Origin of the sequence: Corallococcus sicarius, assembly GCF_003611735.1 — a bacterium.
GTDB lineage: Bacteria > Myxococcota > Myxococcia > Myxococcales > Myxococcaceae > Corallococcus > Corallococcus sicarius.
The window spans coordinates 1-41,743 of sequence record NZ_RAWG01000059.1; the positions used below are offsets into that span (position 1 = coordinate 1).

The 41,743-nt window shown below is 70.3% G+C and carries 37 protein-coding genes; 12 read left to right on the forward strand and 25 right to left on the reverse strand.

Translation table 11 applies throughout. From position 1 onward, the window contains the following. Nucleotides 1–312 precede the first annotated feature (312 nt). The 4 genes from hutU to D7X12_RS11935 all read left to right on the forward strand — a co-directional run bounded on the left by hutU (nucleotide 313) and on the right by D7X12_RS11935 (nucleotide 4,942). A complete protein-coding gene (gene hutU / locus D7X12_RS11920; protein ID WP_120625394.1) occupies nucleotides 313–1,968 on the forward strand; it encodes a urocanate hydratase in 1,656 nt (551 codons plus the stop codon). A 10-nt stretch (nucleotides 1,969–1,978) separates the two neighbouring features. Then, the gene (locus D7X12_RS11925; RefSeq protein ID WP_120625395.1) at nucleotides 1,979–2,698 is read left to right on the forward strand and encodes a hypothetical protein; all 720 of its coding nucleotides are present in this window, start codon (nucleotides 1,979–1,981) and stop codon (nucleotides 2,696–2,698) included. 3 nt (nucleotides 2,699–2,701) lie between these two features. After that, nucleotides 2,702–3,979, forward strand: coding sequence for an imidazolonepropionase (hutI, locus tag D7X12_RS11930; protein ID WP_120625396.1), 1,278 nt, complete (start codon nucleotides 2,702–2,704; stop codon nucleotides 3,977–3,979). Between the two features lie 87 nt (nucleotides 3,980–4,066). Further along, nucleotides 4,067–4,942 (forward strand): class II glutamine amidotransferase, encoded by an 876-nt coding sequence (locus D7X12_RS11935; protein ID WP_120625397.1) that lies wholly within the window; start codon nucleotides 4,067–4,069, stop codon nucleotides 4,940–4,942. 19 nt (nucleotides 4,943–4,961) lie between these two features. Here D7X12_RS11935 and tsaE read toward each other — a convergent pair whose 3' ends face one another. The 8 genes from tsaE to tilS form a co-directional block, all read right to left on the reverse strand. After that, nucleotides 4,962–5,438 (reverse strand): tRNA (adenosine(37)-N6)-threonylcarbamoyltransferase complex ATPase subunit type 1 TsaE, encoded by a 477-nt coding sequence (tsaE, locus tag D7X12_RS11940; RefSeq protein WP_120625398.1) that lies wholly within the window; start codon nucleotides 5,436–5,438, stop codon nucleotides 4,962–4,964. Beyond that, a complete protein-coding gene (locus D7X12_RS11945) occupies nucleotides 5,435–6,967 on the reverse strand; it encodes an NAD(P)H-hydrate dehydratase (RefSeq protein WP_120625399.1) in 1,533 nt (510 codons plus the stop codon). Before D7X12_RS11945 ends, tsaE begins: the two co-directional genes overlap by 4 nt. Nucleotides 6,968–6,981: 14 nt before the next feature. Beyond that, nucleotides 6,982–7,356 carry a holo-ACP synthase gene (locus D7X12_RS11950; RefSeq protein ID WP_120625400.1) on the reverse strand — a complete coding sequence of 125 codons (375 nt, stop codon included), beginning with the start codon at nucleotides 7,354–7,356 and terminating at the stop codon, nucleotides 6,982–6,984. A gap of 5 nt (nucleotides 7,357–7,361) precedes the next feature. Further along, entirely contained in the window at nucleotides 7,362–8,087 is a 726-nt protein-coding gene (locus D7X12_RS11955) for a pyridoxine 5'-phosphate synthase (RefSeq protein ID WP_120625401.1), read from the reverse strand. Nucleotides 8,088–8,218: 131 nt separating this feature from the next. Further along, nucleotides 8,219–9,613 (reverse strand): phosphoglucosamine mutase, encoded by a 1,395-nt coding sequence (glmM, locus tag D7X12_RS11960; RefSeq protein ID WP_120625402.1) that lies wholly within the window; start codon nucleotides 9,611–9,613, stop codon nucleotides 8,219–8,221. A gap of 168 nt (nucleotides 9,614–9,781) precedes the next feature. Next, nucleotides 9,782–11,005, reverse strand: a complete 1,224-nt coding sequence (gene folP, locus D7X12_RS11965; RefSeq protein ID WP_120625403.1) for a dihydropteroate synthase — start codon at nucleotides 11,003–11,005, stop codon at nucleotides 9,782–9,784. A 155-nt stretch (nucleotides 11,006–11,160) separates the two neighbouring features. Further along, entirely contained in the window at nucleotides 11,161–13,077 is a 1,917-nt protein-coding gene (gene ftsH / locus D7X12_RS11970; RefSeq protein WP_120625404.1) for an ATP-dependent zinc metalloprotease FtsH, read from the reverse strand. Between the two features lie 181 nt (nucleotides 13,078–13,258). Continuing rightward, the gene (tilS, locus tag D7X12_RS11975) at nucleotides 13,259–14,626 is read right to left on the reverse strand and encodes a tRNA lysidine(34) synthetase TilS (RefSeq protein ID WP_120625405.1); all 1,368 of its coding nucleotides are present in this window, start codon (nucleotides 14,624–14,626) and stop codon (nucleotides 13,259–13,261) included. A gap of 471 nt (nucleotides 14,627–15,097) precedes the next feature. On the opposite strand from tilS, the gene D7X12_RS11980 reads away from it, so the two are divergent. Beyond that, entirely contained in the window at nucleotides 15,098–15,301 is a 204-nt protein-coding gene (locus D7X12_RS11980) for a TIGR04563 family protein (protein WP_015350409.1), read from the forward strand. A gap of 8 nt (nucleotides 15,302–15,309) precedes the next feature. Then, entirely contained in the window at nucleotides 15,310–15,591 is a 282-nt protein-coding gene (locus D7X12_RS11985; RefSeq protein ID WP_120625406.1) for a TIGR04563 family protein, read from the forward strand. Nucleotides 15,592–15,639: 48 nt separating this feature from the next. On the opposite strand, the gene D7X12_RS11990 is transcribed toward D7X12_RS11985, so the two are convergent. Together D7X12_RS11990 and D7X12_RS11995 are read right to left on the reverse strand one after the other, a co-directional pair. Then, a complete protein-coding gene (locus D7X12_RS11990) occupies nucleotides 15,640–16,470 on the reverse strand; it encodes a 5'-nucleotidase C-terminal domain-containing protein (protein WP_120625407.1) in 831 nt (276 codons plus the stop codon). Beyond that, the gene (locus tag D7X12_RS11995; protein WP_439329361.1) at nucleotides 16,470–18,650 is read right to left on the reverse strand and encodes a TonB-dependent receptor plug domain-containing protein; all 2,181 of its coding nucleotides are present in this window, start codon (nucleotides 18,648–18,650) and stop codon (nucleotides 16,470–16,472) included. The genes D7X12_RS11990 and D7X12_RS11995 overlap by 1 nt, the downstream gene beginning before the upstream one ends. A 1,320-nt stretch (nucleotides 18,651–19,970) precedes the next feature. Between D7X12_RS11995 and D7X12_RS12000 the strand changes: the two genes are divergently transcribed. Further along, a complete protein-coding gene (locus D7X12_RS12000; protein WP_208718966.1) occupies nucleotides 19,971–21,530 on the forward strand; it encodes a ChaN family lipoprotein in 1,560 nt (519 codons plus the stop codon). An 83-nt stretch (nucleotides 21,531–21,613) separates the two neighbouring features. Then, nucleotides 21,614–23,194: an acyl-CoA carboxylase subunit beta gene (locus D7X12_RS12005; RefSeq protein ID WP_120625410.1), complete on the forward strand. Its 1,581-nt coding sequence runs from the start codon at nucleotides 21,614–21,616 to the stop codon at nucleotides 23,192–23,194. A 64-nt stretch (nucleotides 23,195–23,258) separates the two neighbouring features. Here D7X12_RS12005 and D7X12_RS12010 read toward each other — a convergent pair whose 3' ends face one another. The 7 genes from D7X12_RS12010 to D7X12_RS12040 form a co-directional block, all read right to left on the reverse strand. Next, on the reverse strand, nucleotides 23,259–23,654 hold the full coding sequence (locus D7X12_RS12010; RefSeq protein WP_120625411.1) for a LysM peptidoglycan-binding domain-containing protein: 396 nt from the start codon (nucleotides 23,652–23,654) through the stop codon (nucleotides 23,259–23,261). Between the two features lie 144 nt (nucleotides 23,655–23,798). Beyond that, nucleotides 23,799–24,743, reverse strand: a complete 945-nt coding sequence (locus D7X12_RS12015; protein ID WP_120625412.1) for a hypothetical protein — start codon at nucleotides 24,741–24,743, stop codon at nucleotides 23,799–23,801. 79 nt (nucleotides 24,744–24,822) lie between these two features. Further along, nucleotides 24,823–25,212, reverse strand: coding sequence for a hypothetical protein (locus D7X12_RS12020; protein ID WP_120625413.1), 390 nt, complete (start codon nucleotides 25,210–25,212; stop codon nucleotides 24,823–24,825). A gap of 127 nt (nucleotides 25,213–25,339) precedes the next feature. Then, nucleotides 25,340–25,891, reverse strand: coding sequence for a hypothetical protein (locus D7X12_RS12025; RefSeq protein WP_120625414.1), 552 nt, complete (start codon nucleotides 25,889–25,891; stop codon nucleotides 25,340–25,342). A 90-nt stretch (nucleotides 25,892–25,981) separates the two neighbouring features. Next, nucleotides 25,982–26,776 carry a class I SAM-dependent methyltransferase gene (locus D7X12_RS12030; RefSeq protein ID WP_120625415.1) on the reverse strand — a complete coding sequence of 265 codons (795 nt, stop codon included), beginning with the start codon at nucleotides 26,774–26,776 and terminating at the stop codon, nucleotides 25,982–25,984. After that, nucleotides 26,766–27,542, reverse strand: a complete 777-nt coding sequence (locus D7X12_RS12035) for an SDR family NAD(P)-dependent oxidoreductase (RefSeq protein ID WP_120625416.1) — start codon at nucleotides 27,540–27,542, stop codon at nucleotides 26,766–26,768. The genes D7X12_RS12030 and D7X12_RS12035 overlap by 11 nt, the downstream gene beginning before the upstream one ends. 272 nt (nucleotides 27,543–27,814) lie before the next feature. Beyond that, entirely contained in the window at nucleotides 27,815–28,441 is a 627-nt protein-coding gene (locus D7X12_RS12040; RefSeq protein WP_120625417.1) for a TetR/AcrR family transcriptional regulator C-terminal domain-containing protein, read from the reverse strand. 90 nt (nucleotides 28,442–28,531) lie between these two features. Between D7X12_RS12040 and D7X12_RS12045 the strand changes: the two genes are divergently transcribed. After that, entirely contained in the window at nucleotides 28,532–29,989 is a 1,458-nt protein-coding gene (locus D7X12_RS12045; protein ID WP_120625418.1) for an FAD-dependent monooxygenase, read from the forward strand. Nucleotides 29,990–30,278: 289 nt separating this feature from the next. Here D7X12_RS12045 and kce read toward each other — a convergent pair whose 3' ends face one another. The 5 genes from kce to kamD are packed head-to-tail and all read right to left on the reverse strand — an operon-like array spanning nucleotide 30,279 to nucleotide 34,314. After that, nucleotides 30,279–31,106 (reverse strand): 3-keto-5-aminohexanoate cleavage enzyme, encoded by an 828-nt coding sequence (gene kce, locus D7X12_RS12050; protein ID WP_120625419.1) that lies wholly within the window; start codon nucleotides 31,104–31,106, stop codon nucleotides 30,279–30,281. Continuing rightward, complete coding sequence (gene kal / locus D7X12_RS12055) at nucleotides 31,103–31,501, reverse strand: 3-aminobutyryl-CoA ammonia lyase (RefSeq protein WP_199728875.1); 399 nt, start codon at nucleotides 31,499–31,501, stop codon at nucleotides 31,103–31,105. Before kal ends, kce begins: the two co-directional genes overlap by 4 nt. After that, on the reverse strand, nucleotides 31,498–32,283 hold the full coding sequence (gene kamE / locus D7X12_RS12060) for a lysine 5,6-aminomutase subunit beta (RefSeq protein ID WP_120612224.1): 786 nt from the start codon (nucleotides 32,281–32,283) through the stop codon (nucleotides 31,498–31,500). Before kamE ends, kal begins: the two co-directional genes overlap by 4 nt. 4 nt (nucleotides 32,284–32,287) lie before the next feature. Next, the gene (locus D7X12_RS12065) at nucleotides 32,288–32,767 is read right to left on the reverse strand and encodes a hypothetical protein (RefSeq protein ID WP_120625420.1); all 480 of its coding nucleotides are present in this window, start codon (nucleotides 32,765–32,767) and stop codon (nucleotides 32,288–32,290) included. Further along, a complete protein-coding gene (gene kamD, locus D7X12_RS12070) occupies nucleotides 32,764–34,314 on the reverse strand; it encodes a lysine 5,6-aminomutase subunit alpha (RefSeq protein ID WP_120612226.1) in 1,551 nt (516 codons plus the stop codon). Before kamD ends, D7X12_RS12065 begins: the two co-directional genes overlap by 4 nt. A gap of 351 nt (nucleotides 34,315–34,665) precedes the next feature. Between kamD and D7X12_RS12075 the strand changes: the two genes are divergently transcribed. The 3 genes from D7X12_RS12075 to D7X12_RS12085 all read left to right on the forward strand — a co-directional run bounded on the left by D7X12_RS12075 (nucleotide 34,666) and on the right by D7X12_RS12085 (nucleotide 38,881). Beyond that, entirely contained in the window at nucleotides 34,666–36,201 is a 1,536-nt protein-coding gene (locus D7X12_RS12075; protein ID WP_120625421.1) for a catalase, read from the forward strand. Between the two features lie 93 nt (nucleotides 36,202–36,294). After that, a complete protein-coding gene (locus D7X12_RS12080; RefSeq protein WP_120625422.1) occupies nucleotides 36,295–36,909 on the forward strand; it encodes an ankyrin repeat domain-containing protein in 615 nt (204 codons plus the stop codon). A 196-nt stretch (nucleotides 36,910–37,105) separates the two neighbouring features. Continuing rightward, a complete protein-coding gene (locus D7X12_RS12085) occupies nucleotides 37,106–38,881 on the forward strand; it encodes a glycosyl hydrolase family 18 protein (protein ID WP_120625423.1) in 1,776 nt (591 codons plus the stop codon). On the opposite strand, the gene kdd is transcribed toward D7X12_RS12085, so the two are convergent. The 3 genes from kdd to D7X12_RS12100 all read right to left on the reverse strand — a co-directional run. Next, complete coding sequence (gene kdd, locus D7X12_RS12090) at nucleotides 38,878–39,909, reverse strand: L-erythro-3,5-diaminohexanoate dehydrogenase (RefSeq protein ID WP_120625424.1); 1,032 nt, start codon at nucleotides 39,907–39,909, stop codon at nucleotides 38,878–38,880. The two genes, D7X12_RS12085 and kdd, sit on opposite strands and share 4 nt — an antisense overlap. A gap of 10 nt (nucleotides 39,910–39,919) precedes the next feature. After that, complete coding sequence (locus D7X12_RS12095) at nucleotides 39,920–40,927, reverse strand: alpha/beta hydrolase (protein ID WP_120625425.1); 1,008 nt, start codon at nucleotides 40,925–40,927, stop codon at nucleotides 39,920–39,922. Nucleotides 40,928–40,962: 35 nt separating this feature from the next. After that, nucleotides 40,963–41,743, reverse strand: a 781-nt coding sequence (locus D7X12_RS12100) for a uracil-DNA glycosylase (protein ID WP_244224504.1), incomplete at its 5' end; no start/stop codon positions are given.

Sequence of the window (41,743 nt, forward strand, 5' to 3'; positions counted from 1 at the left end):
CGGTTGCGCCGCTGGCACCGTCAGGTCCCCCGCCGTCCCGTCCCCACCCTTCACCTGTCGTGATGCCATGGCCATCTCCCACCGCTTCGAGCGCGCGGGACTCTACCGCGCTCCTGCCTTCCCGACAGGCCAGGACTGCCCCAGCCTCTCTCCAGACACAGGCCTGCTGACGCAAAGCGTCTATCCGGTCCCTGGCGCCTTGGAGCAAGGGGGCATGGCCTGCACGGCATGTCCCCGCGACCCGGAGGGTTCGGTTAGGGTGCCCCCGCCCGGGCGCCCTTCCTCGCGCCCTCTTTTCCAGGAGTCTTCCGCATGTCCCGCATCATCCGCGCCTCTCGCGGCACCACGCTCTCCTGCAAGGGCTGGGTGCAGGAGGCCGCGCTCCGGATGCTGATGAACAACCTCGATCCGGAGGTGGCCGAGCAGCCTGGGGACCTGGTCGTCTATGGCGGCACCGGCAAGGCCGCCCGGGACTGGCCCTCGTTCGACCGCATCGTCTCCAGCCTCCAGAGCCTCACCGACGACGAGACGCTGCTCGTCCAGTCCGGCAAGCCCGTGGGCATCCTTCGCACGCACCCGGACGCGCCGCGAGTCCTCATCGCCAACTCCAACCTCGTGGGCCACTGGGCCAACTGGGAGCACTTCCACGAGCTGGAGAAGAAGGGCCTGATGATGTACGGCCAGATGACGGCCGGCTCGTGGATCTACATCGGCACGCAGGGCATCCTGCAGGGCACCTACGAGACCTTCGCCGCCGCGGGCCGCTTCCACTTCGGCAACGAGGACCTGGCCGGCCGGCTCATCCTCTCCGGCGGTCTGGGCGGCATGGGCGGCGCGCAGCCCCTGGCCGCCACGATGAACAACGCCGTGTTCCTGGGCGTGGAGATCGACCCGCACCGCGCCCAGCGCCGCGTGGAGACACGCTACCTGGACGTGGTGGCGAAGGACATCGACGAGGCCCTGGCCATGGCCAAGGACGCGCAAGCCAAGCGCGTGGGCCGCAGCATCGCCATCATCGGCAACGCGGCGTCGGTGTTCCGGGAGCTGTACAAGCGCGGCATCAAGCCGGACCTCGTGACGGACCAGACGAGCGCGCATGATCCGCTCAACGGCTACATCCCCACGGACCTGTCGCTGGAGGCCGCGGCGGAGCTGCGCAAGCGCGACCCCGAGGGCTACGTGCGGCGCGCGCGCGAGTCGATGATCATGCACGTGCAGGCGATGAACGACTTCCAGGCCGCCGGCAGCCACGTGTTCGACTACGGCAACAACCTGCGCGGCCAGGCGAAGGTGGGCGGCATGCAGAACGCCTTCGAGTTCCCCGGCTTCGTGCCCGCGTACATCCGCCCGCTCTTCTGCGAGGGCATGGGCCCCTTCCGCTGGGTGGCGCTGTCGGGAGACCCGGAGGACATCCGCCGCACGGACCGCGCGGTGCGCGAGCTGTTCCCGCACAAGGCGACGCTCAACCGCTGGCTGGACATGGCGCAGGAGCGCGTGGCGTTCCAGGGTCTGCCCGCGCGCATCTGCTGGCTGGGCTACGGCGAGCGCGCCAAGGCGGGGCTCGCCTTCAACGAGCTGGTCCGCAAGGGCGAGGTGAAGGCGCCCATCGTGATTGGCCGCGACCACCTGGACTGCGGCAGCGTGGCGTCGCCCAACCGCGAGACGGAGGCCATGAAGGACGGCTCCGACGCGGTGGCGGACTGGCCCATCCTGAACGCGCTGGTGAACGCGGTGAACGGCGCCTCGTGGGTGTCGTTCCACCACGGCGGCGGCGTGGGCATGGGCTACTCGCTGCACGCGGGCCAGGTCATCGTCGCGGACGGCACGCCGGAGGCCGCGCGCCGCATCGAGCGCGTGCTCACGTCCGACCCGGCCATGGGCGTGCTGCGCCACGCGGACGCCGGCTACACGGAGGCCACCGACGTCGCGAAGGAGCGGGGCGTGCGCATCCCGGGCATCACCGCCTAGAGTGCGCCGGATGCGAAGCCGGGTCCGCGCGGTCGTGATGACAGGGATGTTGGGTGTGCTCGCGGGCTGCACGCCCACCACCGCCGGGCCCATGGTGATGCGCATGGGCCCGGGCCTCCCCGACGAGCGCTTCTACCAGGTCGGCTTCCGCACCGGCCCGCGCCTCAGCGCCCCGCAGCTCTCGGACCGCGGAGAGCAGGACCCCTTCCAGGGCGACGCGAAGCCGCTGCGCAGCGAACAGTGGGGCATCTCCTACGACGCCGCGCTGACGGTGCCGCTGGCGGAGCGGCTGTCCCTGCATGCCGGATTGCAGGGCGAGTTCTTCCTCGTGCCGGTGCCGGGCTACGGCCTCTACACCGGCCTGTCGTACTACGTCGGCTCGCAGCAGCTGGGGCTGGCGCCGGCCATCGCGGTGCGGGGCGCGTCGGACTTCGGCCTGGGGGATACGGACAGCACGAGCAGCCTGTTCGGCGTGGAGGGCACCTGTGCCTTCACCGTGCAGCCGGAGGCCGGGATGTCGCTGGGGATTGTTCCGTTCCTCGGCGTGCACCAGTCCCTGGTGAACCCGGGTTCGCAGGAGACGGCCGTGTATTACGGCGCCGTCGTCGCGGCGCAGATCTCCCTGGGTGAAGGCAAGTCGAAGCTGGAGCTGTCCGGCGGTTACGGCCGCGCGCACACGGGCGGCGCGAGCTGGAACGTGCCGGTCGCCGGCGTGCGCGGAGGACGTTGAGCCATGGATGCCTTGAACGAACCTTTCGACCTGTGGGTGCGCAACACCTCCGAGGTGCTCACCGTGGAGGGCACGCACCGCGAGCCCGCCGAGGTGGCCCTCACCCCGCGCGTTGGGGCCTGCGTGGGCGTGCGCAAGGGCCGCGTAGCCTTCGTCGGCCGTGAAGCGGACCTGCCTCCCGGTGCGCTCACGGACGCGACGGAGATCATCGACGCCGAGGGCGGCTTCGTGGGCCCGGGCTTCGTGGATCCGCACACGCACCTGATCTTCGCGGGCGAGCGCTCCACCGAGTTCGACCTGCGCAACCAGGGCGCCACGTACCTGGAGATCGCCAAGGCGGGAGGCGGCATCGTCAACACGGTGAGCGCCACGCGCGCGGCGAGCGAGGAGGAGCTGGCCCGGCTCGCCCTGCCCCGCATGGAGCGGCTGCTCGCGCAGGGCGTGACGACGGCGGAGGTGAAGAGCGGCTACGGCCTGTCGCTGGAGCACGAGCTCAAGATGCTGCGCGCGGTGCGCCGGCTGGGCGCGCTGTCACCGCTGGAGCTGGTGCCCACGCTGCTGTGCGCGCACGCGGTGCCCCCGGAGTACCAGGGCCGGCGCGGCGAGTACCTGGACCTGTGCATCAACGAAATCCTGCCCGCCGTGGCGCGGGAGGGGCTGGCGCGCTTCTGCGACGTCTTCACCGAGGACAGCGCCTTCACCGTGGACGAGTCACGCCGCCTGCTCCTCGCCGCGAAGGCGCTGGGCCTGACGCCGCGCCTGCACGCGGATCAGCTCACCGCGTGTGGAGCCTCCGCGCTCGCCGCCGAGGTGGGCGCCTCCAGCGCGGACCACCTGGAGCAGGTGACGGACGAGGGCATCCGCGCGCTCGCCGCCGCGAACGTCACCGCCGTGCTCGTGCCCACCTCCACCCTCTTCCTGCGCATGCGCCCCTACGCGCCCGGCCGGAAGCTGCGCGACGCGGGCGTCAACATTGCTTTGGGCTCCAACGTGAACCCCGGTTCTTCCATGACGGAAAACCTGGCGCTGGTGCTGGGGCTCGCCTGCCTGGAGAACGGCCTGACGGCCGCTGAAGCCTATTGGGCTGCCACGCGAGGGGCGGCGCAATGCTTGGGGTTGCAACGGCAGGGGCGACTGGCCGTGGGTGATACAGGCGACCTGGTGGTGTTCGGCTGTCGCAGCTACCGGCATCTGCCTTATCATCTGGGTATCAGCCACGCGCGAGTGGTGGTGAAGGGTGGGCAGGTGGTGTTTCGCGCGCGGATGGATTGCTGTCCCTGAGTGCGGGCCGCTGAACAACCGGCATCGTCCGAGGGGGCAAGTGGAACTTCCCTCGTGGGCCGGCCGTTGTAGAGAGCAGCTGCCACCATGTGCCGATTATTTGGATTCAGATCCGCGGTTCCCGCTGCCGTCCACACTGCCTTGGTGACGGAGAGGAATTCCCTCCTCATCCAGTCGCGTGAGCACAAGGACGGTTGGGGCATCGCCTCGTACGGTCCGGAGACCTCGCCGCTCGTCGCGCACGGCGTGGGGCCCGCGCACTGCGACCCCGACTTCGAGCGCGTGTCGAGCCAGGTCGCCGCGCGCACCGTCGTCGCGCACATCCGGCAGGCGAGCGTGGGCGCGGTGGAGATCCGCAACTCCCACCCGTTCCACCACGGCCGCTGGTCCTTCGTGCACAACGGCACGCTGCGCGAGTTCGCGCAGCACAAGGCCTCCGTGGAAGCGCTCATCCACCCGGAGCTGCGCGTCAACATCAAGGGCACGACGGACAGCGAGCGTTGCTTCTACCTGTTCCTGACGCGGCTCGCGGAGCGGGGCCCGCTGGACGGACAGGTGCCCGTGGAGGCGATGGCGCAGGCGCTCTCGGAGACGATGACGCTCGTGTCCGCGATGACGGACGTGCCGGGAAGCCGCGAGCCCAAGGAGCGCTCCGCGATGAACTTCCTCGTCACGGACGGCGAAGCGATGGTGGCCACGCGCCGCAACCGCACGCTCTTCATCTCCTCCGGCCTGGGCGGCTGCCCCGAAGCACTGCGCGCGCCGCATACGGGCGTGCCGCTCCAGCAGTTCCTCATCGCCAGCGAATCGCTGTGTGGTGGGCCCCACTGGGTGGCCGTGGACGAGGAGGACGTGGTGGGCGTGGACTCGCGGCTCGTCTTCCACCGCTGGAAGGTGCAGACGCTGGCGGACGGCGTGCTGAACAAGCACCCGCCGACGCTCCAGCACGGCAGCGTGACCTGACGGCGGACGCGCCGCTTTTTCAGCCGAGCCAGGCGTCGAGCAATGCCGCGGAGCGCGCGCCGAAGGCCTCCACCTCGAGGCTCCGCGCGTCCTCCCCTTCATGGCGCAGCGTGACGCGCAGGAAGTCGCGCGGCGCGGCCTGGGGGATGCGGTCCAACCACTCCACCAGCATCGCGCGCCCTTCGCCTGGCAGGTCCATGAAGCCGGTGGCGTAGAGCTCTTCGTAGTCGGCCAGGCGGTACAGGTCCGCGTGGTACAGCGGGATGCGGCCGTCGTACGGGTACACGATGGCGAAGGTGGGGCTCGCGACCTCCGAGCTCGCCACGCCCGCCCCTTCCGCCACGCCGCGCACCAGGTGCGTCTTGCCCGCGCCCAGGTCGCCCACGAGCCCCACGAAGTCCCCGGGCTCCAGCAGTTGCCCCAGCTTCACGCCCAGCCGGTGCGTCTCCTCCGGGGACGGTGACACGAGCCGCCGCGTGCGCGTGGGCTCGCTCATCGTCCCCACCGCACCCAGACTGAACCCAGGCCCTTGAGCAGGTCCGTGGCGATGAGGCCCATCAGGCCCCGCCGCTCCGCCGCCAGGTCGCCCGCGAGCCCGTGCGCATACACGGCCGTCCACGCGGCCTGAGGCAGCGGGAGGGCCTGCGCCAGCAGCGCGCCGCACACGCCCGACAGCACGTCGCCCGTGCCCCCGGTGGCCATGCCCGGGTTGCCCGTGGGGTTGATGAACACGCGCCCCCCGGCCTCCGCGATGAGCGTGCGCGAGCCCTTCAGCACCACCGTGACATGGAGCGCTGCGGCGAGCTGCCGGGCCATGCCCACGCGGTGCAGCTGCACCTCCTTCGTGGGCTTCCCCGTCAGCCGCGCCATCTCGCCCGGGTGGGGCGTGAGCACCACGGGGCCCTTCGCCCGCCGGAGCACGGACAGGTCCTCCGCCACCGCGTTGAGCGCGTCCGCGTCCAGCACCGCGGGCACGTCCACCGCCGCGAGCAGGTCGCCGATGAGCGCGCCCGTCTCCGGTCCCCGGGGGATGCCCGGACCCATCACCAGCGCATCCTTGCCCTCCAGCGCGGCCTTGAGCGCCTCCAGGTCGCCCTTCCCCAGCGGCCCGTCACCGGGCAGCGCAAGGCCCATGATCTCCGGCGCGTGCGCCATCACCGCCGGCAGCGCCTCCGCGCGCGTGGCCACCGTGACGAGCCCCGCGCCGCTGCGCAGCGCCGCCAGGGCCACCATCGCCGCCGCGCCCGTCTTGCCCGGGCTGCCCGCCACCACCAGCACGTGGCCGTAGGTGCCCTTGTGCGAATCCGCGCGGCGCACCGGCAGCGCTTCGCGCGCGTCCTTCTCCTCCACCCGGAACAGCTCCGGCCCGGACACCACCCGCGAGGCCTCACCGCCCAGGGCGATGTCCACGCGCCGCACGTCCCCGCACAGCGACGCGCCGGGCTCCAGCTCGTGCGCGGGCTTCAGGAACCCGAAGGCCACCGTGACGTCCGCCTCCACGCACGGCGTGAAGGGCTCCGCGGTGTCGCTCTGCAACCCCGACGGCACGTCCGCCGCCACCACCTTCGCCCCCGCGCGCCGCCACCGCGCCATGGTGCCAATGGCATCCGCGAAGGCCCCCTCCGGCGCGCGGCGCAGGCCGGTGCCGAAGAGGGCGTCCACCACCACGTCGCCCGGGCCCGGCTCCGGCAGCACTTCAAAGGCGCGGGGCGACTCACCGAAGCCCTCCAGCGCCGTCAGGTTGCGCTTCGCCTCCGGAGTGGTTTTCGCGGTGTCCCCCACCAGCGACACCACCACGCGCGCGCCGCCTTCCAACAGGAAGCGCGCGGCGACGAGCCCGTCCCCGCCGTTGTTGCCCGGCCCGCACAGCACCGTGAAGCGCGCCCCCGGGGCCGCGACGCTGCGGGCGGCCTCCGCGAGCGCGCGGCCTGCGTTCTCCATCAACAGGCCGGAGGGCATGCCGTGACGTTCCTGGGCGGCCGCTTCGGCTTCACGCATCTGGACGGCGGTGAGCACGCGCTGCATGGCTTCAACCCTCCCTACTTCGTCTGGAGCACCACCGTGGCCGCGGCCACGCCCGCATCATGCGTGAGCGCGAGCATCGCGTCCCACCCCCGCGCTTCCATCACCTCAAGGGCCACGCCGGAGAGCACGAAGCGCGGCGGGCCCCCGTCGCGCACCACCTCCATGTCCCGCCAGCGGACCCCGGGCGGCACACCCAGCGCCTTCACCAGCGCCTCCTTCGCCGCGAACCTCGCCGCGAAGGCACTGGCCGCGTCGGCGCGGGGAGCGCAGTAGGCGCGCTCGCCGTCGGTGTACACACGCGCGAGGAAGGCGTCCCGGCGCGGGCCGTCGAGGATGCGCTGGATGCGCTCGATGGAGCAGAGGTCCAACCCCAGGCCGACGATGGGCATGCCGGCTACCCCGCGTCGCGCATCAGGTCCAACATCTCCCGCACCGCGCGCTCGAAGCCCACGAGCACCGCGCGCCCGACGATGGCGTGCCCGATGTTGAGCTCGTCGATCTCCTGGATGCGCGCGATGGCCTGCACGTTGTCGTAGTTGAGCCCGTGGCCCGCCGCGACGCCCATGCCCAGCTTGGCGCTCGCCTTCGCCGCGTCCACGATGCGCGCCAGCTCCCGCGCGCGCTCCTTGTCGTTGCGCGCCTCGCAGTAGCGCCCCGTGTGCAGCTCCACCCGGTCCGCGTTCACCTTGTGCGACGCGCGCACCTGGTCCAGGTCCGGATCGATGAACAACGAGACGGCGATCTCCCCGTCCTTGAGGTTCTTGATGATCTTCGCGATGGATTCGCGCTGGCCCGCGACCTCCAGGCCGCCCTCGGTGGTGAGCTCCTCGCGCCGCTCGGGCACCAGGGTCACCACGTCCGGCTTGTACTCGTAGGCGATCTTCACCATCTCCGCGGTGGCGGCCATCTCCAGATTGAGGAGCGTCTGCACCGTGTCGCGGAGGATGCGCAGGTCCCGGTCCTGGATGTGGCGCCGGTCCTCGCGCAGGTGGATGGTGATCTGCCGCGCGCCCGCCAGCTCCGCGAGCGCCGCCGCCGTCACGGGATCCGGATACACGGTGCGCCGCGCCTGCCGCAGCGTCGCCACGTGATCCACGTTGACACCCAGTCGCTGTCCCATCGACCCGCTCCTCTACCTGGCGCGCGGTGCGGGATTGTCCGGGGCCCGGGCACGCGCCGGCCCCTCTATTCGTGGCCGGCGTCCGGAAGTCAACCGTCCTGCTACGGGAGCAGGACGGAAGGCACGGCTTGCTACCCGTTGAGGGCCTTGGAGAGCGCCTCGACGATCTCCCGGGCGTACGCCTCGTTGCGCACGGCGTCCTCGCCCTCAATCAGGACGCGGGCCTTGGGCTCCGTGCCGGAGAAGCGCACCAGCACGCGGCCGGCGTTGCCCAGCTTCTGCTCCACGTTCTTGATGGCCTTCATCACGGTGGGCAGCTCGCCCAGCTCGCGCTTGTGCTTCACCACCACGTTGAGCAGCGTCTGCGGCACGGGCTGGAAGATGGAGGCCAGCTCGCTCAGGGGCTTGCCGTGGCGGCACATCACCGCCAGCAGCTGCAGCGCCGCGAGGGTGCCGTCGCCGGTGGTGGTGTGGTTCAGGAAGATGAGGTGGCCGCTCTGCTCGCCGCCCAGGCTGTAGCCATTGCGGCGCATCTCGTCGACGACGTGACGGTCGCCCACGCGGGTGCGCGCCACCTTCACGCCCCACTGCGCCACCGCGCGCTCCAGGCCGATGTTGCTCATCACCGTGGCGACGAGCGTCTTCTTCTTCAGCTCCTTGCGCGCGACGAGCTCACCCGTGCAGATGGCCATGATGGCATCGCCATCCACGACGTTGCCCTTCTCGTCCACGACGATGAGGCGGTCCGCGTCGCCGTCCAGCGCCACGCCCAGGTGCGCGCCGTGCTTCACCACCGCCTTGGCCAGGCCCTCCGGGTGGAGCGCGCCGCACTTGTGGTTGATGTTCTTGCCGTCCGGCGACACGCCCAGCGCGATGACCTTCGCGCCCAGCTCCTCCAGCACGGCGGGCGCCGTCTTGTAGGCCGCGCCGTTGGCGCAATCCACCACGATGGTCATCCCCTCCAGCGTCAGCTCGCGGGGGAAGGTGGCCTTCAGGTAGACGATGTAGCGGCCCCGCGCGTCGTCCATGCGGATGGCGCGCCCAATCTTCGTGGCCGTGGGACGGATGTTGTCGATCTCGCCGCTGGAGACCAGCTCTTCAATCTTGGCCTCCGTCTCGTCCGGCAGCTTGAAGCCGTCGCGCCAGAAGAACTTGATGCCGTTGTCCTGGTACGGGTTGTGGGACGCCGAAATCACGGCGCCCGCGTCCGCGCGCATGGACGTGGTGAGGTTGGAGATGCCGGGCGTGGGCAGCGGGCCCACCTGCTCCACGTCGACGCCCATGGAGATGAGGCCCGCGGACAGCGCCTGCTCCAGCATGTAGCCGGACAGTCGCGTGTCCTTGCCCACGATGACGCGGTGACGGTGCGGGCCGCTGCGGATGAGGTACGCGAGCGCGCGCCCCAGCTTCATCGCGACCTCGGCCGTCATCGGATAGACGTTGGCGACGCCTCGAACGCCGTCTGTACCGAACAGCCGCTCCGACTTCTGCGCTTCCTTGGGGGGCATGTCCATCCTGTACGCCATGTGCGCCGCTCCACCTTTCCCATTGCCGGATGTGCCACCGGCCACTCTCACGTCCGGGGCCTTATACCCCGTCCGGCACGTGGGCTCGAACCTAGGGACGAGGCGCCACCCAGGCAAGCACCCAGGCGTGCGCGCATGGAGGCTTTGTGACATCCGGGCTTGCACAGGTCAGCCGCCGTACAGGTCACCACCACCCCGGGCCCGTCGGATGGCATCCGCCACCGCCAGCGCGTCTCGCACCTCCGTGACGTCGTGCACCCGCACCACGTCCGCGCCGCCCATCACCGCCATCGCCGCCACCGAGCCCAGCGTGGCCGCCAGCCGCTCGGTGGGGCCCCTGCCCCCCGCCAGCTTCCCGAGGAAGGACTTGCGGCTGGTGCCGACGAGCAGCGGCTGTCCCAGCCCGCGCAGCTCCTCCAGCCGGCGCAGCAGGAAGAGGTTGTGCTCCAGCGTCTTGCCGAACCCGATGCCCGGGTCCAGGAGGATGCGCTCGCGCGGGATGCCGGCGTCCATGGCGAGGGCCATCCCCTCCTCCAGGTAGTCCATCACCTCGCCCACCACGTCCCCGTAGTGGGGCGTCTGCTGCATCGTCCGGGGCATCCCCTGGGTGTGCATCAGACAACACGCGGCGCCCGCGGCGGCCACCACGCGGGGCAGCGCCGCGTCGAAGTGGAAGCCGGTGACGTCGTTGATGAGGTGGGCACCGGCCTTGAGCGCTTCGGCCGCCACCGACGCCTTCATGGTGTCCACCGAGATGGGCACCGACGTGCGCGCGCGCAGCCCCTCCACGACATTGAGCACGCGCTCCAGCTCCTCGTCCGCGGGCACCGGGAGCGCGCCCGGTCGCGTGGACTCCCCGCCCACGTCGAGCAGGTCCGCGCCGGCCTCCGCCAACGCGACCCCGTGATCCACCGCCGCGTCCGCGTCCAGGTAGCGGCCACCGTCGGAGAAGCTGTCCGGCGTCACGTTCACCACGCCCATGACGTACGTGCGCGTGCCCCACTCGAACGGGCGCCCGCCCAGCTCCAGCAGGCGGGGCGGCTGGATGTTCAGCACGGACTCCAGGACGCGGGCCAGCGCGTCGGTGCGGGGCGACTTGCGCGCGAGGGTGATGAGCCGCTCGAACTGCTTGCGGCTGCCGGACAGGAGCGAATCCCCGACGCGCCCGTGCGACTGGCCCGACACCCAGGTCGGGAACTGCTCACGCTCGTGGGTGCCGTATTCGGGCACCAGCTCGTCCTCGTAGGAGGGCCGGCCGCCGGTCACCAGCACCTGCGCGTGGCCCAGCTCGCGCGACAGGTGCTGGCAGGCGCGCGCGGGCAGGTTCAGACGACGCAGGGCCAGCGACAGGTCGTCGGGACGGTCACGCGAGATGAGGCGGGCACGCAGCACGGTGGGAGCCCCTGGGAGCGCGGGAAGGACGCGGCGCCCAGTGTCGCCGCTTCTCCCGGCCCACGGAAGGACGGCGGAGGCGCCAAAGGAAAAGGCCCTCCCCGGCAAGTCGCGGGAAGGGCCTTCGTCACTTCAGGCGGTGCCTGGGAGGCGTGTTACGCCTTCTTCGGCTCCATGTTGGGCAGGCCCTCGAGCGCGTCGAGGATCTTCCGCTTGTCCTTCTTCTCCGTCGGCTTCGGCGAGGAGCTGACGCGCGGGGGCGGACGCTCACGGGTGAGCTGACCGCCCTGCAGGATGATGTTCACGTCCTCGGCGTCGAGCGTCTCGTACTCCACCAGGGCGTCGGACACGCGCTGCAGCACGTCCATCTTGTCCGTGAGCAGCTGCCTGCCGTGCGTGTAGCAGCCCACGACGATGCTGCGGACCTCCGCGTCGATCTGCCGGGCGGTGTCCTCGGAGTAGTCCTTGGACGAGTTGAAGTCGCGGCCCAGGAACACCTCACCGTCGCTCTTGCCGAACGCCAGCGGGCCCATCTTCTCGCTCATGCCCCAGCGGCACACCATGGCGCGCGCCGTCTCCGTCGCCCGCTCGATGTCGTTCGCCGCGCCGCTGCTCATCTCGTTGAACATGATCTCCTCGGCGATGCGGCCACCCATCGCCATGGTGATCTGATCGAGGATCTGCTTGCGGTAGCCGTTCACCTTGTCCTCGGTGGGCAGGGACCAGGTGACGCCCAGGGCCTGACCGCGCGGGATGATGGTGACCTTGTGCAGCGGGTCGCAGCCCGGCAGCAGCTTGGCGAGCAGCGCGTGGCCGGCCTCGTGGACGGCCGTGTTCCGCTTCTCCTTGTCGGTCATGATCATGGACCGGCGCTCCGGGCCCATGAAGACCTTGTCCTTCGCCTGCTCGAAGTCCGTCAGGTCCACGCGCTCCTTGTTCTGGCGCGCGGCCATCAGGGCCGACTCGTTGACCAGGTTCTCCAGGTCCGCGCCCGTCATGCCGGGCGTTCCGCGGGCGATGACCTCCAGCTCCACTTCCGGCGCCAGCGGCACGCGGCGGGTGTGCACCTTCAGCACGCCCAGGCGGCCCTTGAGGTCGGGACGGGGAACGATGATGCGGCGGTCGAAGCGGCCCGGGCGCTGGAGCGCCGGGTCCAACACGTCCGGACGGTTGGTGGCGGCGATGAGGATGACACCGTCGTTGGACTCGAAGCCGTCCATCTCCACCAGCAGCTGGTTGAGCGTCTGCTCGCGCTCGTCGTGACCGCCGCCCAGGCCCGCGCCACGGTGGCGGCCCACGGCGTCGATCTCGTCGATGAAGATGATGCAGGGGGCGTTCTTCTTGCCCTGCTCGAACAGGTCGCGCACGCGGCTGGCGCCCACGCCCACGAACATCTCCACGAAGTCCGAGCCGGAGATGGAGAAGAACGGGACGCCCGCTTCACCGGCCACCGCGCGGGCGAGCAGCGTCTTGCCCGTGCCCGGAGGCCCCATCATCAGGACGCCCTTGGGAATGCGGCCGCCCAGCTTGGTGAACTTCTTGGGGTCCTTGAGGAAGGCGACGATCTCCTCCAGCTCCTCCTTGCACTCGTCCACCCCCGCCACGTCCGCGAACGTGACCTTGTTGTGGCTCTCGCTGAGGAGCTTCGCCTTCGACTTCCCGAACGTCATCGCCTTCCCGCTGCCGCCCTGGAGCTGGCGCATGAAGAAGATGAAGAACAGGAACAGGAAGACCACGGGCATCCACTGCCCGAGGATGGTCAGCCAGAGGCTGTTCTGCTCCTCGCGCTCGTACTTCACGTCCACGCCCGCGGCGCGGAGCTGGTTGAGCACGGCCACGTCCGGCGGCGGGCCCGTGGTCCGGAACTTGTCGTTCGAATCGTTGAACGTTCCGGAGTAGGTGTTGCCCTTGACGGAGACGGCCCGGACCTTCTTCTCCTCCACCTTCGTCAGAAGCTGGGTGAAGGTCGGTTCCTGCACCTGGTCGTTGCCTTGCGAGAAGAAATTGTAGAAGGCGACGAAGAGGACGATCAGGATGACCCAGAGCCCGATGGTCTTGTAGGTCGAACGCACGTTTCAGCTGCCCTTTCGGTACTCGGCGGGATGAGGGCCGTGCCGGGAAGAACCCCGGCGATGTTCGTCATTTGCCCGGCGCCCGCCAGTGTGCAGGCCAGCGACGGACCGTATCAGCAACAGTAAAAAGCCCTCAACTATTTAGGGACCCGCGACCATCCCCTGTTTCGAAGCATCGACTCTATAACGGTGGGGTCTTTCGTTCGCTTGAGCCCAGAGGACAGGCCCACAGGGAGTGTCGGGAAGCCACCTCGCTCACGTCCGCCCCCGACTCCGCGGGGGCCACGAGGACGCCCGGAAGCCACAGCAGCCCGCCTCGCGCGTCCACCACCACCGGCTGCGCATCGCGCGCCTCCGAGGGAACGCGGGCATCCACGAGCACGTCCTGCACCTTGCGGTGCCCCGAATGCGTCCGGATGCGATCGCCCGGCTTCCGGGAGCGCACTGTCAGCGGCCACGCCGTCTCCTTCCCCAGCGCAATGCCCAACACGCCCGGGGGCATGGATCCTTCCGCCACCTGGAAATGCCACGCGCCAAAGTCCCCCGCCGCGCCGGGCCCCAAGAGCGCGAGCGCCCCGGGCGGCGCCCCGGAATCCCGCGCCACGCAGCGCACCCGCCCCCCGGTGGCCTTCAGCTGCGCTCCGCCGCTGAGCGCCGTGGAGGCTCCCCGGCGCACCGCGTCCAGCCCCCGCTCCAGCGTCGCGTGGTCCACGCGGAAGCCGGCCCTGCCCAGCAGCCGGGCGAGCACGCGGCGCTGCAGGGGCGCCTCCAGCGCGCGCAGGCCCACCGCGTCCAGGCCCCCTCCCGGCAGGGACAGCCGCTCCCATGAGGCTTCCGCCAGACGGGCGAGCAGCGCCTCGTCCTCCGCCGCGAAACGGGCGAAGTTCGCCAGGTGCTCCAGGGTGCTGAACCCCGCCGCTTCATCCAGCGCGGGCAGCGCTCCTGTCCGCACGCGGGTGCGGAACAGGGAGGGGTCCGCGTTCATTGGATCGCGCACGAAGTCGAGCCCTTCGGCCTCCAGGAACGCGAGCACGTCGGCGCGAGAGCACGCGAGCAGGGGCCGGATGAGCGTGGCCGCCTCCGCGTGGATGCCGCGCGCGCCCCGGAGGGCGGTGCCGCGCGCCAGCCGCATCAGCAGCGTCTCCGCCTGGTCGTTCATCGTGTGGCCGGTGGCCACCGCGTCCAGGTCGCGCTCCTTTCGCAGCACCTCCAGGGTCGCGTAGCGGGCCTCGCGGGCCCGGGCCTCCACGCCGGGCCCCGGCGACAGCGCGAGGCTTCGGACGTGGCAGGCAAGCCCCAGTCGGGCGGACAGGCTCGCGACGGCCGCGACCTCGTCCGCGGCCTCGGGCCTCAGCCCGTGATTGAACGTGGCGACCTCCACGCGCAGGCCGAGCACGTCCCGGACGCGCGCGGTGCCCACAAGCAGCGCGGTGGAGTCCGCGCCGCCGGAGACGGCCAGCAGCACCGAGCGCGCGGCGAGGCCGTGGCCTGTGTAGGCGCGGGCGAGCAGGGCGGGCAGCGCGGGGCGTTCAGGAGACTCGCGGGGCATGGCACCGGCGAAGGAATGGAGGGGCGGATGACCGGGTTACAGAGTCGCGGTGGCAGGAAGGTGGGTGGGGGTCGCGGGTTTCATGATCCCCACAACGGGCGGACGCGGGGCGGAAATAGAACAGCGCCCCGAGGTTGTTGGTCGGACGTTCTCAACTTCATTGTTGGGCCTAGGGGTCCCCCCCCTCCCCCTCTGGGCCCACGGGGCCGCTTGGAGATTCGCTCCTGGCGGTCCCTCTTTCCGAGACGCCCCGGCTTCCTCCATGGAGGCCGGGGCGTTTCCTTTTGGCGCGCCGGCCCCTTTCGGGCCTGGACCCTGTGTCTTCGGGACCCTGCACTGTCGGAAGCGGAGCGTTCAGCGGACGAGCGCACGCACGAGTGCTCCGAAACCGTTGACCCTTCAGGGAGTCTGTCGGATAACCGCCCCGGTGTGTTCAGGTCGTCACCTCGAATCCGCCCCGGAGACCCAGGTATGGCAGGCACCGACAAGCGCAAGCAGTCGCTGTACTTCCCCGAGGAGATGCTGAAGGAGATCCAGGAAGAGGCGAACCGGCAGGACCGGTCCCTCTCGTGGGTGGTGCAGCAGGCCTGGAAGATCGCCCGCGAGCGCATCAAGTCATTTCCTGCCGTCAATGACGTCACTGGCGACGAGCGCCAGGACCCTCGCGAGGAGTAGACCCGGCAATGGCCACCACGGATCATCGCAAGCAGTCGCTCTACTTCCCCGAGGACATGCTGGAAGAGATCCAGCGCGAGGCGAACCGGCAGGACCGTTCGCTCTCGTGGATCGTCCAGCAGGCGTGGAAGGTGGCCCGCGCCGACATCCGCCGGATGCCCTCGGTGAACGACGTGCTTGGTCCCCTGCCGCCCCGGCAGGTGGCCGCCGTGGCTCCGCCTCCCGCCGCCGCTCCGGTGGCGGTGGCGGTCAGTGCCCCGGCCCCTTCGGACGAACCCTCCAAGACGTAGGGGCGAGTCCTCTCGCCCCGGCCCAGAGGGCCCCTTCCGTGCGTGGCTTCAGCGCGGAGCGGGTCTGGCGGGCCGGGCGCAGTTCTCGAAGACGATGCGTGGGGCTTCCTTCAGCGCCTGGACCGGGCTGGGGTACGTGTCCTTCATGTACGCCGCCGTGAGGTGGGCGTCCGTGCCTCCCGACCTGCGCGCCTGCACCGGGTTGCGGTCCGGATCCTGTCCCGCGGTCCCCAGGATGCTCCCGTAGCCGTCGCCCCCCTCCAGCACGAAGCTCGACATCGCCACCCGGTAGCGGATGGATGCGTCGTCGCGCGCGGGCAGTGACACGGTTCGGCCGCGCACGCGCAGCTCCTTCACGCGCTGGCCCATGGGACGCGCGCAGTCCACGCGCAGGGTGGTGCCGTCGGACACCTGGAGGAACGCGCCCGAGGGCGACACGATGGCCTGCCCCTCCTGGGCGAGCGCCTCCACGGAGTGTTCGAACAGGGCGACGAGCTGCTTCTCGGTGAGGTCCACCGTCACGACGAGGTTCTCGAAGAGGATGACCTCGTGGAGCACGCCGTTCGTCAGCGGCCCGGTGCGCAGGGACGTGCGGGTGACGCACAGCCCCTCGTCGCGCAATGAGCCGCCGTTGATGATGCCCAGCTCGGTGGGCTTCGCGGCGCCGTCCTCGGCGTGGAGGAACGCGTCCGCGGCCAGCTGTCCCAGCGCGTTGTTGTCGTGCCGGGTGAAGGTCTTGTCCAGGAAGACCTCCTCGCCCAGGTGGCCGACGACGGCGTCGGGGTCGTCCACCAGCGGGGCGCAGGAGTCGTTGTACGCGAGGCACCCGGGCAGCAGGGACAGTCCGGCGAGCGCGGCGGCGAGGAGGCGGCGGTCCATCAGTAGAAGGCCCTCACGGTGAGGTAGCCGGACACGCCCTCGCGCGGCAGCAGTCCGGTGACGCGGTCCGGCCGGGGCACGTCGTCGCGCAGGTCGTGGTCGAAGAGGTTCTGCGCGAAGAGCGTCACCTCGAAGTGCTCCAGCAGGGGCTCGGAGCGCAGCTGCGCGGTGATGAGGCTGTAGGCGGGGATCTCATAGCGGCGGATGAGCTCCAGCGTGGAGCGGCTGTTGTTGCGGCGCTCGGCGCCGGAGCGCACCACCACGTCCAGGTTCACCCAGTCGCCCAGGGGCATGGACACGCCCGCGTTGAAGCGCGCCTGGGGCACGTCGGTGAGCAGGCGGGACTGGCCCGGCAGCTCCAGGTCCTGCGCGCGGGACAGGCTGGCGTTGACCCACGCGGCGGCGCGCTTGGACGCCTCCAGGCGGGCCTCCGCCTCCACGCCGTACACGCGCACGCCCAGCTCGCGGTTGCGCAGCGGGACGATGTTGCCGCTGGTGTCCACCGGGGTGATGGGCGAGGCGAAGTTCTGCAGGAAGGCGTTGCCGCGCACGCGCACGCGGGTGTCGCCGGCGGCCTGGACCAGGTCCGCGCCCAGCTCGAAGGTGTCCACGGTGGCGGGCTGCAGGAGGGGGTTTCCCTCGAAGCGGCCCTGGTTGTAGTCGGTGTCGGGGATGCGCTCGACGAGTTCCTGGGGCGTGGGCGGGCGGAAGGCCCGGCCGTAGAGGGCCTTGAGCACGAGCGCGTCCGACGCGGCGATGACCAGCCCCACGCGCGGGTTGACGCGCACCACCGTCTTGCGGCCATCGAGCGTGCCGCCCGCGTCCACGTTGGGAAGCTGGGTCGCGTCCACGCGCAGGCCGAAGGTGAGCGTCAGCGCGGAGAGCACGGTCCACTGGTCCTGCGCGGACACGCCCACGGTGAGGCGGCGGGAGGCCGCGCCGCCGGCGAGTTCCGTCAGGTCCACGAGGCCTTCGGGCGCGGCGGGGCTGGGGCGCAGGCGGCCGTCGAGCGTGTAGTTCGTCGTGTAGGCGTACTTCGACAGGGACTGCTGCTCCGCGACGAGGCCCAGGGTGAGGTGGTTCTCCTTCGCGAGCGCGAGGTCCGCGTCCACGGACGCGGACACGGTGCGCACGGTGACGGTCGTCTCTTCCTGCAGGCCGTCCGGGAAGCGCTGGTCGGGGCCGGTGCCGGTGCGGAAGTCGCGGGGGGTGAGCTGGAAGCGGCGGTCGGTGGACTGCTGGTCGAACCCCAGCCGGGCGCGCACCTGGCCGCCGTCGCGCAGGGGCCGGTCCCAGGTGAGGTCGGCGAGCAGGACGTCCCAGGACAGCTCCGAGTCCTCGCCCACGGTGTCGAACAGGCCGACGAGGGCATCGCGCTGCTCGGCGAGGTAGCGCGCGGAGACGCCCACGCGACCGGCGCTGTCCAGGCCGTAGGACAGCCCCGCGCCCGCGTTGACGAGGAAGCGTCCGTCGCGCGTATGGCCCGCGGGGTCCTCCACGTTGCGCAGGCCCTGGTCCACGGACTCGGCGTCGAGCGCGTCGTGGTCGATGACGAGCGAGTCGCCGTCCTGGCTCCACAGGTCCAGGTCCGCGAACAGGCGCAGGTCGCCCGTGGTGTGCGCGGCGGACAGGTGCCCGTCGGTGGCGAGCGCGAGCCGGCCGTCGTCGCGGGGGACTCCGCCGGTGGTGACGGCGCCGCGCACGCCGTCAGCGTGGTTCGTGACGAGGTTGACCACGCCGAGGAAGGCGCCCGCGCCGTAGATGGCGGAGCCGGGTCCCCGGATGACCTCGATGCGCTCCAGGTTCTCCACCGGCAGGTTCAGCAGCGCCTTGCCGTCGAAGAAGTTGTTGAGGCGGTGGCCATCCAGGAGGAAGAGCACCTCCGCGTCGTTGCGAAGGCCCCGGATGGCGGTGCGGTGGAAGCCCTGCACGTCGCGGCTGACGGACACTCCCGGCACCACGTCCAGCACGTCCGCCACCGTGCGGGCCCCCAGCGCGATCATCTGTGCGCGGTTGAAGGAAGCGCCGATGGCCGGCACCGTGCGAACGGCTTCCTCCTGGAGCGTCGTGACCGCGAGGACGTCCTCCGCGCTGTAGAGCACCGGGTCGTCGTCCAGGGCGGTGGGGCCACGCGAGGTCGAGGCGTCTCCCCGAGGGTCCGGCGGGAGGTCCGCGTTCAATGCGGACCTCGCGTCATCCGATTCCGAGGTGCGCGCACTCCGCGAGTCCGTGCGGTCGGCCCGGGCATCCGCGCCATTCATGCGTGCCGATGCAGGAGGAGCGGAGCCGTCCGTGCGATTCGAAGCGCGTGGGTCAGTGCGAGACGACCCGGCTGGAGCGGAGCCGTCCGCGCGGTTTGAGGCGCGTGGGTCCGTACGAGATGACGAAGTCGGAGCGGAGTCGTCCGTGCGGCTTGAGGCGTGAGCGTCCGTGCGGGACGCCCCTGCTGGAGCGGAGCCGTCCGCGCGGCTTGAGGCACGAGAGTCCGTGCGGGACGACGAAGTTGGACCGGAGCCGTCCGTGCGGCTTGAAGCGCGTGAGTCCGTGCGGGGCGACGCGTGCGGACCGGAGCCGTCCGTTTGGCCCGACGCTCGTGTTTCCGTGCCGCTCGTCTGGGCGACACCTCGTGCGTCCGTGCCGTTCATGCGACTTGGGGCTCGCGCGTCCGGACCTTCGGTGCGCGACCCGGCCCGCGGGTCTGGCGGCGCACGCGGATCAGCGCCCTCCGGACGGTTCGAGGCCCGTGAGTCAGAAGCCTCCGTGCGCGAGGCGCCGCGCGCATCCTGTGAGTCTCGCGATGCCGCTGCCCCGGTGTTCCCGGCCCGTGGATCCGTGACACCTCCCCGCGAACTGGGAGCCGGTGTCACGGTCCCCTGCGTTCCCGTCCCGGAGTCGTCATCGTCGTCCGCGCCTCCGGAAGGCGGCGTGAAGGCTTCGATGCTCGGAGCGGCCCGCGTGTCCCCTGCCCTGGTCGGCCCCGCCGCTGCACGGACCGGGGGCTGCTCCTTCGGGGGAGTTCCCACCACGACGCGCGCGGGCCGGAGCGCGGACATGAACAGGGGCGTGCGATCGCCCGTCACCAGCACGGCTTCGACGTAGTACTCCACGCCGGGCGGCACCATGTGCTCGGCCGGAATGTCCGCGCGGAACAGGTCGCCGTACTGCAGTTGCATCGGGACCTGGACGTACGGCTCACCGGGACCTCGATAGCGGACGAAGACCTCCAGCACCTTGCCACCGTCCACCAGCGTCGCATCCAACTGGAGGGCCTTCCGGACCTCCGCGCGGGATGGGGAGGCGTGCAGCAATGCAGGCTCCTGCGCGAGGACGGGAGCCGCGAGCAGCACCACGGCACAGAGGAGGAGCGTGCGAGGAAGAACGGTCCGCAAGATTGATGACGATGCTCCGTTGCAGGGTCATGCGAGTCAAGCAAGCCACCCCGTTCCCTCTCGCTGATTTTTTGCCGCCCCCGCGAGCGCATGCGACGTTGCCTCGTCTCCATGCGCGCGTCGCTAGCCCTTCACCTCGCTCTCTTCCGTCGCCAACGCGCCCAGATCGCCCGGGTCGTCGAGGGCCGCACCGAAGCGTTCCGCGCCTATGAGGCGCGCTACCGTCGGCGCACCAGCACCTATCAGCGCGTCGTCCCCGTCACCCACGTGCACCAGCGCGTCGTGGCCTCGGACCTCGTCTACGTCGGCGACTACCACACGCTCCCCCTGGCCCAGCAGACGTACCTGGACCTCGCCGAGCGCGCCCTCGCCTCCGGACGCCGCGTCGTGCTGGCGCTCGAATGCGTGGAGGGCCGTCACCAGACCGCGCTGGACGCGTACCTCGCGGGACGACTGCCGGAGCGCACGCTGCTGTCCCGGCTGGGCCACGGCTCCGACACGGGCTTCGGGCCGGGCGCCGGCATCCGCGCCGTGCTCGGCTTCGCGAAGCGCCACAAGCTCACGGTGGCGGCCATCGACCGGCGGGCCCAGGGAGAGCGTTCACTCGCGCTGCGCGACGCCTTCGCCGCCGAACGCATCGCCCGGGTCGCCCGCGCGGAGGACGTCCCGCTGGTGATGGTGCTCGTGGGCCAGTTCCACGCCGCCCCCTGTCACCTGCCCGCCCAGGTGGAGCGCGCGCTGGGGGACACGCACCCGCGCCGCAGCCTCGTCGTCTACCAGAACGCGGAAGGGCTCTGGTGGCGCCTCGCCCGCGAAGGCCGCCTGGGCTCCGCGGAGGCCGTGGAGCTGGCGGACGGCGCGGTGTGCCTGATGAACGCGTCGCCCGTCCTCTGCCAGCAGAGCTTCCTGGATTACCTGGAGGCCGAAGGCGATGACGCCCCGCTGCTGGACCGCAGCGCCGCGGAGCGCTTCCGCGAGATGTCGGAGCTCATCGGCCGGCTCGCGGGCGTGCCGGTGGGCCGCGCGCTGGACTCGGTGGAGGTGACGACGGCGGCGGACGGCGACGTGCTCGCGCGGATCCGCCAGCGGGGCCGCTTCACCCAGGCGGAGCTGTCCCAGCTTCGCAAGCACATCCTGTCGCGCGAGAGCGGCTACATCCCCCGCGCGCGCACGGCCTACCTCGCGTCGCTGTCGCTCAACCACGCCGCCGAGGAGGCCGCCCACTTCGTGCGCCACTGCGCCGTGGGCGATGCCATGGACGCCCCGCGCGGCGCGTCCGAAGCCTTCTACGCACGCTGCCTGGAAGAGGCCCTGGGCTTCTTCGGCTCCAAGCTCGTCAACCCGCGCCGCACCTGCCCCAACGTCTCCGAGTGGGCGAAGCGCTTCGGCGAGTCCCGGGGCCTGGAGCGGCAGATCGCCGCCTTCGTCCTCGCCCACAAGGCCACGGAGACCGAAGGGCCCGACGAGGCCGTGAAGCTCCTGCCCCTGCGCCGCGACCGCCTCTTCCACGGCGTCAGCCATGCGCTCGGCTACCTGCTGGGCGACAGCCTCTACCGCGCCTTCGACGCGGGCCAGGTGGACGTCGCGGACATCCGCGCCCTCTTCCGCGACCCGCTCGCCGACCCCCGCAGCGCCTACTTCACCTGGGCCGCGCGGCTGCGTCTGGCCTGACGCTTCCCGCACTTCTCCTCTTCCTGCCGGGCCCCATCCCTGGTTGGATTGATTCTAGAATCAATCCAGGGAGTGCCGCCGCCATGAAGATGACCGAACGCGTGGAGAAGCTCGCCGAGCAGCGCCAGCGCAACGAGGGCATGGGAGGCCCCGAGCGCATCGAGCGCCAGCACGCCAAGGGGAAGCTCACCGCGCGCGAGCGCCTGAAGCTCCTCTTCGATGAAGGCACCTTCGAGGAGCTGGGGCTGCTCGCCGCGCACCAGGGGAACCTGCCGGAGGAGGAGGACGGCAAGCCCTCCCCCGCCGACGGCGTCATCACCGGCACGGGGGAGATCGACGGCCGTCCGGTGGCCGCCGCGCTCTATGACTTCACCGTGTTCGGGGGCTCCATCGGGGAGATTGGCGAGCGCAAGGTGGCGCGGCTGCGCGACATCGCGCTGAAGAACCGCATCCCCATGGTGTGGCTGGTGGACTCGGCCGGCGCGCGGCTGGATGCGAGCTCCGGCATCGACCCGAGGCGCATCGCGAGCTTCGCGGACACGGGCTACCTCTTCCGCGAGCAGGTGGTGATGAGCGGCGTGATTCCCCAGGTCGCCGCGATGGTGGGCCCCGGCGCCGCCGGCACGGCCTACATCCCCGGCCTCGCGGACTTCCTCCCCATGGTGAAGGGCACCAGCTCGCTCGCCATCGGCGGGCCGTACCTCGTCGAGTCCACCGTGGGCGAGAAGGTCACGGAGGAGGAGCTGGGCGGCGCGAAGGTGCACAATGAAATCTCCGGCGTCGCGGACGCGGAGTACCCGGACGACGCCACCTGCCTCGCCGCCGTGCGCGAGTACCTGGGCTTCTTCCCGTCCCACTGCGAGGACAAGCCGCCGCGCCGTCCCACGAGCGACCCGTTCGACCGCCGCGACGATGAGCTGCTCAAGGTGGTGCCGGAGAGCCCGCGCCAGGCGTTCGACATGCACAAGGTCATCCTGTCGCTGGTGGATGACCGGAAGTTCTTCCCCATGAAGCCGCGCTGGGCGCGCAACCTGATCACCGGCCTGGCGCGCATCGACGGCTACCCGCTGGGCATCGTCGCGAACAACTCCATGTACCTGGGCGGCATCCTGGACGTGAACGCGGCGGACAAGGCGGCGCGCTTCATCAACCTGTGCGACGCCTTCAACATCCCCCTGCTCTTCCTGCAGGACGTGCCCGGCTTCATGGTGGGCACCAAGGTGGAGCAGCAGGGCATCATCCGCCACGGCGCGAAGATGATGTACGCGACCGCCAGCGCCACCGTGCCCAAGTTCACCGTCGTGGTGCGCAAGGGCTACGGCGCGGGCTACTACGTGATGAACGGCCGCGCCTTCGAACCCGACCTGCTCGTCGCGTGGCCGGGCGCGGAGATCGCCGTGATGGGCCCGGAGGGCATGGTGTCCATCGCCGCGCGCAAGGTGCTCCAGGGCGCGGAGAGCCCGGAGGTCGCCGCCGCGATGAAGAAGGAGCTGTCGGACGGGCTGCGCCAGCACATCCGCATCGAGCGCACCGCCGCGATGGCGATGGTGGACGACGTGGTGGATCCGCGCGACACGCGCCGGCTGCTCGCCCGCGCGCTCAAGCGCACCGCGAACAAGCACGTGGAGCGCCCCTACCGCCGCCGGGAGATCTCCCCGGTGTAGTGCTCCGCTTCCGCTGCCGACGGCCTCCCACTGGAGTCACCGTCGGCAGAGGATGTGCTTCCCGCTACGCCTTGTTGACGATGGTCTTCGGCGGCAGCTTGAGCACCTGGCCCACCTTGATGTGGTCCGGGTCCTTGAGCTGGTCCTTGTTGGCCTCGAAGATCTTCGGGTACAGCTTCACGTCGCCGTAGATGTCCTTGGCCAGCTTGCCCAGCGTGTCGCCCGACTTCACGGTGTAGACGCCGTAGGGTTCGGCGTGGGTCACGGTCAGGTTGACCATGACCTCGTCGTTCCACTTCGGGTGCTTCGCCTTGATCTGATCCCACATGCGATCGCGATCGTAGGCGTGGTCCACCGAGCCCTTGATGATGAGCTTGCCGCCCTCCTCACGGGTCTCGACCTTGGCGCCCACGTTCTTCGCCACGTCCAACACGTCCTGGTAGTCGTTCTGCAAGGCCATCACGTCCTCCTGTCGGGTACACGGGGCCACTCGATGCACCGGTGGCCCCGTGAGGCGGGAGACTGTAGGCACCGCGAGCCCCTGGGCCACGGCTCCAGGACGACACGGATGAACGAAGCTCAACATTGCGGGGGCGGCGGCTGTTCAGAGCACCACGCCCGCATCGCCCTCCTTCGCGGGCACCGGGGCTTCTGGGGGCGGCGCGAACGTTCCGTCCGACCGCAGCTCGCGGAGGATCTCCTCGCGGCTCAGGCGCACCGCGCGGATGGTGCCGTCGGGCGACAGCGCGTAGATGCAGTCCTGGTCCGACGCGCCCACGAACAGGCCGCCCAGGACGGGATAGAGCATGACCAGCGCGAGCTCCGTCTCCAACGGGCCCGGGAACAGCACGTGCGCGTGCGCGGAGAAGGCCGGCCGCTCGCCGTCACCATCCGGCGCGATGGACACGGGGATGAGGCCCTGGTGCAGCGGCAGCTCCTGGAGCTTCTGCCGGCCGTCCTTGCTGAAGCGGAAGCGGAAGTCGCCGCCCAGCAGGTAGAGATTCGAGTCGTCGAAGCCCTGGAGCACGTACACGGTGATGCCGTCGTCCTCCTCCACCACCACGGGGTTGAGCTGCTTGCGCCCGTGCACCTGGTAGACGCGCTCGCACGCGGTGCTCACGGCCCGCGCCACGGCCTCCATGCCCTCGGGCAGCGACGCCACCGGGAAGTCCTCCATCTCGCCGGAGAACTCGATGGGCGCGCGGTACGCGTAGGCCGGGACGAAGGTGTCCTCCGGGTTGAAGCGCCCGAAGACGGCGTACCAGGCGTTTCCGCGCGGCACGGTGAAGAACCAGTTCATCCGCGTGCGGTCCAGGTCCGGCCGCTCCAGCAGCAGGTCCGTGGCGCGGATGGCCCCCTGCTCCGAGGCGACGATGTAGCGGGCGCGCTTCTGCACGCGCACCAGCTCCGCATCCGTCACCAGTGCCACCGGCTTCTCCGCCGCGTCCGGCTGCGGGGCCGGAGCCTGCGCCTCCCCTTGCGTCACGCCCGAGTGCGCGCGGCAGCCCAGGGCGAGGACAACGACTGCGACGAGGAGACCGCGGACCATGGAGACTCCCGACGACAGGGGGCCCGGTCAGTCTGCGCTGGCCGGTGCCCCCGCGTCACGTCTCCCTTCACCGCGAACCTCAGGCGCCCTGCTGCGTGGGCGCCAGCGAGGCCTTGATCTTCTCCTTCAGCGCGCGGCGGCGCTCCTTGAACTGCGAGCGCTGGGCCTCGTCCACCTGGCCGTTGCTGGCGGCGCGGGCGGCCTTCATCTCCTCGTGGAGCTGGCGGGCCTCGGCCTTGAAGCCGTCGGCCTGGGCCTGGGTGAGGCGCCCCTCGGCGACCCGCTTGTCCAGCCGCTGCTCCATCCGGCCGAGCTTGTTCCCACCGTGCTTGCCCCGGTGGCCGCGGCCCTCGCACTGGCCGTCCTGGGGCGTGGCTCCGGGCGTCGGGGCCGCCGTCTGGGCGAACACGGGCACGGCGAACAGCAGCGAGGCGACGGCGGTACCGCGAAGAACGGACTTCAGCGACATGATGTGGACTCCAGGTTCGGGTCAGGAGCGCGAAGAGGGCAGCCGTGCAGGCCCGCTCCCGTCGCGCTCTGACACCTGAAACCCCGGAGCCCGCGGAAGGTTAAATCGCGGTCCGGACGGCGTTGGATTACTGGCAGTCCGCCATGTCGTAGGTGAAGTCCAGGCGCGGCGTGTGGCCCGGGTCCTGGTTGATGGCCGCGATGCTCAGCTGGGTGCGGCTCACCGTCTGCGTGCTGCCAATCACCATCTGCGTCAGCTGGTTGCGCGTGGTGGACAGCACCACCTTGCCCGTCGTGCCGGTCGGCTCGATGCGGAAGCAGTTGAGGATGCGCGGGTCCACCGTGGAGCGGTAGCAGCGGGTGTACTGCCCCAGCACCTCGCGCTTCAGGTACGTGCAGCGGCACTCCCACGGATCGTACGCCTCCACCACCGTGGCCGCCTCGTAGCCCGTGGCCGTCTGCACCACTTCCAGGTACGAGCCGTCCTGCGGCTGCGTACAGCGCAGGAACGTGTCGCCCACCGCGCCCTGCTTCACCTCCGCGAGCTGCGGCTCCACGGCGACCTGCGCCCCCGCCTCCACGGCACTCAGCGGATCGCGCGACGACGCGCCTTCACAGCCCAGACCCAGAACGGAAACGCCCGCGAGCAACAGCGCGGAGAGACGGAGGGACAGCTTCATGGGTGACTCCTACAAAGGGGGGATGTCCGGGTGGACCCGGACCCCGCCCCTGTAGGCTTTTTCAGCTCCCGAGCGCAACGCACTTCTGTGTCACGGGCGCAGGGGCGGCTTCACCGCGCGGGTGGCCATGAACGTGGGCAGGAACGTGGAGAGGAGGTCCTTCTCCTCGAACTCGTCCTCGAAGAGGTGGGTGAGCACGAAGCCCGCCTCCAGTTGTCCACCGAGCTGCTCCTCCAGCGAGTGCCCCACGCAGAGGGGCTCGCCCTTGTCGGTGTAGCGGCGGCGCTCCTCGTCGGTGAGGCTGGTGAAGTCCGAGTACGGCATCGTGTACTTGAGCCGCAGCACGCCCTGCTCCTCCTGCGCGGGATCGAAGAGGTAGCGCACGGGGTTGCAGATGCCCGCGAGGAGCACGCCGCCCGGGCGCAGCACGCGGAAGGCCTCGCGCCACACCGGGAGGATCGCGTCCACGAAGCAGTTGGAGCACGGGTGGAAGATGAGGTCGAAGCTCGCGTCGGCGAAGGCGGACAGGTCCTTCATGTCGCCCTCCACGAGCTTCAGCGTCAGGCCCTCGCGCTCCGCGACCTTGCGGTCCTGCCCGAGCTGCGCGGGGGAGTTGTCGAACACGGTGACGCGCGCACCCGCCGCCGCGAACACCGGGCACTGCTGACCGCCCGCGCTCGCCAGGCCCAGCACGTCCTTGCCGGCGAGGTCCCCGAACCACGCGCGGGGCACGGGCTTCGTCGGCGTGAGCACCACGCTCCAGTCACCCTGGCGCGCGGCGGCGATGACCTCCGGGCCCACCGGGACGGTCCAGATGTTGCCGCGCCCTACTTCGCCGTTCCACGCCTCGCGGTTGTACTCCCGCACGTCCAGTTCAGCCTTCATGCAGCACCCTTCCTTCCATGCCCCCCGCCACCGTGACGACCTCTCCCGTCACATGTCCGGAGATGCGGTCCGACGCGAGCGTCACCACCACCCGCGCCACGTCTTCTGGCTGCCCCACCTTGCGCAGCGGCATCGTCCGCGTGACGCGGCCGACGAACTTCGGGTCATCCAGCTTGTCGCGGTGGCGGTCCACCGCCGTCCAGCCCGGGCACACCACGTTGACGCGGCCCAGGGGCGCGATGCGGTGCAGCTCGTTCTTCAGGCTCTTGACGAAGCCGCTGGTGAGCGCGCCCTTCGCCGCCGCGTAGTCGGTGTGGCCCGCTTCGCCGAAGAGGCCCGCCGTGGAGCTGATGATGACGATGTTGCCCGTGCCGGTGGTGGCCACGTGGCGCAGGAACGCGCGGCAGCTCAGGAACACGCTGTCCAGGTTCTCCGCCAGCGTGCGGCGCCAGCGCTCAAGCGACATCTGCCACACCGGCTCATCCGGCGCCGGCCACACGCCCGTGTTGCACACCAGCACGTCCAGCCGGCCCAGGTCCTTCACCGCCGCGGGCACGAGCGCGTCCACGTCCGCCTCCACCGTGAGGTCCGCGCGCACGGACGTGCCGCCCACCTCGCGCGCGAGCGCCGCCGCCTTCTCCTGGCTGCGGTGGTAGTGCACCGCCACCTTCGCGCCCTCGCCCGCGAACGCCCGCACCAGCGCCGAGCCGATGCCACCCGCGCCCCCCGTCACCAGCACACCCTTGCCCAGCAGTTCCGTATCCATCGCCGAGGACTCCTCGTGGTCTCCCGTCAGGCCGGGAGGAATGCGCGGCATGATGCCCGAGCCACCCCGGGCGGACAGCCGGGATGACGGGCCTGTGTGTCGGAGGAGCGCTGCGTGCCGGGCAGCGTGACGAAAAGGGCGCGGGGTTCCTGACGGCGTGCCGCAAATTCGAGGACCGCCAGGGGCGAGTACCGGGCACGAGCGGTCACCACGGTCTGGTGCTTCGCAGCGGACAGGTGCGCGTCCTGGCGGGGAGCAGCGCCCCTGATCCGCTACCTCGCGGGCAGCCGGGCGCGAATCCCCGCGACGAGCAGCTCCAGGCCGAAGGCGAAGCGGCGGTCGAAGTCACGGTCGAGGATGGCCTCCACCGCGCCGGCCGCATGCGGATAGCGGGCCCGGGCCAGCTCGCGCAGGGCCCCTGCCCGCTCCGCCGTCACCTCGCCCTGCGCGGTGAAGCCCTGCTCCTCGATGGTGAAGCCCAGCACGTAGTCGAGCACGGTGAAGGCCGCCCAGCTCGCCTCCTGGGGCTTGAGCCCCGCCCGGCCCAGCGCGCCGATGACGGTGTCGCTGACGCGCAGCGTGTGCTCGGACACGACGAAGGTGCCGGCGTAGACGCGGGCGCCATCGCGGTGCTGGAGGAACGCGCGCCGCAGGTCCTCCGCCACGGTGCGCACCACCGGCTCCCACGGTGAGTCCGCCGTCAGCGTCCGCGCCACGTCCTGGACCAGCGTGTCCGCCATCGCGTCCAGCAGGGCCTGCTTGCCCGGGAAGTGCCAGTACAGCGACGGCGCCTGGATGGAGAGCGCCTTCGCCAGCACGCGCATCGTCAGCCCCTCCAGGCCCGCCTCATCCAGCAGCGCCCACGCCGCTGCCACGACCTGCTCCCGCTGGATTCGCATGCCCCGGTCCACCCTCGCTGACTTGACAAACTAACACCGTTAGTCGATCCCTAACAACGTTAGTTTGAGCCTTCGGGCAGGAGGTCGGTCATGGCGGAAGTCCTCGATGTGGCGGTGGTGGGAGGTGGCCCTACCGGGCTGTGGCTCGCCTGCGAGCTGGCGCTGGCGGGGGTGCGGGTCCAGGTGTTCGAGCGGCGCGCGGAGCCGGTGCGCGAGTCGCGGGCGCTGACGCTGCATCCGCGTTCGCTGGAGGTGCTGGCGCTGCGCGGACTGGAGGGGCTGTTCCTGGCGCAGGGCCGGCCGCTGCCCACGGGGCACTTCGCGATGTTGGACACGCGGCTGGACTTCAGCGTGCTGGACACGCGCTTCCCCTACACGCTGTTCCTGCCGCAAGCCGTGACGGAGGCGCTGCTGGAGGCGCGGGCCCGGGAGCTGGGCGTGGACGTGCTGCGCGGCCACACCGTGGAGGCGCTGCGCCAGGACGGCGAAGGCGTGGAGCTGGAGGGCACGTCGGTCGGGGGCCCATTCCAGGTCCGTGCGCGCTTCGTGGTGGGAGCGGACGGGGCTCGGAGCGCGGTGCGGAGGCTCGCGGGCATCGCCTTCCCGGGAACGGACGTGACACGCACGGCGATGCTGGGGGACGTGACGCTCGGTGAGCCGCCGTCACAGCCGGCCATCGGCATCGCGAACACCCGGGGCGGCGTGATGGTGGTGCCGATGGCGCCGGGCGTCCATCGCATCGTCATCAACGATCCGCTCCGTGAGCCCGTGTCAGTCCGCGAGCCCGTCACGCTGGAGGAACTGCGGGAGAGCGCCACGCGCATCGCGGGCACGGACTTCGGCATGAAGGCCCCCCGGTGGTTGTCCCGCTTCGGCAACGAGACGCGGCTCGCGGACCGCTACCGCGAGGGCCGCGTGCTGCTCGCGGGAGATGCCGCGCACATCCACTTCCCGGCGGGAGGCCAGGGGCTCAACGTCGGACTGCAGGACGCGATGAACCTGGGCTGGAAGCTCGCGGCGGTGGTGAAGGACGGCGCACCGGAGGCGTTGCTGGACAGCTACATGCGCGAGCGCCGACCCGTGGGTGATGCGCTCCTGCGCAACACGCAGGCGCAGACCGCGCTCATGGGCGCCACGCCGGAGACGCTCGCCCTGCGCGCGATGATGAGCGACCTGCTGCGCGAGCCTGCGCTCAACCGGAGGTTCGCGGATACCATCGGGGCGCTCGACGTGGACTACGCGGCGCTGGAGCTCCCCCCGCCCCAGGTGGACACGCCGCTCCTGCCCGCATGGAGCGGACGCAGGCTGAGTGACCTGGACCTCGCGCAGGACGGAGGCGCGGACGTGAAGCTCTACGCGGCGCTGCATCCGGGCCGGTGGCTGCTGCTGGGCTTCGGCTCCAGCCCCCTGCCCCACTGGGAGCCAGGATGGCCGCCGCGCGTGACTCACCTCCGCACGCGAGGGCCCGTGGGACGCGCCGAATTCCAGGACGTCGGCGGGATGCTGGTCCGGCCCGACGGGCACGTGGGCTGGGCCTGGGCCGCCTGATGCGCCCGTGAGACTCAGGGCCCGGGAGGCCCATTGCCTGGGCACCGCGTCCTTCGGGCCCGGGCACCACGTTCAACTCAGCCGAGGCGCTGCAACTGCCGGGCCTGGGGGCGCATGGGCCCGCAGTGCCCTCCGCGCCTGGGCACCGCGTCCTTCCAGCCCCGGTGCAAGTGCCGCTGGGCCTGCGGGCTCGGGCACCGCGTTCCACTCAGCCCAGGCGCAGCAACTGCCAGGCTTGCGCGGGCTCACGGGCCCGGGGCGTCCTCCGCACCCGGGCACCGCGCTCCACTCAGCCCAGGCGCAACAGCTGCCGGGCCTGCTCGGGCGTCGCGGGTTCGCGGCCGTTCGCACGGGCGCGCTTCGCGGCCTCGGCCACCAGCTCGTGGTTGCCCTTCGCGAGCACGCCCTTGGACAGGTAGATGTTGTCCTCCAGGCCCACGCGCGCGTTGCCGCCGCGCTTCGCGGCCTCGTCCACGTACGGGAGCTGGTGACGCCCCACGCCCGCCACCGTCCACGTGCAGCCCTCCGGCAGCGAGGCGATCATCAAGTCCAGCACCTCCGGCCGCGGCTGCAGCGTGCCCGGCACGCCCAGCACGAAGTCGAAGTGCGCCGGCAGCTCCACCAGGCCCTCCTTCGCCAGGTAGCGCGCCTCGTCGATCATCCCCACGTCGAAGCACTCCAGCTCCGGCCGCAAGCCAATCCCGCGGATGCGCTTCGCGATGTCACGCACCAGCGGCCTCGGGTTCCAGAACACCTCTTCCCCGAAGTTCACCGTGCCCGTCGTCAGCGTGGCCATGTCCGGCCGGTCCGCGCCGGTCAGCGTGAGCGCGCCGCAGCGCTCGTCCACGTCCATGCCCACCGCGCCGCCCGTGGACGTCTGGATGAGCACGTCGGTGCGCTTGCGGATGGCGCGGATCGCCGCGCGGAACAGCTCCGCGTCCTGGGACGGCTTGCCGTCCGCCGTGCGCACGTGCAGGTGCACCATCGCCGCGCCGGCCTCGCGGCACTTCGCAGCGTCCTCCGCGATCTCCTCCGCGGTGATGGGCAGGTACGGCGTCTGTTCGCGCGTCGTCTCCGCGCCCACCATCGCCGCGGTGATCAGCATGGGCTTGCTCATTTCTGCCCCCGCTGCTTGTCCTTCGGAACCACGCAGGTGCCCGTCGCGCGGCACACGACGATGGCCTCCGGCAGCACGTCCGCCGCGGAGTCGTTCACGTCCGGCCTGGGACGGATGACCTTGCGCGCCTCGAAGCGCATCTTCCGCGACGAGTTGCCCATGCTGACGATCTCACCCTCCGCTTCGATGAAGTCGCCCGCGTACACCGGCGCCAGGAACTCCACCGCGTCATAGGCGCGGAACAGCCCCTCGTCGCCGTCCGAGCGGATGCACAGCTCCGTGGCCACGTCGCCGAACAGGCCGAGCATCCGCGCCCCGTCCACCAGGTTGCCGCCGTAGTGCGCGTCATGGCTGCCCATGCGCAACCGCAGTACCGCCTTCACGCCCGTGCTCACGTGGGTTCCCCCTGGTAGTGGGAGTCCTGGGACTCCTTGCCCTCTTTCTTCAACACCGCGTGCACGATGTAGTTCGCCACGTCGGACGGCTTGGTGCCCGCCCCGAAGCCCGCGTCGAAGCCCAGCTCCAGCGCCAGCTTGTGGTCCACGCGCGGCCCGCCCAGGAGCAGCAGCGTCTTGCCGTGGATGCCCGCGGCCTTCGCCGCGTCGATGAACTGACGCGAGTTGTCCTTGTGCACGTCGCGCTGCGTGACGACCTGGGACACCAGGATGGCGTCCGCGTGCTTCGCCATGGAGCGTTTGATGAGGTCCTCGTTCGGCACCTGGCTGCCCAGGTTGAACGCCTCGAAGCCCGGGTAGCGCTCCAGGCCGTAGTCGCCCGCGTACCCCTTCATGTTCAGGATGGCGTCGATGCCCACCGTGTGCGTGTCCGTGCCGGTGCACGCACCGAAGACGACGATGCGACGGCCCACCTTCTCCTTGATGAGCGCGTTGAGGTCGTTGAACCCCATCTTGCGCACCACGACTTCCGGGACGTCGATCTCCGCGTAGTCCAGCGACACGGCGGAGCGCGCGTAGACGACGAAGAACGTGTACTGGTCCGCGGCCCGCTCGGCGGCCGCCACCTTCACGTCGGTGAAGCCCATCTTCTTCGTGAACTGGGCGGCGGCCTCCTTCGCCTTCTCCGACAGCGGCACCGGCAGCGTGAACGACAGCTGCACCATGCCGTCGTCGCGCCGGTCACCGTAGGGGCGGATGATCTGCTTGCTCGGCTTCACCATCGGCTCACTTCCCCTTGGGCGGGGTGAACGTCACGCTGGTGCCGACCTTCTCGGCCACCGACGCGAAACGGTCCTTCTTGCCCTGCTCCATGTAGAAGACCACCGACCACGTCGTCTTCCCGTTGCAGCCCACGTACGTCACCGTGTCCACGTTGCCGCTGCCGTCCGGCGCCGCGTCCGTGTCCGCCTTCCAGGCCGCCGGCTGACCGCCCACCTTCACCATCGTCCAGCTGGTGCCGCCGATGCTCGCGAGGATCTTCTGGCGACAGACCTCCGCCTTCATCCCGGCGGTCTGCACCGCGCCCACGTCCACCAGGAAGTACGCGTCACCGGAAGGCGCCAGGAACTTCTCCGTGCCTTCGTTGGACGAGCGCGTCCAAGCGGCCGGGGCCTTCAGCGACACGTTCTTCACCGACACGTTCGTCAGCGCATCCGCGGAGCCGCCCGCGGCCAACACCACAGTCAGGAAGGTACCCAGCATCATGACGCCTCCAGCATTTCAAGGAACGGGTTGAAGTAATCCGGAGCCTTCGGCACCACGCCGTCCAGGCCCTTGCCACCGGTCTCCTCGCGCTTGACGTCGCCGAAGCGGCCCTTGCCGATGGCGGCCACCATGCCCTCGGCATGGCACTCGCGCAGCAGCTGCTCCGCATTGGCGAACACCTCTCGCGCCCGGTTGGCGATCTTCCCGTCCTCGCGGACGGTGAACTCCTCGTCGATGCCGCGCGCCGCGCGGTGGATGTACGACGCGGACTTGAGCGCCACGTACCGGTCCGCGAGCAGCGGCGTGTGCATGGCCTCCGTCATCATCCCCAACAGCTGGATGCCCTGCCGCGTCCAGATGGCCACCAGGTCCGCCATCACGTCGTACGCGTGGCTGAAGAAGATGTCCGTCTCCTTGTGCTTGGTGGGCGGCATGTACTTGAGCGGCGCGTCCGGGAAGCAGCGGCGCACCAGCATCGCCTGCGACAGCTCCAGGAGCAGCGTGTCGTCGCGGTACGGATCAATCTCGTACGAGTGCCCGATGCCCAGCTGCCAGTCCTTGAGCCCCGCGCGCTTGGCGAAGCACTCGTTGATGAACTGGCTGGCGATGACGGTGTGGGCCGCGTCGTAGGCGTCCGCGGTGGTGATGTAGTTGTCCTCGCCGGTGTTGATGATGATGCCGGCCAGGGCGCAGATGCGGCGGCTGAAGTACTGGTCGATGAACGTCCGCCGCATGTTGATGTCGCGGAAGAGGATCCCGTACATCGCGTCGTTGAGCAGCATGTCCAGCCGCTCGTACGCCGCGCAGAAGGCGATCTCCGACATGCACAGGCCGGACGAGTAGTTGGTGAGCTGGATGTAGCGCTTGAGCTTGCGGCTCTCGTCGTCCAGGGCCTCGCGCATCACGCGGAAGTTCTCCTGGGTGGCGTAGGTGCCGCCGTAGCCCTCCGTCGTCGCGCCGTGGGGCACGTAGTCCAAGAGCGACTGCGCCGTGGAGCGGATGACCGCGATGACGTCCGCGCCCGCCTGCGCCGCGGCCCGGGCCTGGTCCACGTCGTCGTAGATGTTGCCCGTGGCGACGATGACGTACTTGTGCGGCGCGGGGGACATGGGGAACTGCTCACGGAGCGCGTTGCGCTGCGCGATGCGCGCCTTGAGCTCCGCCATCGCCGCGCGGGCCTCCGAGCGCACCTCGTCGCGCAGGTTGGCCTCCATCTCCGGCGACAGCACGCCCATCTTGTCCGCGGGCAGCGCGGTGAGGCGCTCCACCGCTTCCAGCGGGCTCCTGGCGCCCAGCTGCAACGCCCGGCCATACCAGTACGCGGCGCCCCGGTTGAGCACCCCGGCGGCCTTCAGCTTGTCCACCATGAGGTTGGCGAGCGGTACGCCGCGCGCCCCCGCATCGGAGAGACCGAAGAAGCGCAGCACGGTGCGCTCATTGGAGACGGTGGTGTTGTGTTGGATGAGGTCGAAGATCGGGTTGACGATCTCGTCCGCCAGCTTCCGCGCCTCGGCAATCCGCGCGTCATCGATAAACGGGCCTGACATGCGCGCACCCTACCCGAGCCCCGGCCCGATGCGCTCAAGAACGCAGGCGCCCACCCTCCCGGAAGTGATGCCGCACCGCGCCGATTGAATGGCGCGAAGTAGAGACACCTCGCGGCCTCCGTCCTCCGCCTCCACGCCTCCGAGGGAATGACAGCGGCACACCGAATTTTCGGTGCGGCCCTGGCACCGATGGAGCGGTGACACCCACCACCGCAATCCCGGTGAATCCACCGATATACCGGTGATGACTGGGAGGCAATGACTCCAAGTTATTGATTTTACTGACTCCACCCGGGCGGCACGGGACGTGCTTTGTATGAGGCCGCATTCCCCGAAACCCAGGAGTTCCCCTTGATGCGTCGCTCCCTGTTCCTCGCGGTCCTGCTGTCCGGCGCACCGGCCCTGGCGGCTGGCAACCCTCCCCCCATCACCACGGATTCCGGCGCGCCGCTGGGCACCAACCAGAGTTCGAAGACGGCCGGGCCCCGCGGCGGCATCCTGCTGGAGGACTTCGCCCTCATTGAGAAGCTGGCGCGCTTCGACCGTGAGCGCATCCCGGAGCGCGTGGTGCATGCACGCGGCGTGGGCGCCTATGGCTCCTTCGAGAGCTACGGCGACTTCTCGCAGCTGACGCGCGCGTCGGTCTTCTCCCAGAAGGGCAAGAAGACGCCGATGTTCGTGCGCTTCTCCACGGTCATCCACCCCAGCGGCTCGCCGGAGACGCTGCGCGATCCCCGCGGCTTCGCGCTGAAGTTCTACACGGACCAGGGCAACTGGGACCTGGTCGGCAACAACCTGCCCATCTTCTTCATCCGCGACGCCATCAAGTTCCCGGACATGGTGCACTCGCTCAAGCCGTCGCCTGTCACCAACCGGCAGGACCCGAACCGCTTCTTCGACTTCTTCAGCCACCAGCCCGAGTCCACGCACATGCTCACGCAGGTCTACTCGGACCTGGGCATCCCGGCGAACTACCGCCAGATGGATGGCAACGGCGTGCACGCCTACAAGTTCGTCAACGCCAAGGGCGAGGTGAAGTACGTCAAGTTCAACTGGAAGTCGCAGCAGGGCGTGAAGGGCCTCACCGCGGAAGAAGCGACGAAGGTGGGCGGCCAGGACTTCCAGCACGCGACGCACGACCTCTACACGAACATCCAGCAGGGCAAGTTCCCCTCGTGGGAGCTGAGCGTGCAGGTGTTGGACCCCAAGGACCTGGACGGCTTCTCGTTCGATCCGCTGGACGCGACCAAGGAGTGGCCCAAGGACAAGCTGCCCCCGGTGAAGCTGGGCAAGTTCACGCTCAACAAGATGCCGGACAACTTCTTCGAGGAGACCGAGCAGGCCGCCTTCTCCCCGGGCGTGGTGCCGCCGGGCATCGAGCCGTCCGAGGACCGGCTGCTGCAGGGCCGCCTCTTCTCCTACGCGGACACGCAGCGCTACCGCGTGGGCGCCAACTACCTGTCGCTGCCGGTGAACCACGCGCGCGCGGCGGTGAACAACAACAGCCAGGCGGGCGCGATGAACACGTCCAACACGAAGTCGGACGTGAACTACGAGCCCAGCATCACGAAGGAGACGAAGGACACGCCCGAGGCGCTCCTGTCCCAGGCTCCCCTCGCGGGCACCACGCAGCAGCGGGCCATCGAGAAGACGGACAACTTCACGCAGGCCGGCGCCTTCTACGCGGCGCTCGACGCGGGCGGCAAGGAGCGGCTGATCCAGAACCTGGCCGGCGACCTGGGCCAGGTGCGTGACGCGAAGGTGAAGGCGCGCCTCGTCGGCTTCTTCTACACGGCCCACGCGGACTACGGCACGCGGCTGGCCAAGGCCGTGAACGTGAAGCTCGACGACGCGAAGGCCGCCATGGCCCCGCTCGCCGCGCGCTAGTCCGACCGTCACCGCTGCTTCGCTTCTTCCAACGCCACACAAGGCCCCCGTCCTCGCCCACGCGAGGCGGGGGCCCCCTGGAGACACGCCCTCATGGTTCGCAAGCTGCTGCTCGGTTCGTTGGGTCTGCTGATGCTCGTCTGTGCGCTGCTGACCGCCGCATGGATGTCGCTGCGCGCCCCCGCGCCTTCCGGACGGCTGCTCGCCACCAGCGACGCGGAGCGCTACCTGCTGGCCGCCGCGCGCGAGGGCGAGACGGACATCGTCACCGGGCTGCTCAAGGCCGGCACGCCGGTGGAGGCGCGTGACGCCCGCGGCTTCTCCCCCCTCATCCTCGCCGCCTACCATGGCCATACGCAGACGGTGGAGGCGCTCATCGCCGCCGGGGCCGACGCGTGCGCCGGCGACAACCGCGGCAACACCGCCCTCATGGGCGCCGCCTTCAAGGGCTACGCGGACGTCGTGAAGGTGCTGAACGCCCAGCCCTGCGCGGTGGACCAGACCAACCGCCTGGGTCAGACGGCCCTGATGTTCGCGGTCCTCTTCGGCCGTGACGAGGTCGCCAACGAGCTGCGCCACCAGGGCGCCTCCCCCGCGCTGCGTGACGCAAGCGGCCGCTCCGCGGAGGACTGGGCCCGGACCCAGACACCCACCGCCCCGGTGGCCCCGGCCACCTCCGTGGAGGCCCCGACCGCCCAGGTCCGTTGACCACGCCGCATGCCGGCACGCTCCCCTGGCGGCCTTGCGACTCATCAGGGTCCTGACTGACTTGAGATGGCACATTAGTCTGATTAATAGCCAAATCCAATGGCATGCGAAATTGCCACCGTCTCCCATTGAGCATTGACTCACACATGGGGTCTGACCCCATATCGCCCCGGGCCATCACAAGGGGGGCCCTGGGATGAACAACCATCGAGCGGTGCCGGTGCGGTTGTGGGTGGGATTGACGCTGGTGGTGATGCTGGGTGGCTGTGACTTTGGACTCGGAGGGGGGCCGGATGAACCGGAGGAAGGCCCGCCCGAGGCTCCGAAGCAGGTCGTCGCGCAGCCCGCGGATGCCTCCGCGCTGGTGACGTGGACCGTGCCCCCCAAGGATGGCGGCAGCCCGCTGCTGTACTACGTGGTCCGCTGCGTGCCCGAGTGTGGCGGCGCCCTGGTGACGGCGCCCGATACGCAGGCGATGATCCGGGGGCTCAACAACGGCATCACCTACGTGTTCAAGGTCGCGGCGGTGAACGCGATGGGCGAGGGGGAGTCCTCCGTGGAGACGGAGCTCGTGACGCCGCAGGCGGGCATGAGCATCCCGAACCCCACGGTGCCAGGGCAGCCGCGCTCCGTGGTCCCCACGGCGGGCAATGGCCAGGCGTACGTGAGCTGGCTGGCACCGGCGAGCTTCGGCGGCCGGCCGTTGTCGTACTTCAAGGTGATGGCGGAGCCGGGCGGCGCGACGGTGAAGGTGGATGCGCCGGTTTCAGGCGCGCTCATCCCGGGGCTCACCAACGGCACCGCGTACCGCTTCAGCGTCTGCGCGGCCAACGAGCTGGGTGAGGGCCCCTGCGTGCGCACCTCCACGCCGGTGAAGCCGCGCGCCGGCGGGGCCCCGACGGACTGGGTGATGGGCTACTGGGTGGGCTACCAGAAGGACCTGTACCCGGTGGACTCGGTGGACATGTCGCTGCTCACGCACGTGGTGGTGGGCCGCATCCGTCCGCGCATCGACGGCACGCTCTACACCGACTTCGACGTCTCCGCGCACGAAGGGCCCATCCTGGCGAAGAAGCTGGCGCAGCGGGCGCACAAGGAAGGCAAGAAGGCGCTGCTGATGCTGGGCGGCATGGGCGAGTACAAGAACTTCAAGGCCGCGACGGAGACGATGGAGAAGCGCCGCAGCCTGGTGCGGAACATCCTCACCGTCATGCGCGAGCTGGAGTTCGACGGCGTGGATGTGGACTGGGAACCCATCCTCCTGCCGGGCGACGCCCCCCCACTGCTGGCGCTGCTGGACGACCTGCGCGCCGCGGACGAGAAGATCATCATCACGGTGCCCGTGGGCTGGGTGAACTCCAACTTCCCACTGCCCAAGGTGGAGGCGGACTTCCACAAGGAACTCGCGGCCCGCGTCGACCAGATGAACATCATGTCCTACAAGATGAGCGGCCACTGGGGAGGGTGGTACAGCTGGCACTCCAGCGCGCTGCTCGGCGAGGGCGGCCACCACCCAAGCTCCGTCTCCAGTTCGGTGAAGGCCTTCGTCGACGCGGGCGTGCCCCCGCAGCGCATCGGCGTGGGCATCGGCTTCTTCGGCACCTGCTGGAAGGGCGTCACGGAGCCGCGCACGCCGCTGGACGGACGGGAGGGCGTGGTGGAGGAGAACAGCGACAACGCGATGAGCTACTTCAACATCCAGACGTACTACCACTCTACGGCGACCTACCACTGGGACGAGGAGGCGCGGGTGCCCTACCTCAGCTCCTCCTCGGCCTACGGCCCCCAGTTGTGCAACTACATCTCCTACGAGGACATCCCGTCCGTCACGGAGAAGGGGCGCTGGGCGCGCGAGCAGGGCCTGGGCGGCGGCATCATCTGGACCATCAACCAGGGCCACTTCCCGAAGGCCCCGGAGGGCCAGAAGGATCCGCTGATGCAGGCCGTGCACACGGCCTTCCTCAAGCCCTAGACGTAGCGCGCTTCGAACAGCTGGCGCAGCGACGGTTCGGTGCGCAGCAGGTCCAGCGTGAGGGCGGCGTGGCCGGGCACGTACCCATTGCCCACGAGCATGGTGACGTCCTTGCCCACGCCCTCCGCGCCCAGGGCCGCCGTGGTGAAGCTGGTGGCCATGGAGAAGAAGATGACGGTGCCGCCGTCCTTCACGGACAGCAGGGACGCCATCTCCGTGTTGCCCACGCTGGCGCAGTTGACGACCAGGTCGCAGAGCTGACCGCCCGTCGCGCGCTGCACCGCCTCCATCACGTCCACGCCCTGGGTGGCGTCCACCTTCAGCGCCTCGTCACACAGGCCGATGGCGGACAGCGCGTCCAGCGCCTTCTGGGAGATGTCCATCGCGAGCAGCTTGCCGCGGCTCTCCAGGCTGCGCCGCGCCTGGGCAAGGCACAGCGCGCCGCTCTTGCCCGCGCCCAGCACCGCCACCGTCATGCCCGGACGCACGTAGCGCGCCACCAGCGCGGGCGCGCCGCACACGTCCAGCGCCGCGAGCGCCAGCGTGTCCGGCATGTCCTCCGGCAGCTTCGCGTAGATGCCGCTCGCGAAGAGCAGCGCGTGGCCGCGGATGTCCACCCGGTCGATGTCCGCGTGCACCGCCTTCACCTCTTCGATGACGAGCGGCGTGAGCGTCAGGCTCACCAGCGTGGCGATGCGGTCGCCCTTCTTCAGCACGCCGTTGGCGGGGTGCTTCGCGCCCAATTCCTTCACGCGGCCAATCAGCATGCCGCCGGAGCCGGTGACGGGGTTCTGCATCTTGCCGCGCTCGAGGACGATGTCCTGGATGCGCCGGGCGATGCGGGCCGGGTCGCCGCCCACGTCGTCCTTGATCTGCTTGAACGACGCGGCGTCGATGTTGAGGCTCTCCACGTCGATGAGCAGCTCCTCCTCGCGGCACGGCAGCGAGGGGTCCAGCTTGCGGGCGCGCTGCGGCAGCACGCCCTTCTCACCCACGACGCGCGACAGCCCGTACGAATCAGTCCCCATGACGTCCCCTTCAGTCCTGCGACAGGCGCGGCACCAGCACCGCCAGCGAGCGCTCGAAACGGTACGACACACCGGAGTGGCCGTCCTCGAACTCCTCGTGCACCACGTCCACGCCCGCGGCCTTCAGGTCGTCGGCCACCATGCGCGTGCCCCAGCGCAGGTTGAACTCGTCGCGCGTGCCACAGTCGAGGAACACCGTCTTCAGCTTGCGGAAGCTGTCCAGGAACTTGGGCACGAAGCGCACCGGATCATGCACGAGCCACCGGTTCCACACGTCCAGCCGCATCTTCGCGTTCTGCTGATCGAAGGGCAGCTCCAGATTGAGCGGCTCGCCCTTCTTCGGCGAGTACGCGGCCGCCATGGCGAGGATGTTGACGACGGGGAAGTCGTCGCCGCGCAGCTTGGTCTCCTGCGCGCGCATGCGCATCTCCGTCACCCACGCCTCCACGCCGCCGGCCTTGAGCAGCGCGGTGGCCGCCTTGGGCAGGTCGGGCAGGTAGGAGTACTCGAAGTAGGAGTCCGGCGCGTGCGCGCCCACCAGCGAGAACAGCTCCGGGTGGTAGCGGCCCATCACCAGCGCGCCGTAGCCGCCGGAGCTGTGGCCCACCACCGCGCGCGAGGCCGCCTTGGGCAGCGTGCGCCAGGTCTTGTCCACGAAGCCGACGATGTCCTTGGCCAGGTAGTCGCGGTAGCGCCCGATGGCGTCGCTGTTCACCCACTGGCTGCCGCCCAGCTTCGTCCACGCGTCCGGGAAGACGCCGATGAAGGGCGGAATGGCGCCCTTCTGGATGAGGGCGTCCAGGCGGTCCGGCACCGACGGGGCGAAGCCGGACGCGTTCGTCCAGGAGGCGCCGCCGCTGCCGAAGGCGTGCAGGAAGTAGACGACCGGGTAGCGCTGGGTGCCCTCGCCGTAGCCCGGCGGCAGGTACACGGTGAGCCGGCGACGGGCCGGATCCCCCAGCGGATTGTTCTCCAGCGCGGGCGACTGCACTTCGCGCGTCTCGAGCACTCCCTTCATCGTGGCTCCCCTCCTTCGCGGTGCTCCCAGCGAATCTAAGCGCTGGAGCCCGGCTGCTTGCCGAACAGCTTCATCACCTGTTGCAGGTCCTCCCACGCCTTGCGCTTCTCCGCGTTGTTGCGCAGCAGATAGGCGGGGTGGAAGGTGGGCATGAGCTGGATGCCCTCGTATTCGCGCCACGTGCCCCGCATCTTCGTGATGGGGGTGGTGTCACGCAGCAGCGTCTGCGCCGCGAACTTGCCCAGCGCGACGATGGCCCGGGGCTGGAGCGCGAGCAGCTGCGAGCGCAGGAACGGCTCGCACGCGGCGATCTCGTCCGGCTCCGGGTTGCGGTTGCCCGGCGGGCGGCACTTCACGACGTTGCAGATGTAGACATCGTTCCGGCTGAAGCCCATCGCGGCGATCATCTTCGTGAGCAGGTCTCCCGCGGGGCCCACGAAGGGCACGCCCTGGATGTCCTCGTTCTCACCGGGGCCCTCGCCCACGAACACCAGCTCCGCGCGCGGGTTGCCGGAGCCGAACACGATGTTCTTGCGGCCCGTGCACAGCTTGCAGCGCCGGCAGTCGCCCAGCTCGCGGCGGATCTGATCCAGCGTGGGCCGCTCGCCCTCCACCACGCCCGGCAGCGCGCCGTTGTAGCGGGGCGTCGTGCGGGGCACGTCCACGAGCATCCCCGGGGCCGCAGGGGCCGCGCGCGGGGCGGCCGGCGGTGTGGTCGGTGCGGCGGTGGCGACCATCACCGGGCGCGCAGGCGGCGCGGCCGGGGTCCCCGACGCCAGCGGACGGGAGGCGGCCAGCGGGGCGCGGGGTGCGGCG

What these genes read in the sequence shown, in the direction of transcription:
- D7X12_RS12010 (WP_120625411.1), bottom strand. Translation starts at nt 23,654, where the DNA reads ATGGCCTTGCAGAACGACTACCAGGACGTGTTGGACGTGGCGAAGAAC.
- kamD (WP_120612226.1), bottom strand. Translation starts at nt 34,314, where the DNA reads ATGTCAGGCCCGTTTATCGATGACGCGCGGATTGCCGAGGCGCGGAAG.
- D7X12_RS12035 (WP_120625416.1), bottom strand. Translation starts at nt 27,542, where the DNA reads ATGGATACGGAACTGCTGGGCAAGGGTGTGCTGGTGACGGGGGGCGCG.
- tsaE (WP_120625398.1), bottom strand. Translation starts at nt 5,438, where the DNA reads ATGAGCGAGCCCACGCGCACGCGGCGGCTCGTGTCACCGTCCCCGGAG.
- D7X12_RS12065 (WP_120625420.1), bottom strand. Translation starts at nt 32,767, where the DNA reads ATGATGCTGGGTACCTTCCTGACTGTGGTGTTGGCCGCGGGCGGCTCC.
- D7X12_RS11990 (WP_120625407.1), bottom strand. Translation starts at nt 16,470, where the DNA reads ATGGACCGCCGCCTCCTCGCCGCCGCGCTCGCCGGACTGTCCCTGCTG.
- tilS (WP_120625405.1), bottom strand. Translation starts at nt 14,626, where the DNA reads ATGCCCCGCGAGTCTCCTGAACGCCCCGCGCTGCCCGCCCTGCTCGCC.
- kce (WP_120625419.1), bottom strand. Translation starts at nt 31,106, where the DNA reads ATGAGCAAGCCCATGCTGATCACCGCGGCGATGGTGGGCGCGGAGACG.
- D7X12_RS11935 (WP_120625397.1), top strand. Translation starts at nt 4,067, where the DNA reads ATGTGCCGATTATTTGGATTCAGATCCGCGGTTCCCGCTGCCGTCCAC.
- D7X12_RS11985 (WP_120625406.1), top strand. Translation starts at nt 15,310, where the DNA reads ATGGCCACCACGGATCATCGCAAGCAGTCGCTCTACTTCCCCGAGGAC.
- D7X12_RS11945 (WP_120625399.1), bottom strand. Translation starts at nt 6,967, where the DNA reads ATGCAGCGCGTGCTCACCGCCGTCCAGATGCGTGAAGCCGAAGCGGCC.
- hutU (WP_120625394.1), top strand. Translation starts at nt 313, where the DNA reads ATGTCCCGCATCATCCGCGCCTCTCGCGGCACCACGCTCTCCTGCAAG.
- glmM (WP_120625402.1), bottom strand. Translation starts at nt 9,613, where the DNA reads ATGGCGTACAGGATGGACATGCCCCCCAAGGAAGCGCAGAAGTCGGAG.
- D7X12_RS12005 (WP_120625410.1), top strand. Translation starts at nt 21,614, where the DNA reads ATGAAGATGACCGAACGCGTGGAGAAGCTCGCCGAGCAGCGCCAGCGC.
- D7X12_RS12085 (WP_120625423.1), top strand. Translation starts at nt 37,106, where the DNA reads ATGAACAACCATCGAGCGGTGCCGGTGCGGTTGTGGGTGGGATTGACG.
- D7X12_RS12015 (WP_120625412.1), bottom strand. Translation starts at nt 24,743, where the DNA reads ATGGTCCGCGGTCTCCTCGTCGCAGTCGTTGTCCTCGCCCTGGGCTGC.
- D7X12_RS12040 (WP_120625417.1), bottom strand. Translation starts at nt 28,441, where the DNA reads ATGCGAATCCAGCGGGAGCAGGTCGTGGCAGCGGCGTGGGCGCTGCTG.
- kdd (WP_120625424.1), bottom strand. Translation starts at nt 39,909, where the DNA reads ATGGGGACTGATTCGTACGGGCTGTCGCGCGTCGTGGGTGAGAAGGGC.
- D7X12_RS12045 (WP_120625418.1), top strand. Translation starts at nt 28,532, where the DNA reads ATGGCGGAAGTCCTCGATGTGGCGGTGGTGGGAGGTGGCCCTACCGGG.
- D7X12_RS11955 (WP_120625401.1), bottom strand. Translation starts at nt 8,087, where the DNA reads ATGGGACAGCGACTGGGTGTCAACGTGGATCACGTGGCGACGCTGCGG.
- hutI (WP_120625396.1), top strand. Translation starts at nt 2,702, where the DNA reads ATGGATGCCTTGAACGAACCTTTCGACCTGTGGGTGCGCAACACCTCC.
- D7X12_RS11980 (WP_015350409.1), top strand. Translation starts at nt 15,098, where the DNA reads ATGGCAGGCACCGACAAGCGCAAGCAGTCGCTGTACTTCCCCGAGGAG.
- D7X12_RS12000 (WP_208718966.1), top strand. Translation starts at nt 19,971, where the DNA reads ATGCGCGCGTCGCTAGCCCTTCACCTCGCTCTCTTCCGTCGCCAACGC.
- D7X12_RS11925 (WP_120625395.1), top strand. Translation starts at nt 1,979, where the DNA reads ATGCGAAGCCGGGTCCGCGCGGTCGTGATGACAGGGATGTTGGGTGTG.
- D7X12_RS11950 (WP_120625400.1), bottom strand. Translation starts at nt 7,356, where the DNA reads ATGCCCATCGTCGGCCTGGGGTTGGACCTCTGCTCCATCGAGCGCATC.
- D7X12_RS12080 (WP_120625422.1), top strand. Translation starts at nt 36,295, where the DNA reads ATGGTTCGCAAGCTGCTGCTCGGTTCGTTGGGTCTGCTGATGCTCGTC.
- D7X12_RS12025 (WP_120625414.1), bottom strand. Translation starts at nt 25,891, where the DNA reads ATGAAGCTGTCCCTCCGTCTCTCCGCGCTGTTGCTCGCGGGCGTTTCC.
- D7X12_RS12030 (WP_120625415.1), bottom strand. Translation starts at nt 26,776, where the DNA reads ATGAAGGCTGAACTGGACGTGCGGGAGTACAACCGCGAGGCGTGGAAC.
- D7X12_RS12095 (WP_120625425.1), bottom strand. Translation starts at nt 40,927, where the DNA reads ATGAAGGGAGTGCTCGAGACGCGCGAAGTGCAGTCGCCCGCGCTGGAG.
- kamE (WP_120612224.1), bottom strand. Translation starts at nt 32,283, where the DNA reads ATGGTGAAGCCGAGCAAGCAGATCATCCGCCCCTACGGTGACCGGCGC.
- D7X12_RS12020 (WP_120625413.1), bottom strand. Translation starts at nt 25,212, where the DNA reads ATGTCGCTGAAGTCCGTTCTTCGCGGTACCGCCGTCGCCTCGCTGCTG.